This is a genomic window from Campylobacter concisus, assembly GCF_902460665.1.
GTDB classification, from domain to species: domain Bacteria; phylum Campylobacterota; class Campylobacteria; order Campylobacterales; family Campylobacteraceae; genus Campylobacter_A; species Campylobacter_A concisus_AL.
The window spans coordinates 527,960-584,345 of record NZ_CABPUR010000001.1; the positions used below are offsets into that span (position 1 = coordinate 527,960).

Here is a 56,386-nt window from a genome sequence, read left to right on the forward strand (position 1 = left end):
ATCTTGTAAAGTAATACTTCTTAAACTATTCTCTAAAGCTTCTTGTGCTTTTAGGAAGTGACCAGTCAAAAGCCCCTCGATCTTGCTACCAAGTGGGCAGGCTTTAGGTGAGTTAGAGTGGATCTTAAAAAGTTTTTCTTTATCATTTACTGCGTTAAAGATTTGAAGGAGGGTTATATCTTTTGGCTCTTTCGCAAGACTCACTCCACCAACTCCAGCTACGACATTCACGAGTCCTGCAGCCTTTAGAGTACCGAGCAGGCGCCTAACTATGACCGGATTCGTGTTTATACTACCTGCTATAAATTCGCTCGTGACTTTCTCGCCTTTGAAAAAACAAGCTGCTAAAACTACATGGATCGCGGTTGAAAACTTGATCCCTACTTGCATAACTGTCCTTGAAATTTTTTCTGATTATACTTTAAATTTTTACTAAAAGCAGTTTATTTTCAGTTTAGATTTGACAAGCCGACTTTTTGTGCCAGCTATGTCAAATCTATAATTTTTATGCTCGCTCGCCAACTGCTGTGAAGCGTTTTTGTATAAATTTTTTGTTTTTTAGCTCGTCTATGATCGCAAGCGCAAGGTCTGCATAGCTTATATAGCTCTCATTTTTTGAGTTTAAGATGAGATTATCTCCACCAAGCACGTATTTACCAGTACGAGCACCATTTGGGTCGTAGTCGCCTGCTGGGCTTACGTATGTCCAAAGCAAATTGCTCCTATCTTTTAGCTCAAAATAAGACTCCGCGGTTGCCTTTGCCACACCCATATATGCAGCTGGGAAGTCTGGCGTATCCATCACCATTGTGCCCTTATCATCTACAAATAATGTACCAGCACCACCAACTACAATGAGCCTTGTACTAGTGCCTTCTAGTAAATTTATAAGGTGAGTGGCCACTTTTTTGTGAAGCGCAAAGGTATCTGGCGTCCACGCTGCAAATGCACTGATCACTGCGTCAAAGCTAGCCAGATCAGTCTTTGTAAGCTCGAAAATATCTTTATAAACGACCTTTACGCTTTTGTTTTTATACTCTTTATTTCTAACGATCGCTGTGACGTCGTAACCTTGTTTTATGGCCTCATTTACTAAATTTGCACCGCTTTTGCCGTTTGCGCCTATGATTGCTATTTTCATTATTTCTCCTTTAAATTTTGTTTTTAAATTTTACAGCCAGCTTGGCTTTACGTCATCAACTATCATGCAGTCACCCATAGTGTATTGCTCTAGGCTACCGCGTTTTGTCTGGATGCAGATCATTTTGATGCCGTTTTTGCCAGCTTTAAAGCACCTTTTACCCTCTGGATCTATGCGCACCGCATCTCCCTTGCTTACTTTTAGCACCTCACCGTCGATGAAAAGCTCGCCCTCACCCTCTAGGATGATGTAAAGCTCCTCGTTTTGCTTATGTGCATGGACAAATGGCACACTCATATTTGCTGGAAGCTCGTTTATAGATACCTCACAGCCGCTTAAATTTAAAGCCTCTTTTAGCTCGACTCTTGGCTCTTTTGCGATCTTTGCAACCTGAAAATTTTTCATTTTGTTCTCCTTATTTTTTGTTGTAATATTTTTATTTACAACTGATGAGCGAAGTATAATAATTTTTAGTTGTAATGTCAATAGTTACAACAAAAATTTTTCAAAATTTATAAATTTTGGCTAGAATTCGCGAAAATTTTAGGATTAAATTTGCAAAATAACGCCTTTAAAACGCTAAAGAGCATAGCGACCGAGCACAATAAAAATCTCATTTTGACCTTTACTTTGGTGCTAGCAGAGAACGGACTTTTTCTGGCATACCCGATATTTGCGGGCTTTGCGATCAACGCAATCATGCAAGGAAATACGTTAAATGCTCTCACTTACGCACTTTTTGTGCTCATAGCGTGGCTTGTAGGAGCCATTAGGCGCCGCGTGGATACGCGAGTTTTTGCAAATATCTACGCAAAGCTTGCTGTAAATGTCATCATGAATGAAAAACAAAATGCCAAAGACGACTCCGCCATCATCGCTAGAGTAGCGCTCTCGCGAGAGTTTGTAAATTTCTTTGAGACGCATTTTCCTATGTTTTTTACATCGGTTATTTCGATCATCGGCTCAGCGTTTATGCTCATTTTTGTCGAGTCAAAGGTCGCTGTGGCGTGTTTTGTCGTGATGATCGTTTTTCTTATATTTTTACCAAGATATATCAAGAAAAATGACGACCTTTATCTTCGCTTAAATGACCGCCTAGAAAAAGAGGCAAAGGTGATAGGTGTTTTTAACAAAAGCACGCTAAATAGGCACTACGACGTCGTTTCTAAATTTCGTATAGCGATCTCAAATAGGGAGGCGATGAGCTATTTTATCATCGGTATTAGCGCTTCACTGCTCTTTTTGGTGGCGATAATAGTGCTAAGCTCGCAGCAGACAAATGCCGGCCAGATCTACTCTGTGATGACCTATATATGGAATTTCGTCATCAGTCTTGACGACTCGCCAAAGCTCATCGAGGAATTTTCAAATTTAAAAGATATAGGCAAGAGGATCGACGCCCAAAAGAAGGATAATGATGCACAACAAGAGCGTTCTTAGAAATTCATTTTTTCTAATTTTCACGTTTATGATAGTTGAGGCCGTTTTTGGCTTCGTTTCAAACTCGCTTACGCTTATTAGCGACGCATTTCACATGCTCTCAGACGCTGCCGCGCTATTTTTGTCACTCATGGCGTTTAAAATTTCAGAAAAAAGGGCAAATTTACAAAAGACCTTTGGCTACAAAAGGGTCGAGATCATCGCTGCTTTTATAAACGCCATAGCTCTTGTCACACTTGCTATTTTTGTCATAGTCGAAGCGATCATTAGGCTTTTTAACGAGCCACAGATAGAGGCTGAGACGATGCTTCTTGTTAGTATTTTGGGGCTTGTGGTAAATTTAGTCGTGGCTGTTTATATGCATAAAAGCGCTGATACAAAAGAAAATTTAAACATGAAAGGTGCTTATTTGCACGTGCTTGGTGATACGCTTGGCTCAGTTGGCGCCATCGTCGCGGCGCTTCTTGTGATGAAATTTAACTTCACGCAGGCCGATAGCATCGCAAGCATCTTTGTTTCGCTACTCATCATAAAAAGTGGCGCTAGCTTGCTAAAAGATAGCTTTAATATCCTGATCGAAGCCGTGCCGCTTAAGCTTGATACGGATGAAATTTTAGGCGTTATAAAGGGTGTAGATGGCGTTAAAATCGTGCATGACCTGCATATCTGGGCGATAAATGCTGGCACAAACGCGCTCATAGCCCACGTGGTGGTGGATGATGCGCTAAGCGTGGCTGAAATTTCAAAGATGATAAAGCACATCGAGCATGAGCTTTTTCACGTTGGCATCGGCCATGTCACGCTTCAGTTTGAGAGCGAGAGCCTTGGGCACAAAGCTGGTCTCATCTGTGAGCTAAATGACGATGAAGGACATGAGCACTTTGGACATTGTCATTAAGATTTTTGAGAATAGAGCCAAGTTCTATTGGCGGGCTTATGATAAAAATATATTTATTGGCATTTAAATCAACTTTAGGCAAAATAAAGCCCAAAATTTAGTAAAAAGTAAAGCTTATATGAAAAACATCAGAAATTTTAGCATTATCGCTCATATAGACCACGGCAAAAGCACGCTTGCAGATCGTCTCATTCAGGAGTGTGGCGCTGTAAGTGACCGTGAGATGAGCAGCCAGATCATGGATACGATGGATATCGAAAAAGAGCGTGGCATCACGATAAAAGCCCAGTCCGTTCGCTTAAACTACGCGCTAAATGGAGAAAATTTTGTTCTAAATTTGATAGACACCCCAGGCCACGTCGATTTTAGCTACGAAGTGAGCCGCTCTTTAGCCAGTTGTGAGGGTGCGCTGCTAGTCGTGGATGCTAGCCAGGGCGTGGAGGCGCAGACTATCGCAAACGTCTATATCGCGCTAGAAAACAACCTAGAGATCATTCCAGTGATAAACAAAATCGACCTACCTGCAGCTGATCCTGCTAGAGTAAAAGACGAGATCGAGCACATCATCGGACTTGACTGCTCGGGAGCGATCGAAGTGAGCGCAAAAACAGGCGTTGGCATAAAAGAGTTACTTGAGGCGATCATCACGAGGATCCCTGCGCCAAATGGTGATGCAAATAAGCCCACAAAGGCGCTAATTTATGATAGTTGGTTTGACAACTATCTTGGCGCGCTTGCACTTGTGCGTGTTTATGATGGTGAAATTTCAAAAAATGATGAAATTTTGGTTATGGGCACAGGTAAAAAACATATCGTGCTTGACCTCATGTATCCAAATCCTATCGCACCGATCAAGACCAAAACGCTTAGCGCTGGCGAAGTTGGCATTGTAGTTTTAGGACTTAAAAATGTTAGTGACGTGCAAGTTGGAGATACGATAACGCAGTCAAGAAATCCTCTAAAAGAGCCAGTTGGTGGCTTTGAGAGGGCTAAGCCATTTGTATTTGCGGGACTTTATCCGATAGAAACTGATAAATTTGAAGATCTGCGTGACGCGCTGGATAAGCTAAAGCTAAATGACAGCTCCATTAGCTACGAGCCAGAGACCTCGGTCGCACTTGGATTTGGCTTTAGGGTTGGCTTTTTAGGTCTTCTTCATATGGAAGTCGTCAAAGAGAGGCTAGAGCGCGAGTTTGACCTAGATCTCATCGCCACAGCGCCAACTGTGACTTATGAAGTCATCCAAACTGATGGGCTAAATTTAAAAATCCAAAACCCAAGCCAGCTGCCACCAGTCAATAAAATAGACTCAATCCTTGAGCCATATGTGAAAGCGACTATCATCACGCCAAGCGAGTTTTTGGGCAACATCATCACGCTTTTAAACAACCGCCGTGGTATACAAACAAAGATGGACTACATCACGACTGACCGCGTTTTGCTTGAGTATGACATACCGATGAACGAGATCGTGATGGACTTTTACGACAAACTAAAATCAAGCACAAAAGGCTACGCGAGCTTTGATTATGAGCCTAGCGACTACCGCGTGGGCGATCTAGTAAAGCTTGATGTCAAAGTGGCTGGCGAGACGGTCGATGCGCTCTCTATCATCGTGCCTGAGAGTAAGGCGCAGACAAAGGGTAGGGACTTTGTAAAGGCGATGAAAGAGATCGTGCCGCGTCAGCTCTTTGAAGTGGCGATACAAGCGAGCATTGGCAACAAAATCATTGCTAGAGAAACCGTAAAATCAATGGGTAAAAACGTTACAGCCAAGTGCTATGGTGGCGATATCACGCGCAAGAGAAAGTTGCTTGAAAAGCAAAAAGAGGGAAAGAAGCGGATGAAGGCGATAGGAAAGGTGAATTTACCGCAAGAGGCGTTCCTTTCAGTCCTAAAAATAGACTAACGGCTTATCTTTTGTGCCCTTTTGAAAGAGTTAGTGAAATTTTGGCTTGATGAACTACATGTTCTATCCGCACCAAAATTTCACGTCACAACTTTCAAAATCATCACAAAATATTTCGCCTTATTGCGAAGTGGCGATACCACAGCATTTGGAAGCTTGTTTGCTGGATAGGTTTTGATTAAAATTTAAGTGTTAAATTTACAAAAAGGAGTTCTATGCCGTTTGTGAAAATTTGCGTGACAAAAGAGGGTGATAGCCCAAGTGTGGAGCAAAAAGAGAAGATGATAAGCGGAGTTACAAAGCTAATAAGCGAAATTTTAGGTAGAAGCGCTCAAAATACCGTTGTCATTATCGATGAGATCGATACGAACAACTACGGCATCGCAGGAGAGAGCGTGAAAAATCTCCGCAAAAAACAAAAAGAGCAAAAGGAAGTGAAATGCTAAGAGCGACATTATTAGCAGTTTTTGCAGCCGTCTTTCTAACTGGCTGCGTGGCAAAAGCTAGCCTTTGTCTATCGTGCGAGGGCATAGACGGCGTGCAAAGTGCAAGTATAAGTAGCGAAGATAAGACCTATTTTGAAGAGGTTATGAGGATCCCAGCTGACTGTAGCGCTTGCAGGGGCAGGGGCGATGGCGTCTTTATAAATGGCGTCAAGTATAGAAGCGACGTGGCGATAAACTGCTGCTTGGAAAAAAATATGATTGATACTAATGTTGGATTAAAAAAGGTTTATTTCCACAGGATCGTCGATGCTAGAAGTAGTGCAAGATCGATATATTACACAGGTGTTGAAGGAAATACTGCAGTTTTTAACTCAAACCCACGCCTTGAAGTGCTTTTTTACATGTTTTTGCAGCGTGAGTTAAATTCTCGCGGAATCGTTGTTGTCGATACTCAAACATCGCCTTACACGTATAGACTTGATTTTAGATTTGACGAGCTTAGGGGAAGCTACTCAGGAAGTTCAGAAATTTTAAACGGACATCTAAATGGGCTTCTTGTGCTTTCAAATATAAATTTCAAAAAAACGTTACCTATCTCGACTAGGCACCATGTGGAGAAGCTAGAGGCTTCAGAGTCTGGTCAGTTTGACTTTTTTATCGCACTTTTAGTTAAACAAGCCGCGATAAAAGTAGCCGATGAGATCACTAAACTTTAAAAGGAAAAACGATGAATAAATTTAAAATTTTAGCTATTTTTGGACTTTTTGTTTTATTTTTGACTGGTTGTGCGCCAAGTCAAAGTGTTGTCGCATTTGATCCATATAAGGCTGCTTCAAGCCAACAAAATAGCGGCTTTGAGGCCTATATAAGCGCGGTGCATGACAACCGTAAAAACAAAAGTACCATTGCTACGATCACTGATAGCAAAGGTACCGTAAAAGAATATGTCGTGCTTCAAAACGATCTTGCTACTTATTTTAGCGATTCTCTCAAAAAAGAGCTTATGGCGCGCGGTGCAAATGTAAATGGTATGGGCGGCGTCGTAGTTGAAATTTTTATCAACGAATTTGAAGCAAATATGAGCGGATACGGCACTGATAATACAAAAGGTAATATTAAGATTACACTTAAGATCCAAAAAGGCGATCAAAGCATCGTTAAAAACATTTCAAATAATCAAACCAAATTTGAGTTGATTCCCACAGGTGGAGCATTTAAATCATTTTTAACTGAGATCATAAATGATGCCATCAAACGCACAGCAATTGCTATTTTAAATAGCTGATGTTTTGTGCGTTTTGCAAGAGCTTTACGCTAAATACATTTTGTAAAATTTGCTCACAAATTTTAAGCAAGCCAAGCCCGATAGTAAGAGAACTAGAGGGCTTTAAAATTTATAGCTTTTACGGCTACTCTGAAATAAAAGAACTCATCCACTCCAAGCACCAAATGCACGGATATTTTATATATAAAAACTTAGCTAAATTTGCATTTAATCAATTTGCTAAAAGCTTTAGCTTGCCGGAGAAAGTCTATGCTTTGCCGATAGATGATAGAGTGCATCATGGCTACTCGCACACGGCTATTTTGGCAAATGCACTAAGGGCTAAAAATCTAAAGCCCATATTTCATGCACTGCATGCAACAAGCAAGATCAGCTATAGTGGAAAGGATTTGCAATTTAGACAAAATAACCCAAGAAATTTTAAAATCCTAAAAAAGATCACTGCGCCAGTTATTTTGGTAGATGACATCGTAACCACTGGCACTACCATACTTGAAGCTAGAAATACTCTAGAAAAAGCTGGCGTAAAAGTACTTTTTGCTCTAGTTTTGGCTGACGCTAAATATTAAATTTTAATTTTTGCCTAAGTCTTTTTGGCTAGAAATTTACTAAACTCCAACAATAGTGGCAAATCAGGCAAAAGCGATAAATTTATAGATAAAGCATAGTGCCAAGGCGGATCATATTTGAGCCACATTTTATCGCTAGCTCGAAGTCACTACTCATGCCCATTGAGCAGATAGTTGCACCTTTTGGCTTTAGATTCTCGTAAATTTTATAAGTTAGCTCAAAGCTCTTTTGGATCTCTTTTGGCTCATCCACATGCGCTCCGATACTCATCACGCCTTTTAGATTGATATTTTTGCACTCGCTTTGGATACGCTCATAAATTTCTGCCGCATTTGCTACGCTTACGCCTTGCTTTGTATCTTCATCAGCCGAGTTTATTTGAAGCAATGTATCGAGCTTGTAGCTGAGTCTTTTATCGACCTCTACGGCTCTTTCAAAGCTATCGCAGCTTTGCCAAAGTGTGGGCTTTAGACTTATCATTTGATTTATTTTGTTATTTTGCAATCGGCCGATCATATGCCATTTTATATCAGCAAAATTTTGCAGTTCTAGCTCTTTTTTGGCTAGCTCTTGGACTCTATTTTCGCCAAAATTTCTTTGCCCTTGCGCATAAAGCTCTCTTACTTCAGTGCATGTCACATTTTTGCTAACAGCGATGAGCGTCATGTCTTTGCTTAAATTTTCGATCTTTTCAAGTAGTTCTTTTAAAACTATCATCATAAACCTCCACTTAATCTCATAATGTCATTAAATGTCGCGAGCACCATGATGCCAAGCAGTAGCGCCCAGCCACAGTAGGTAAGAGCAACAAGCACTCGCTCATTTATTTCGCGTCTAAAAGTTAGTTCATAAATGTTAAATAAGATGTGCCCGCCATCAAGCGCTGGGATAGGAAATAAATTTAAAACACCTAAATTTACTGAGATTAAAGCGACGATCGTCAAAAGTACGCCAAGACTTATTTTTGCGGCTTTTGAAGTGACATCAGCGATCTGTACGATACCGCCAACCTCTTTTAGTGGTACGGCTCCGCTTACTAGTTTGGTAAAGCTTTTAAAGATTAGTTTTGATGCCTCGATCGTCTCACTAAAGGCAAAATTTATGCCTGCAAGACCAGTGTGGTAAATTTTTACCACTTCGCCATTTGGAGAGATCCCAATCAGTGGGCGTTGCACCTTTTCATTAAATAGATTTATCGTTTCGCCTATCTTTGGTGTTAAATTTATAGTCATTTGCGAGCCGTTGCGATCTATCAAAATGGTGCTTGGCTCAAGCTTTACATTTTTACTGATCTCATCCCACTCGTTTATCTTTATGCCATTTATTGCTAAAATTTTATCATTTTTAGCTAGTCCAGCGCTTGCAGCTGCTGAGTCTTCAGCTATGTGGCCTACACTTGGCGCAAGTCTTTCAACTCCGATAGATCCAAGCAAAATGTATATAAAAAACGCTAAGATAAAGTTAAAAAATGGCCCTGCAAAGAGGATGTAAATTCGCTTTATAGGACTTAACACGTTATAGCTGTCCGTGTCGTAATTTTTGGCCTTTGGGTCGGTGTCGTCTTGTCCCTTTAGCTGTACATATCCACCAAGTGGGATCGCGCTTAGGCAGTAGTCGGTGCCACCAATGTTTTTGGTATAAATTTTCTCACCAAAGCCGATACTAAAGGTATTTACCTTTACTCCAAGCGTTCTTGCTGCCAAAAAGTGGCCAAGCTCGTGAAAAAATATGAGAAAACTAACGGCTAAAACAGTCACTAAAAAATAAAACGAATATGCATAAAGCCCAAGGCAAAGCAGGGCTAGCGTGAAGAGAATGCCTTTCAAAACTTACCTTTTTTTGAAAAAATTGATGAGATTTTAGCCAAAGTTTATAAATTTACTCTCAAATTTGGCTTGCCATTTAGGCGAAAATTTCCTTTAGCCAAGAGAGCACTTTGGCTCTATTTAGTCCTTTGCTGACGCTAAAATAAGTTTTGTCTTTATCGTCTAGGTCAAATTTTAGATCAAAACGTGATTTTACTTGATCAATAAATGGTTTTAAATTTAAAATATCAGGGTAGGGCAAAGCGTCATTTGGCAACTCTTGCAAAAAACTCATGCCGTCATCGTTAAAATTTATTCTAGCCCTTGGCACAGCGTCGTTTCTAAGCTCTATTTTAAATGTGTGGTCATTTATAAAAGGGGCAAAAAGGCGAATTCCTAAGTGAAATTTATCGGCTAACTCCTCATCACTTAAGCCTTGATTGCTAAACCAGTAGCCAAAATTTACAGCATTTAGCGAGATATTAAAATCATAAGGATCAGCAGGACTCACGCCTATACGGCGCAAAAGCTCATATATAGGCAGTTTTGCTTGCAAGCTATCATAATAGTCATAAAGCTTTGCAAGCAGCGGATGCGAACGACAGGCCTTCTCTTGCAAGCGTAAAATTTCAAAGATGTATCTGTGGGCAAACGAGCGGTGCGATACCGAGCGAGTAGCTTGCATGCTTAGATAGTCTAAAATGTCAGGGCTTTTTGAAAAGCTCATCGCGCTCCAAATGCCACGCAAAGTCTCTATGTCGTTATCAAACGTATCAAATTTATCTGCATGGGTTTTGTCGTATTCTAAAGCGCAGCTTAGTAAAAATTCGTTTAGCTCAGGGCTGATCACACCGCCGATCTTTTCTAAATTTTTAGCATCGTGATAGAAATTTGTGTTGATGATCTTTTGATTTAGTTTTTTTGCTTGTTTTTGTAGCGCTGGCTCTAAAATTGCAGTGCGTTCTAAAATAATCTCTTGCAGGTCGTAGCTCAAATTTAGCTCTTTTTCATCGCCTTTATATAGGCAAAGATATATTCAAATCCAGAATAAAGCGTAAGCGCAACAGCTATCCATAGTAAAAGTTCGCCACCAGGCCAGCTCATCAGTAAAAATCCAACCGCAAACATCTGTGAAACGGTCTTTACCTTGCCAGCCATCGATGCAGCGACCTCGACACCATCACTTGCCATCACGACACGAAAGCCAGTTATAAAAAACTCCCTTACCAAGATGAGATAAACAGCCCAAGCGCTCGCTCTGCCAAGCATCATAAGCCCCAAAAATGCAGCCAATATCAGCATCTTATCAGCTAGCGGGTCAAGGATAGCGCCAAGCTTGGTCTTTTGATCCCAGCTTCTGGCGATGTAGCCGTCAAAAAAGTCAGTCACCGAGGCGATCACAAAAATAAGAGCTGCGAAGTAGTTTATCCAGCTTATGTGAATTTGCGTAAAAATTCCTGGCGCATTTACAAGCATAAAAAACATAAGTGGAGCCAGTAATATCCTAAAAAATGCCAATGCGTTTGGTAAATTTAAACTCACAAATATGCCTTTATGCTTAAAATTTTTAATCTTCTCATTTAAAAGTCGTGCCGCCATCTATTATAAATGTATGCCCAGTCACCCAGCTAGCCTTAGATGAGCATAAAAATAGACATGCTCCGGCTAGGTCAGTTGGCTGTCCCATGCGGTTTAGTGGACTAAGCTTTGCTGTCATATCGCGCACCTCTTCGTAGTTTGTAAAGGCTCTTAGTGCGTCTGTCTCGATAGGACCGCCACTTACGACGTTTACGCGGATATTTTTTTCGCCAAGCTCGGTTGCAGCGTATCTTGCCATGGCTTCAACGGCTGCTTTTGCTGTGCCATGGCCTGCATAGTTTTCGATATAGACTAAATTTCCAGTTGAGCTTAGGCTAATGATACTACCGCCACCCACTTTTTCCATGCGTTTTGCAGCCTCTTGAGTGCCTACGACAAAGGCATTTACTGTTGCTGTAAAGATATTGTTTATGCCTCTTGGTTTTAGTTTCATAAATTTAGTGTATCCGCCAGCTACTGCACGACCTGAGATGATAGCATTTGAGATGAAAAAATCAATCCTATCAAAATCCTCGTCTATCTTTAAAAATAGCTCTTTATAAGTCTCTGGCTCGAGGATATTTAGTGCATATGCTCTTGCTTTTATCTTGTAAGTAGTCTCAAGCTCTTTTGCTTGTTCTTTTGCAAGCTCTTCGTTTGAGTTATAGGTAAATGCTATGTTTACGCCAGCTTTTGCAAATTCTTCAACTATGGCTCTACCAATGCCTCTAGTGCCACCGCTGATAACTAGCGTTTTACCTTTAAATTCATTTAGTGTGTCCTTCATTAAAAACCCTTTATTTCGTAATTTTTTATTACTTCTTCTATCTTTTTAAAATTTTCTTTACTTGGTTTGCAAAGTGGCAAGCGGTACTCCAAAGAGTCGATGAGTCCAGCTAGATACATCGCCGCTTTGATCGGTATCGGATTGCTTTCGCAAAAGAGCGTTTTATTTATAGTATATAGATTATCGTTTATTAGTTTTGCTTTTTTGTACTCTTCGTTCATCGCAAGGTGCGTAAGCTGTGAAATTTGATCTGGCAAGAGGTTTGCAGTAACCGAGATAACGCCTTTGCCACCATTTGATATGATAGGATAGTTGATCGCATCTTCGCCGCTAATGACTACTAAATTTGGCTCGTGAGCTAGTAGATCTACGCATCTATCTATGCTGCCTGTAGCCTCTTTAATACCGTAGATATTTTTACACTCTTTAAAAAGCCTAAAAACAGTCGCTGGCAAGATATCCACGCCAACTCTGCCAGGAACATTGTAAAGAAGCACAGGGATTTCAATGCTATTTGCAATGGCTTTGTAGTGCTCGTAAAGCCCTTCTTGTGTTGGTTTGTTGTAATAAGGTGCAACTGAAAGGATACCATCAGCACCATGAGCTTGGGCAAATTTAGCGATACCAATAGCCTCGTGAGTCGCGTTGCTGCCAGCTCCAGCTAGTACTTTTACATTTGTGCCTTTACACGCATCTACGGCTATTTCGATACAAATTCTATGCTCATCATGCGTCAGTGTTGCACTCTCACCAGTAGTTCCAACTGGCACAACGACATCTATGCCGTGTTTTATCTGTCTTTTTATTAGCTTTTCAAAACTGACTTCATCCACTTTTTGATTTTTAAATGGCGTAATGAGTGCGGTCATCGCACCTTGAAGCGAATTTTCCACGTTTATTCCTTTTTTAATATTATTGTTGTGCTGGTTTTTTCATTAAAATATCTATTTGCTATCTCTTTTAAAAGCTTGGCATCTATCTTATCGATATTTTTTTCAAGCTCATAAAGTGGCTTTATGTCGCCTCTAGCAAGATATGAGCCGTATAAATTTGCAACCTTGCTTGCACTCTCAAATGAGTATATAAAATCAGTTTTTATCAAATTTTTAACTCTTAAAACATCATCATTGTCGATTGGTTTATTTTTTAAATCATCTATGATCTTTAAAATTTCAGCCTCAACCACGTTTACTTCGACATCTGGGTTGCAAACTGCTAAAAATATAAATAAATTTTCATCAACACAGCTCATATTATAGGCATAAATTTGATTTACGAGCATTAGCTCATCGATTAGACGTTGCTGTAAAATAGAGCTTTTGCCAGTGGCTAGATATTCGCTTATCGCATTTAGCCCTACTTGATCAGTGTGTTTAAAATTTGGGATTTTATAAGCGATCGCTAGCATTTGTGTTTGGCTATCTTTATAGATGATTGCTCTTCTAGCTCCGTCTTGTTCAGGTTCTTTACAGTGAGATTTTGGGATGGCTCTTTTATTTTTTATGCCACTAAAATTTTTCTTAGCCAGTTTAAATGCCTCATTCTTGCCGATGTCGCCACTTATCATCAAAATGGCATTTTTTGGCTGATAAAAAGTAGCGTGAAATTCTTTTATGTCGGAGATATTCCAGTTTTCAATATCTTTTATAAAACCTATCGGAGTCCAGTGATATGGATGATAGATAAATGCGTGGTTGTAGAGCCTAAAGTAGAGGTATCCCATAGGGTTATTATCTGTTCGCCACCTGCGCTCTTCATGCACCACGTCTCGCTCTGGCTGAAATTCTTTGTCTTTTAGGCTTAAATTTTTCATAAGCTCGGCAAAAAGCCCAAGCGTTTTGTCTAAATTTTCATTTGAAGCTTTTATAAAGTAGTGGGTATAGTCAAAGCCTGTACTTGCGTTATTTACGCCGCCAAAGCCTTTTACGATCTCATCAAACTCCCCAGCACGTAAATTTTTGGTTGACTTGAAATTTAGATGCTCTAGCATGTGAGCGATGCCGCTTTTGCCCATCACTTCGTTTCTTGAGCCAACTTTATAAAAGACATCGACGCTTATCACTTTTGAGCCAGGATTTACTGGTACGTGATAAATTTCTAGTCCGTTTTCTAGTTTTGTTTTATTGAATTTTGTCAATCTTTTGCCTTTTATTTTTTAACATCTATGCCGACTGCTTCGCTGATAGAGGCAAAGCCATCTCTTTTTAAAAGTTCTAAAATTTCTAAATTTATATCTCTTGCGATCATCGGCCCTTTAAAGATAAGGCTTGTAAAAATTTGCACTAGATTAGCCCCCATTTTTATGCGCTCATATGCCTCTGCACCGCTATCTATGCCGCCACATGCGATAAGTGTCGTCTTACCATAAAGTTCGTCTGCCACGGCTTTAAAGATCTCTTTTGACTTTTGAGCGATCACCTTGCCGCTTAGTCCGCCAAAATCCTTTAAATTTGACGAGTGAGAGAGCGAGTAATCAACGCTTGTATTTGAAACAAGCACGCCACTAGCGCCGTTTTCTACCGCGCAACTACAAAGCTTGATCGCATCTTCGTGGCTCATATCAGGAGCGATTTTAAAGATGATCGGCCTTTTAGTAAGCGGCAAAATAACGTTAAAAAGCTCTTTTATAAAGCTCTCATCTTGCAAGGCTCTTAAATTTGGCGTGTTTGGCGATGAGACGTTTATGACAAAGGTGTCGCAAATTTCACTAAAATCTCTTACTAAAATTTCATAGTCTTTTATCGCGTCTTCGTTTGGTGTGACCTTGTTTTTGCCGATGTTTGCCCAGATAGGTAAAGTATAAGGATAAAGTTTTTTGACTCTATTTTTAATAGCTTCACAGCCTTCGTTGTTAAAGCCCATCGCGTTTTGGATACTCTCTTCGTCTATGAGCCTAAAAAGTCTTGGTTTGTCGTTGCCAGGTTGAGGTTTTGGAGTAAATGTGCCAAATTCTAAATACCCAAATCCAAGAGCTGTGAGCGCTTCAAACATTGTGGCGTTTTTATCAAAGCCACCAGCTATACCAACTGGATTGTGATAGGTGCTTGAGAATAAATTTTGTTTTAATGCATTGTCGTCTACCACGCACTTGTTTGCTACAAAGCTTAATGATCCTGGAAAAATTTTATTTACTCCGATCATTGCAAGTTCTGCGATTTTATGGGCAGTTTCAGGATCGAATTTAAAAAATATAGATTTTAAAGTTTCGTAGTTTAAGCTCATTTTAACCTCTTTAAAATGCCTAAAAATTTGTGCAAATCTTAGCAAAAATCGCCTTAAACTAAGGCTTTGCCTTTAAGTTTTGCATAAATTTCATTTCTCTTGCTAAGCTCTTCATCGCTTCCAATATCAACTATCTTTCCACCACTTAAAACCGCGATCTTATCAGCACTCTCAACCGTGCTTAGACGGTGAGCGATGACAAAGATGATCTTTTTGCTTCTTAGATTATTTATCGCCTTTGTGATCTCTTTTTCACTCTCGTTATCAAGCGCTGAAGTAGCTTCGTCAAAGATAAGAATTTGTGGGTTTTGATAAAGCGCTCTTGCTATTGCGATGCGTTGTCTTTGACCGCCTGAAAGGTTTGTGCCAAATTCATTTAAGATAGAGTGGATACCATCATCTAGTTTGCTTACAAACTCATAGGCATTTGCCATTTTTAGTGCATTTATCACGGCATCTTCGTTAAATTCTCTGCCGTAAGCCACGTTTTTAGCGATTGTATCGTTAAAGATATAGACACGCTGCGTTACAAGGCCGATATTTTGGCGAAGTGAGTGGATTTTGATATCTTTTAAATTTGTATTATTTATTAAAATTTCTCCGCTATTTACGTCGTAAAATCTCATGAGCAGATTCATGAGCGAGGTTTTTCCGCCACCACTTGAGCCAACAAGGGCTATAAATTCTGACTTGCGAGCCTCCAAATTTATACCTTTTAAAACCTCTTTATCGCCGTAGTTTAGGCTGACATCATTAAATTTAATCAAATTTATCTCTTCGCTTAACACTTTTTCGCCATCTTTTATCTCGCTTACTTTATCCATCAAGAAAAATGTCCTCTCGCTCGCAGCGATCGCATCTTGCATTTTATTGTATATATTTACGATACGTTTTAGAGGAGTGTAGAGCATGAAAAGCGCAGTTAAAAATGAAAAGAAAGCACCCATGTTTATATTTCCGTCAATGACGTCTTTGCCGCCTATTATGATGACAGCTGCCACGCCTATTGAGCCAATTGTTTCCATTAGTGGACTTACTAATTGCTCAATTTTTACGGTTTTAAGATTTAGCTTGAAAAATTTATTATTTTCATCAATAAAACGTGAGTGCTCGTATTTTTGGGCATTATTTGCCTTGATGATCTCTATATTTGTAAAAATTTCACTCAAGGCTGAAGTGATATCAGATGTCTTTTCTTGTGATTTTTTTGAAATTTTTTTCATCTTTTTAGCAAGGCGCGAGATCGGATAAATCGCTATTGGCATAACAACAAGTGCAAAAAAAGCTAATTTAGGACTTTGATAGATGACTACACAAAGCAGACCTATGATAGTTACAAGCTCCCTAATAAGCTCAGGTATGATGCTTGAAACAATAGATCTTATGCGCTCTATGTCGTTCGTGGTTCTGCTTATTAGCTCGCCTGTTCTAAAATCATTAAAAAATTTCATGTCCAAATTTAGTAAATTTTCGACCATCTTTTCACGAAATCTTCTAATCGTATCTTGGCCGATATATGCCGTAAAATAAGCCTGCATAAAAGTTCCAACATTTTTTAACAGATAAATAGCGATGATCGCACATGGTAACAAATAAAGCAGTGTTTCGTTTTTTTCAACGAAAATTTTATTTAATACTGGCTCCACCAGATACGCACTGACTGCTGTTCCACCACTTGCAAGCCCCATGCCGATGAAGGCTAGGATGAAGTGTGGGATGTAGTCTTTAAAATAGGGGCCAAATCGTTTTAGTACATCTTTTAAGCCAAAGTTATTCATTGTTTTTCTCCCAAACTACGCCATTTGGTGTATCCATGATAGAGATATTTAGGCTGGAAAGCTCATCTCTTATCTCATCAGCTCTTGCAAAATTTCTCTCTTTTTTAGCTACCGCGCGCTCATCAAGAAGTTTTTGGATATGCTCTTTTTGCTCGTCACTTACGCCAAACTGAAAATACTCAACATAATTTGTGCTAGCAATGCCCAAAATTTCACTTATAAACTCCAAATTTGCCACTACTTCGGCCTTGCAGGCTTTATCTTTTGGGCTATTATCAAGCCTTTCGTTTGCTGTTTTTACAAACTCATCAACACTTGCAAGTGCTTTTGAAGCGTTTAGATCATCACTTAGTGCCTCAAGTAGCTCATTTTTAAAGCTCTCATTTATTGCACCTGCTTGCACGCCATCAACTCTTTTTTTAAGGCGGTAAATTTTATCAAGCCTCTTTTTTGAAGCCACTAAGTCTTCATCTGAATAGTTAAAATGAGCCCTGTAGTGGCTTGTAAGAAGATAAAATCTAAGCACTTCGCCATGAACATTTTTTATGGCGTCCTTTACGAAAAAGCTGTTATTTAGACTCTTGCTCATCTTTTCGTTATTTACTTTTATGAAGCCGTTATGCATCCAGTATTTGCTCAAATTTTTATGATAGGCGCATCTGCACTGACTTGCTTCATTTTCATGGTGTGGGAAGAGTAAGTCAATGCCACCAGCGTGGATGTCGATCTCAAATTTATCATTTTCTTTGTCACTTAAAAATTCTCTTATCATCGCTACGCACTCGGTGTGCCAGCCAGGGCGACCCTTGCCAAATGGGCTCTCGTACCATTTCTCATCAAATTTCCAAAGCACAAAGTCTTTTTCGTCTCTTTTCTCGCCAAAACTTGCCACACGCGCGATTAGATCGGTGTTGTTATCCTTGCCGCTAATGCTAAAATATCCACTATCCTTGCTCGTATCAAAGTAAATTCCATCGCTCGTTTTATACGCGAAGCCTCTATCCATAAGTACCTTGATGTAGCTAATGATCGCCTCCAAACACTGCGTAGCCTTTGGCTTAAAGTCTGGATCAAGCACGTTTAAAGCGTTCATGTCGCTCTCATAATGCGCTATATACTTGTTTGTGATCTCCTCTAGGCTTTGGCCAGTTTGCGCCATTTTATTTAAAATTTTATCGTCGATATCGGTGTAGTTTCTTGCAAATTTGACCTTGTAGCCAAGCGCTTTTAAGACCCTTCTTAAAAGATCAAAGCTAACGGCTGACTTTGCATGCCCCAAATGCGCGTCGTCATAGACCGTTGGACCGCACAGATAGATGCTAACTTCACCTTCTCTTATCGGGCTAAACTCAACCTTTTCTCTTTTAGAAGTATCAAAAATTCGCATTAAATATATCCTTTAAAAATGTTAAACCAAAATAGAGCAAAACCGCCAAAACAGCGATGGCGGCTATAAATTTAGGCTCGATTATAGCTAAAAATCGCTTAGCTCCAAAGGCTCTAACGTATAAAATAAGCTGTAAAAATCCCCCAAGCGAGCTTGCAAATGCAAGACCAGCTGCTCCAAATTTCTGCATTAAAATGACAGCTAGGATCAAATTTATCACAAGGCAGATGATGGAAATTTTGGCTGCCTCTTTTTGCTTCATATTTGCGTAAAGCCAAAGTGAGAAAATTTTAGCCAGACCAAATGGCGTAAGCCCCACCAAATAGGCACTTAGCACCTTGGCGCACTCAAGCGTGTTTGCCCTTACGAAATTTCCTCTCTCAAATAAGAGCCAGATGATAAACTCACTCATCACTACGCCTGTGATCGTGGCTGCTAGCAGAGCACTAAGTAGCAGATAAAAGCTCTTTTTCGTCCAAACTAGGGCGTTTATTTCATCTTTTTGCTTTAAAAGTCTGGTAATCTTTGGAAATAGCGCCTGAGAGAGTGCGATCGCAAAGATGGCAAGCGGGAGCTGGAAAATTCTATTTGCATAAAAGAGATAGCTTATCGAGCCACTTACTAAAAAGCTAGCTAGCCAAGTGTCCATAAATGCGCTTATCTGCATAGCACTTGAGCCAAGTAGGCCGTGATAAAAATTTATAAAAAAACCTTTGCTACTAGCTTTTTTGCCTTTAAAATATCCGCTTAGACCGCCCCAAAAAATTTTATTTAAGGCGTTAAATTTCATAGCGATTAGATGCACCAAAACCTGCAAGATGCCGCCTGTAACGACGCCAAGGCTAAGATAAAGTGCGACCACGCTTTCGCTCTTGCCACGAGCCAAAAGTAGCGATGCGATCATGGCTAAATTTAGTAGCACAGTAGAAAACGCAGTTGTGGCAAAGTGCCCTTTATACTGAAGCAGCGCACCCATAAAAGTGACGATATAAACAAGTGCTAGATAGTAGAAATTTATGCGCACAAGTGGCACTGCGTCTGTGATATTTTGCTCGCTTAAACCGCTTGCGATGATCTTTATAAAGTAGGGCGTAAATAAATTTACAAGAAGCGTCAAAATGCCTATAAAAAGTAGAAATTTGATGAAAATTTCAGCTTGAAAGATCGCTTTTTTCTTGCTATTTGTAAAATTTGGCAAAAATGCCTGTGTAAAGGCACCTTCTCCAAAGATACGGCGAAATAAATTTGGGATTTTAAAAGCGATAAAAAAAAGATCGCTAAATATACCAGCTCCAAGGATAGAAGCTGTTAAAAGGTCTCTTATAAGTCCAAGAATTCTTGAAACCATAATGCCAACTGAGTTTGAAAAAAAACCTTTTATAAACATCGCTCACCTAAATTAAATTTGAAAACGCAATAGTAACAAAAGATGCTTTAAAGCTTACATAACCCAAATTTAATAAAATTTTGGCGATAATAAGAGCCAAATTTTATGTGAAATGGATCAATTTTGAGCGAGAACGTGCAAGAAAACGAGAGATTTTTACCGCCAACGCAAATTCAAACTTCAACGCCTTATATATCGCTTAAAGAACTAAGCAAACAACACAGCGTACCGGTAGAATTTATAGATTTTAAAATTTTAGATATTTTGACTTATTATAAAAATAAAGATAATGAAGAGCCAGTTTTTGTCCCTGAAGAAAATTTAGACTTTTTTGATGATAATGCATTTTATCTTGACGAGACACTAGAGATCGAGCAAGTCTATGACGTGGAATTTTTTGATGTTAGGCTAAATGCTGTGCCAAAGCTTCCAAAGATAGAAATCGGTGTAAATTCAACAGTTACAAAAGTAGTCGCAAAGGTAAAAGCTACAAAAGATTGTGAATACGAACAGCATTACGAAGATAAACTTTTTGAATATATCGCCAAACAGCTTATGAAAGCTCAAATTTTAATAGGTATAAGGATCGGCAAACTAAAAGATGAGTTAAAACAAATCGCCTCAGTTGTGCATGTAAAGGGCGAACTTGATAAAGATTACATACTAAACATAACACAAGGTATAAATCCAAAAAAAGCTACCGATGCAAAGATACTTTACTACTACAAAGATAAACTTGATGCGATAAAAGAGGAAGATAAGGTTGATTACGCTGATAGAGGTTTTGTTTTTGGTGTAGCACAAGATGAAGTGATAATGGAGGAGAAAAAGTCTCACGAAGGGCAAAATGGCCGTGATGCGAGAGGTAAATTATTAGCAGTAGAAAAGCCAAAAGAAGATACTGGCAAAGAGATAAGTATAAGCGAAAATATAGAGAGAGTAGAAAATGACGATAGCATAATATATATCGCTAAAAAATCAGGATATGTGGTTGAGAAAAATGGCTCATTTGATATTGAAGAGCGCATAGAGATAAATGAGGCAAATTTTAAAACAACTGGCTCTATTCAAGCAGGCACTGATACAAATGTGACTTTGGTGGTTAGGGAAACTGATACTATAAAAGACGCCATCGGCACTGGCATCATCGTGGAGGCTGACGAGATCGAGGTTAAAGGAAATGTCGGTGCAAATGCGATGGTTAAAGCAAATGAAGTAATAATCGGCGGTCAAACACACCAAAAGGCTAAAATCTATGCAAAGAATGCAAAAATTTCTATCCACATCGGTAAGGTTGAAGCTGAAAATGTCGAGATAGATAGGCTAGAAGGTGGAAATGTCGTAGCAAAAAGAGTTAAGATAAATAGCGTCGTTGGTGGCTCTATAACCGCTCAAAATATCCAAATAAATACACTTGGCTCAAACTGCACTATCACAGCTTCACACTTAATAGACGTAAGATATTTAAGAGGCACTGACAATAAATTTATAATCGATACTAGCAAAATGCCTGAGAGTGCTGAGGCTACGCAAGAGCAATTAAATAAGATCGAATATACAAAAGCAGAGCTTGCCTCACTTCTAAAAAATATTGAAACAAAGAAAAATGTCATAAATGAAAATAAAGACTCGATTTATACCATAAAAGCAAAGGTAGAAGAGCTCTCAAAAGCTAAAGTGATACCGCCAGTTACCTTTATGAAAAAGCTAAAAGAGTATCAAGGTCTAGTCAATGAATACAACACTTTGTTAAAAATTTTTAAAGATAAAAAAGAGTTGCTATCTACTCTAAAAGATGAGCTTGAGATCATGCAAAATGGAATATTTTCTGCAAAGGTGATAAATAGAGGCAACTGGGTTGAATTAAATGAGATTAGATTTGTTATCGTTGATCCTCCACAAAATGTCACTTATATCTCAAAGCAAAATGAAACCGCTCATGCTATTACTTTGGAGAAGATCGGCGATGGCGATGAGGCTGAGTATAAGATCAAAAAGTCAAATAAATTAGAAGACTACACAGATACAAATTTTTAAGAATAAAAGGTTAAATGATGATAAAAGCGATCGAAGGTGTCGTCAGCAAAAAAGATCCCGCATTTGTGATACTTAAAACAAATAGCGGCATAAGCTATGGAATTTTTATCTCACTTTTTTGCTCGGCCAAGCTTAGTAAGGGCGAAAAAGTCGAGCTTGCCATAACGCAGATCATAAGAGAGGACGCAAATTTACTTTACGGCTTTTTGGATATAAACGAGCAAAAGATGTTTGAGATGCTAATAAAGCTAAATGGCATCGGAGCTAGCACGGCTATGGCAGTTTGCTCAAGTCTGAGCTCGCAAGCATTTACAAATGCCATAATAAGCGGCGATGCAGATACCTTTAAAAGTGTGCCAGGCATCGGACCAAAGACTGCTAGACGCATCATAGCTGAGCTAAGTGACGCAAAACTAATAAGTGATGAGAGTGTGCCAAGCTATCAAAATGAGGCACTTTTGGCACTTGAGGCACTTGGCTTTAAACGTGAGAAGATAGTGAAAATTTTGCCTGAGTGCAAGAGCGAAAATACGAGTGATCTTATAAAAGAAGCATTAAAGAAATTAGGATAAGGATTAAAAAGATGAATTTAGGTGTGGTATTTGGAGCAAAGAGCTATGAGCATGAGATAAGTATAGTTAGTGCGATAGTTTTAAAAAATGTCCTAAAACAAGAGCTAAAATTTATATTTTGCGACGCAAATAGAGATTTTTATCTTATTGAGCAAAAAGATATGAGAGCAAATTTCTTTAGCTCTGGTAAATACAAAAATTCAAAAAAGCTCATTTTGTCTAAGGGCGGATTTTTCATACACTCTCTCTTTGGCGATAAAAAAGTAGAGTGCGACGTCATTATAAATTTGATCCATGGCATGGACGGCGAAGATGGCAAGATAGCAGCGCTTTTTGACTTTTACGGTATAAAATATATAGGTCCAAGGCTTGAAGTAAGTGCGCTTAGCTACAACAAAGAGCTTACTAAATTTCTAGCGCAAAAAGCTGGCGTAAAGGCGCTTGACTATGAGATGCTAACTCGTCAAAGTGAGCCAAAATTTCACTATCCTATTATCTTAAAGCCAGCAAGACTTGGAAGTAGTATCGGCGTAAATATAGTGCATGACGCCAGTGAGCTAGCTTATGCAAAAGACGTAGCATTTGAGTTTGATAAAGATGTGCTCGTCGAGCCTTTTATAAAGGGAGTAAAAGAGTATAACCTTGCAGGCTGTAAGATAGATGGAAAGATAAAATTTTCTATCATCGAAGAGCCAAAAAAGAAAGAATTTCTTGACTACGAGCAAAAATATCTTAGCTTTTCAAATGAAAACAAGGTAAAAGAAGCTGAAATTTCTGAGGAGCTAAAACAAAAGCTTAAATTTAACTTTTCAAAAATTTATGATTGTGGATTTGATGGAGCGATAATTAGATGCGACTTCTTTGTGATAGATGATGAGGTCTATCTAAATGAGATAAATCCAAATCCAGGAAGCCTTGCGAACTATCTATTTGAGGATTTTGAGAGCACTTTAAATGCTCTTGCAAACTCACTTCCAAGAGAGCGTAATATAAAGATCAATTATAGCTTTATAAACTCGATCACTTCAGTAAAAGGTCGCGGGGAAATTTAGACCATTTAGTAGATTATAAAGTAGTTTGTGATATTTTACGTAAAATTTTACACAAAGAGCGACAATGGTAACTTTTACAAAAGATGAAATTTATACAGCAACTGAAGTGGTTAGAAATTTTAGTTCAGTGCTCTCTCGCGTGGGAGCTAATGAATTAAAAAGAGCGGTCATTGTTAAAAATAATAAATTTGAAGCAGTGCTTTTAAATATGGAAGAGTATGAGCGCCTTTGCGAAGCAGTGAGCGTGCTTGAGAGCATTTATACTGCAAAAAAAAGAGAGAACGATGGCGAGTAGGGCGGTAAAGTACGGCTCAAATGAGTATGAGATCAGCTACGAAGTAGTAAATCCAAAATGCAAAAAAATAGTGCTTTTCTTGCACGGCTGGGGCGCAAACAAAGAGATAATGAAAAAAGCATTTGGGCACTATCTAAACGAGTTTTGCCATGTCTATATCGACATGCCAGGCTTTGGTAAAAGCTCAATTACTGATCCGTTAAAAACAAGTGATTATGCAAAAATCGTTGAAAATTTTTGCGCTGAGCTTGGCATAAAGCCAGATATCATCGTAGGTCATAGCTTTGGTGGTAAGGTCGCAACGCTTCTAAAACCGCCACATCTTGTGCTTTTAAGCTCAGCTGGCATAGTTGTCAAAAAGCCATTTATCGTGCGAGCAAAGATAGCAATTTTTAAAATTTTTAAGCTTTTTGGCTTTGGTAAATTTTACAAACTCTTTGCCACAAAAGATGTGAGCGGTATGAGCAGAGTGATGTATGAGACCCTAAAAAACGTCGTTGATGAGGATTTTACGAAGCATTTTGCTGACTTTAGTGGCAAGGCTTTAATATTTTGGGGAGAAAATGACAAGGCAACACCTATAACAAGCGGAGAGAGTATAGACAGACTTATCAAAAATAGCTCATTTTTCCCGCTTAGCGGCGATCACTTTTTCTTTTTACTTCACGCTAAATTTATAAGCGAAGAGATAGAAAAAGGGATAAATTTTGAGCCAAATGAAGCAAAAAATGTTGTGCTTGACGATGAGAGCGGTATCGAGGAGATAAGATGAATATATTTTTAAGCATAAGCACAGTTTTATTTATCTTTGCGCTCGCTTTTTATGTGATTACTTGCTTTCAGTGGTTTTCATATAGGCCTGAGCGCGTGCTCTTTCACTTCACAAAGCCTGCTTGGCACGTCTTTTTCTTTATCGTGCCGTTGGTGCTTTTTTACACGACTGGTAAGTGGTTTTTTATCTATTTTTACTTTGCGCTTTTGCCAGCGCTTTATCTTTGGCACAAAAAACTTGATAAAAAGCTAGTAATTACTGGCAGGATCAAGCACTTTTTTGTGATCCTTGCTTGCGCTACCATCTTAAACTACGCTTTAAATTTTATCATTCACAAGGCGTTTTTGGCTCCGATGCCACTTTTTGTCTTGGTTGTGAGCCTATTTTTTAGTGAAATTTTAGAAAAGATAAAATTTCAAGGATTTAAAAATAAAGCACTTAAAAAACTGGGTGCAAATAAAGATCTAAAAATCATCTTGATCACAGCAAGCTACGGCAAAACTAGCATCAAAAATTTCTTATTTGAAATTTTAAAAGATAGCTTTGACTGCTACAAAACACCTCGCAGCGTAAATACAATGGCAGGCATCATTAAAGATATCAACGAAAATTTAAGCGAGCAAACGCAAATTTACATCGCAGAAGCAGGCGCTAGGCTAAAGGGCGACATCCTAGAGATCACAAAATTTCTAAACCCGCAAATTGTCATCGTAGGCGAGATCGGCGCGCAACACATTGAGTATTTTAAAACACTTGATAATATCCGTTCTACCAAGCTTGAAGCACTTCAAAGCGCTCGTTTACAAATGGCATTTTTACATAGCTCGACAAAAAAAGAGCCAAGCCAAAATTTAGAAATTTACGATGAAAGTCTAAAAGATATCAATGCAAATTTAGATGGAATTTCGTTTATGCTTGATGGCAAAAACTACGCTTCGCCGCTACTTGGCAAATTTAACGCTACAAATTTAGCCGTTTGCATCAAGGTGGCAAAATACCTAAAAATGAGCGATGAGGCGGTAGACAGAGCGCTATCTAAGATGAAAAATGTAGAGCACCGCCTAAGCAAGATCGAGGCTGGTGGCAAGCTGATAATTGATGATAGTTTTAATGGAAATTTTTCAGGCATGAGTGCAAGCTACGAGCTAGTAAGCACCTATGCTGGCAGAAAAGTACTGCTAACACCTGGTATCGTCGAGAGCGATTCGGAGCAAAATGCAAATTTAGCCAAGGTGATAAATGAAATTTTCGATCTTGTCATCATCACAAGCTCATTAAATGCTGAAGTTTTACTAAAGCACATCGTAAAGCCAAAGATCATCATCTTAAAGGATAAAAATAAAATGCAAGAAATTCTAGCTCAAAATACGCGTGCTGGCGATCTCATACTATTTTCAAATGATGCACCGAGCTTTATATGAAAAAGATAGTTTTTTTAATCCTAGCTTTAAATTTAACATTTGGCTTTGACATCGATGATTATGACAGGGGCATTGAGACACTAAATGCTGGAGATTATGTAGCTGCGTATGAAATTTTCTATGATGGCTGTGAGCAAAAAGATGTGCTTTCGTGCGAGGCTTTGGGCGATATGTTTGTAAATGAAGAGATAAATGAGCAAATGGATAGTGATCTAAAAAAACACTCAAATATCGAGCTTGGCGTGAGTTATTATATGAAAAGTTGCGACCTTGGCTACCAAAATGCTTGTGATGATGTGATGAGCTTAAGGGACGATTTAAACATAAGCCTTCCAGCTGGTGTTTATGAAAACGCCAAAGCAAGGTACGATGAGATAAGGCAAGAAGACGAAAAAGAAGAAGCCTTAAGCGAGCAAAATGCGACTTTGCAAAAATAAATTCTCTAGTTTTAGACTAGATTTACTTTTAGCGTATGCTCTTTTAGGCTTCCTGGAATTTTGCCATTTTCAAGCTCGATCAGTTCGCTAACTCTTAAAATATAAAAATCCTGCAAACTTCTGTTTGTAAATTTTTCAAGCTTTTTTGAAAGCGTGTCAAACATATAAAACTCAGCATCATTGCTAGCTAGTAAAAAATCAGCCCCGCTATCAAACGCATTAAAGATGGTCTTACTTGCAAGTGCAAATGCAAGCTTTTCGTTTACTTTTAAAAGCTCAAATCCATAAGGAAATTTATTGTTTAGATTTATAAAATTTGCTCTAAATTTATCTAAATTTACAGGGATTTTATCGCTTACGGCTATTTTAAATCCTTTAAATTTATCCAAGCTCTTTATTTTTTCAAGCTCATTTTTTGTGGTTTCATCCTCTTTTATCCCTAAAATTTCTTTAAAAAACCTAATCGCTTCGGTATAAATTTCGCTTCCACCAAAGATAAAATCATCAATCTTACAAGCTATCAAAATACCATTTTCATTGTTGATAAGCCTCATGATCTCATCATTTTTTTCTTTTTTATAAAGATGATGAGCTAGTATGATGGCCGCTGCACCTATAAAATTTGGCTCGTATTCTCTCACAAAATCAGCATAAAAATATGGCTTTAAGCTTGCATAAAATTCTTTGTCTGCTTGATTGCAAAATTTATCAAATGGCTTAAATTTCTCCCAAAAGTCGTCATCATTTATCTCAAGATCTAAAACCGCTCGTTTTTCATCAAGTGGCGAAATCACAAGCTCGCCTGCAAATTTCTCATATAAATTTACTAATGGTTCAGTAGTGCTTACTACGACATCATTTACTTTCACAAAGCCAGTTGTTGGCTGAAAATAGGGATCAATTTTTTTAACATGCAAAAATAGCTCGTCAAGGTTTGCGTAATCTAAAATTTCTAAAAAATATGGTTTAAAATACGACAAAATATCCTTTTTTGCATTAAATCTAAAAATTTCTATTTTTTGCATTTGGCTCCTTTTTTGGCTTATTTTATCCTAAAATTAAAAGGAGTTTCATTATAATGGCCCGATGGATAAAGAAAATTTTACGATTGAATGCTTTGGTAACGCTTATATTGGCGATGATGCGGCTGTGCTTGGCAAGCAGGTCTTTAGCAAGGATATTTTTGCTGAAAACTCGCACTTTAAGCATGGCTGGCTAAGCCTTGAAGAGATCGGCTACAAGGCGATGATCGTAAATTTTTCAGATACGATCGTGATGAATGCTAGGCCAAAATTTGCGCTTCTTGGACTTAGCTTGCCAAAGAATTTTTCGCCGCAGCAAATCAAAGAGCTAAGTAGTGGCATAAACAGAGCTTGCGAGGAGTTTGGTGTAAAGATAATCGGTGGCGACACGATAAGTAGTAAAATTTTAAATATAAGCGTTAGTGTAATTGGCGAGCTAAATGGCAAAGCTGTGCTTAGAAAAAATGCAAAATACGGAGATCTGGTGGCTTTTACTGGTGAGCTTGGAGGTAGCAAAAAGGGGCTAAATTCGCTTCTGAGGCTAGCTAAAATTTCAAAAAACTCACGATTTAAAAAGCCTATTTTAAGAGATAAATTTTTCTACAAGGCAGCTCATCTTATAAACTCCGCTATGGATATCTCAGATGGGCTAAATGCTGATCTTGCCAAGCTTTTAAAGGCTAGCAAAAAGGGTGCTAAATTTACAAAAGAGCTAAGTAAATTTGAGCTTAGTAGCGGCGAAGAGTATGAAATTTTATTTACTTTTAGTCCTAAAAATTTAAACGCCATCAAAAGGATCGCCACAAAAACACGGACAAAGATTAGCGTCTTTGCAAAAATTTCAAACAAAAGGTTAAAACAAAATGCAAGAAACCACCACTTTTAAGCTACTTTATGCACTCACTCATGCACCTATCGAGGCATATTTTTCTAAAAATTCAGATGATTTTGTCGTACGCGAGATACCGCTTTATGAATTTAGTGGCGATGGCGAGCACATGATCGTTGAAATTTCTAAAAAAGATATGACGACGCAGGAGGCTTTGCATGTCTTAAGCGAGGTTACAGGGGCTAAGATGCGCGACTTTGGCTACGCTGGGCTAAAGGATAAGCAGGGCATGACGACGCAGTTTATCTCGATGCCACGTAAATTTGAGAGCAATCTAGCAAACTTTAGCCACGAAAAGATGAAAATTTTAAGCCTAAATGTGCATAAAAATAAGCTTCGTATCGGACATCTAAAGGGAAATAGCTTTTTTATCCGCTTAAAAAAAGTACTACCAAGTAATGCCAAAAAGCTAGAGCAAGCATTTGTTAGCATTGATAAAATGGGCTATGCAAACTACTTTGGCTATCAGCGTTTTGGTAAATTTGGCGACAATGCCGAAACTGGGCTTGAGCTTCTTAAAAATGGGACGATAAACGGCAAAAAGAGTAAAAATGTAAAGCTAAACGACTTTTTGATCTCAGCATATCAAAGCGATCTTTTTAACCGCTGGCTTAGCAAACGCGTGGAGATTTCGAGGTTTGCGCAGGACTTTAGCCTTTCTGAGCTAGCTCAAATTTACCCGTATCTTGACGGCGCGATTTTGAAAAATTTAAAATCGCAAAAGAGATTTTTTAAGCTGATAGAGGGCGAAGTTTTGGGTCACTACCCGCACGGAAAGTGCTTTTTGTGCGAGGATTTGGACACAGAGGGCGCGCGCTTTGACGCTAGAGATATCACTAGCTGCGGGCTGATCGCGGGCGCAAAGGCGTATGAGGCGCAGGGTGCGGCGAGGGCAGTAGAGGATCAAATTTTCGCGCAGGCAAATGAATACAAGGCTAAAATGACGGGATCTAGGCGCTTTGCGTGGTGCTACTTGGAGGATACAAGCTACAAATACAACGAGGAAAAAGCGCACTTTACGATAAATTTTACGCTGCAAAAAGGAAGCTATGCGACGGTGGTGTTAGAAGAAATCTTGCATAAAAACATCTTTGAGTAGGGCGGCGGCTTGTCTTGCGAGCGCTTTACTTCGTTGCATTCGCAACTACAAGCAAAACGTAAATTTCGCTCCGTGATAGGCTATATGCCTTATCTTGGGACGAATTTTACTTCTTTTGTTTGGCTACGAGCATAGTGACACAGAAAACACTTAAAACCATCTCGCAAGACTTTGCCTTAACTTTCTTAAATTTTGTAAATCAAAATCCGCCTCGCCTAATGCTCTTTAAAAGCTGTGAGCCAAGCGGTGCAAAAACTTTACCTTATCGTTTTAAGCTCAAATTTGAGGAAAAATTTATCAAATTTTTATACCAAGATCCATATCTTAAATCGCTAAAATTTATCTGTGGAGCAAGGCGCTGACGGCGCGAAATACAATCGTTTCTAGGCTCGTTTGGATATAATGGGTTTGCAAATTTATATTTTAAAAGGATTAAAAATGGCAAATATTTTTCTTTGCTCTTATTTTGCGGAGGTTGCGAGTAAGATCAATGAAGTGGTAGATTTTCAAGGTAAGCATGTTGCTTTTATCGATACGGCAGCAAAATTTGAAGAGGTAAATTTCTACGTCGGCGAAGCGGCGGAGATTTTAGAAAATTTTGGTGCGAAGCTAAGACACCTTGATGTCTCTTGCGCCAAGGATTCGGCAGCGCTAGTATCTAGCCAAGATGAGCCATCTTGTGAAGATAAAATTTTATCTGCCATTAGTCAGTGCGACATCATTTACATTAGTGGTGGAAATACGTTTTATCTGCTTAACGAGCTGCGAAAATCGCGCGCCTGGCAAGCCATAAAAGACGCGGTCAAAGCAGGTAAAATTTACGTCGGCGAGTCGGCGGGAGCGATCGTGGCTGCACCAGATACGAGATATGCTACGCTAATGGATGAAAATAGCGCGAAAACGAGCGATTTTACAGGGTTAAATTTGGTTGATTTTTGCGTCGTGCCGCACTTTGGCTGTGAGCCTTTTACGCAGGCCACGCACGAGATAATGGAGAAATTTGGGAACTTGTACGATTTACGACCTATAAATAATGCTGAATTTATCGCGCTTTGAGATAAAATTTTATACGTTCTTTTATAAAAGCATACGCTAAATATTTACTCAAAGTACTCTATCTGTTTGCAAATCTGCCTTTTAAATAAAAGAACATAAAGTTTAAAGTTTTAAAAACTAGAAATTTAAGCCAAAGCCGCTATAATTTCACTCTGGCACGGTAAGCGATCGCTTTTGATTTTTGCAAAAGAGGAAAGTCCGAGCTGCGATAAGACAAGGTTCCATCTAACGGATGGCTAGGGAAACCTAAGGGATAGTGTAACAGAAAGTAGACTTCCGCTTCGGCGGTAAAGGTGAAACGGCGGAGTAAGAGCCCACCGGCACGCTTGGTAACTTGCGTGGCCATATAAACCCAACCTGCAGCAAGAAGGGATGGTTTTGGTCTTATATTAAAACCCTTCGCTAGAGCTTGTTTGTAAAAGCAAGCGTAGATAAATGATCGCTCAAGACAGAACTCGGCTTAACGCCGTGCCTTTAAATTTATAAAAATTGATTAGTTTGTTACGTATTTTTGAGCTTTTTGTAGCTTTATAAGCTCATTTTGGATGTGTGAAGACTTGCTTTTTAAAAGCTCTATTGCACCGCCAATTAGTGCTTGTGCTTCTTGCGCTAGAGCTAGGCTAGTAAACATATCTTCACTAAAATTTTGTGATAAAGCAGCTATCTTGCCTATGTCTTCATTTATCAATGCTAATTTAAACTCATTAATCCAACTATTCACCTGAAGTTACCTCTCTCCATGCTTCTGATAGTTGCTTTACGACATTGGTTACTTCATTTAAAGCTGCGACATCGTTTTGTATATTTGCCATAGCAAGAAGCTGCATCTGTCTTGTATAAAGGCCGCTAAGATAGTGGGCTACGTCGCCTTGAGAATAATCAAGCGAATTTAAAAGCTCAACAAAAATAGCGTTTGTCCTATTTATATAATAAACTTTTTTCTCTATATCTCCAGCTTCTATCGCCTTTTTTGTACGAAATATAAATTTTAAAATTCCGTCATAAAGCATTTCTATTAATTTAGTTGGGGACTCAATGCCCCCAAAACTAGACTGTGCGTATGCACTATATGCACTTTGATTCATCTTTCTCTCTTATTTTCTGCTATTTATCTCTGCATCGATCATTGATTTTAGTGTTGAGAACTGATTTTCTAAGCTTGCGATGATAGCGTTATACTTGATAAAACGCTCTTGCATTGTTGTATATTTTTCATCTAAAAGCTTTTGTGTGCTCTCTTTATTTTTTGTGATCGACTCATTTTCGTCTTTTAACTGATTTTGCATAGCAACCATCGTACCACTTTTGCCAACGACACCATCAAGCATTTTAGCTAGCTTTGTAAATAGCCCATCTGTCTTTTTGGTTACTGGATTTATAGTAGCTTCATTCATGCCTAGAGCTGTTAAGGCTGAATTTTTACCTTTTACCTCGATATTTTCGCCATCGCTTCTTTTTAAGACGATTCTTTTGCCACTTTTATCAAGACTAGCTGTAACCCCAGTTATGCCAGCGTCATTTATAGCTTGTTGAAGTTTTAGTGCGTTCTCTTCGGCTGTGGCAGTAGCAGTAGTTGAGAATATAACTGACTTGCCGTTTATCGTAAGATCACCAGCTTTTATGTCTAGTGCTCCAGCGCTAACAGTCGATGCTCCCATGTAGCTTATTGGCTCGATCTTATTTGATCCCATGAAAAATTTCTGAATCTCTTCAGGATCTTTGCTAAGAGCTGCATTTAGCTTATTTAGATCAAGCTGAAGCTGTCCGTCTTTATCAGGCACTATGCCATATTTGCTTAATGCTTTGCCTTCACTATCTTGTCCATTTACAAGACGACCAATATTTGATCTTAAGCTTGAAATTTCGCTAACACCTTGGAAAGTGCCAGCTCCTTTTTCCTCGTCATATTTTGTGGCTATACCAAGGTTCATGGTCATTAGGTTGTAGTCTTTGATAAATTCTTCAACCGCTTTTATTACTTCTTTTGTATCTTGAGAGACGCTTACGTTTGTTTTACCAGTTTCATTTAATGTAATAGAAATTCCCGGCCTTAAGTCGTTGAAGGTATTTTTGCTTCTTTTTACATTTACTCCGTTATATGTAAATTCCGCGTCTTGTGCCTTTAAAATTCTATTTTTTTCAAAATTTGATGTCATCTTTGGTGTGCCATCAGGATTTGTTAGTAGAGTGCCATTTGCATCTTTATCTTGAAACTGCGTACTATCCCAGCCAAGCTTATCTAAAACACCAGCCGTATCATTTGAAAATTTAATAGTCTGCGTAGCACCAGTGTTGCCTGATTGAAGCATGATTTGATTTGGTTTATCTCCGCCAACGTTTAAAATTCTAGCTTGTAATTTACCGCCACTGATATCATTTATCTTGTCTACAATATCTTGATATGTGGTTGATCTAGTTACACTAATAGAAAATTTTTGTCCATCGATCTCAACGTCAAAAGAGCCGTTATTTGTCGCACCTACTAAGCTTGAAGCGTTTTTGAAATTTGAGCTTTGAAATGTATCTTTTTGAGCAAGTTTTTGCACATCGATACTAAAATTTTGCACGCTAACGCCATTTGCCGCTGAGGCTGTTACGCTTTTGCCAGCGTTATTTGTAGTTCTTTTTAGATAAAGTGCCTCTCCGCCAAGTGTTTTGCCACTTACGTTTACGTTGCTAACTAGAGTTTTTAGCGCTGCAAGGTCTTTTTGCTTTAGGTCATTTCTTTCTAGCCTTTTTGTTAAAGGCTTGATCTGTCCTGCTTCATCTGCTTCTTTTAATTTCTTGATAAGATCGTCATTTAGACCACTATTTTTTGTACCTAAGCCTAAATTTGTTACGTTACCTACTGCCATTTTTAACTCTCCTTGTCAAAAAGTATTCCGATACTTTCTTTGAAATACTCGCTTATTCTTATAGCTTCTTTGCTTGGAAGTTGTGTTATCTCTTCGCCAGTTTTAGCATCTTTTACTTGCACAACCATTAAATTTAGCTTCTCATTGTAAGCAAACCTTACATTAGTATCGAGCTGCTGCATTTGATAGTTTAGTCTGTCAGTGACCTCTCTTGTTCTTTTGGCAAGCTCTTCGTTGCTAAGTCCGTCTAGCTCGTTAATGTCTTTTGTTTCATTGTTTTTATCAGCACTTAATTTAACATCAGAATGCTCGATAGGTCTGCTGTCTATTTGACGTTGAGCGGATGTGCTCATGCTCGTATCTAGTACCTGATTTGCTGCTACCTTAAAGATTTCCATAGTTTTACTCCTTAAAACTTACGTTAGCTTCTACATCGGTAAAATTTTAAAATCCTTTAGTGTTTATATAAATTTTTGATTATTTAGGCTAAAATCGAGCAAAAATTTATAGGAAGAGATATGAAAATTTCATTTGAGTGCGAGTGTATTTTACTTCAAAAGACACTGCTGCTTTTTTGTGGAAATTTGGCTGCTCATCATAAGGATTGTGATTTTGTAGTGAGTGACCGCGAGATTGCGACAAAAAAACCGCTATTTATAATAGGTAAAAATGCTCATCTTTCTCATCCTTTTACCAAGACAACACTTCTTGATACGCTTGAAGAATTTTACTCAGCTATGCAAATTTCAAAAGCAAATGAGCTAAATGAAGCTAAAAATGAAAAGGGCTTAGAGGAGAAAATTTCACTTTTGATAGATAAATTTAAAGCCGATCTTCTTGAAATTCTAAGGGCAAACCAGTGAAACTATACACCAAAATTTCAAGTGGTAAATTTAAAGGCAAAAGGCTTGAGCTGCCAAGCCTAAGCACGACTAGAAGCACAAAAAGCATCGTAAAAGAGTCTTTTTTTAATGTCATTAGAGATGAAATTTACTCACTTACATTTATAGAGGGTTTTGGTGGAAGTGGCGTGATGGCAAGCGAGGCCGTTAGTAATGGAGCACGTGAGGCTATCGCTATCGAAAAAGATAGAGCCGCTTTTAAGATCACGCAAAGCAACCTTGCAAGCCTAGAGTGCTTGAATTTAAAAGCGATAAATGGCGATACCTTTTCTGTCTTGCCCGATATTATAAATTCTCAAAGTGGTAAGGTCTTGCTCTACCTTGATCCACCGTTTGACATAAGAGCTGGCTTTGATGATATCTACGAAAAACTTGTAAATTTAATCTCACAGCTAAAAAAAGAGAAAATTTATATGATAGTTTTTGAGCACAACAGTGACTTTAAATTTAGCGATGAAATTTCTACATATAAACTTGTAAAATTTAAAAAATTTGGAGCTACTTCACTCTCTTACTTCCAATAATTTATAAAAATTTGGAACATCTTTTGCTTTAAAAATCTAAAATAGCTAAATTTTAGGAAAAAATATGAAAAAATTTTTATCTTTTGTAGCAGCTTCAGTGATAGCTACTTCAGCTTTTGCTACGCAGATAAAAGAGCTTGCAATCATAGTTGGCGTAAGAGATAATCAGCTAATAGGCTACGGTTTAGTTGTCGGACTAAACGGCACAGGTGATGGCTCAACGTCAAAATTTACAATACAGTCTCTATCAAACATGCTTCAAGGCGTAAATGTCAAGATAAATCCAGATGATATCAAGTCCAAAAACGCAGCTGCTGTTATGGTGACAGCTAAGCTTCCTGCATTTGCAAGACATGGCGATAAGCTTGATGTCGTGATCTCATCTATTGGCGATGCAAAAAGCTTGCAAGGTGGTACGCTTCTCATGACGCCACTAAAAGGCGTTGATGGTGATATTTACGCTTTGGCTCAAGGTGCTTTAAGTATCGGTGGTAAAAGTATGGGTAGATCAGGTGGCAACCACCCAACCGTTGGCTCTATCCTAAATGGTGCTTTAGTTGAGCGAGAAGTGACTTATGATATTTACAATCAAGATAGCATAAGACTAAGCCTAAAAGATACAAATTTTAAAACCGCTCTTGATATCCAAAATGCTATAAATGCAAATATCTCTGATGATGCCGCAAAGGCGATCGATCCAAGAACGGTTATCGTTAAAAAGCCAGATGATGTTAGCATTATCGAGCTTGCAAGCGCTGTGCTTGATCTTGATGTAGAGTATAAGCCAGATGAGAAGATAGTAGTTGATGAGAGAACTGGCACGATAGTAAGTGGCATAAATGCCGTAGTTAGCCCAGTTGTCTTAACGCATGGTGCAATCACAATAAAAATAGAGCCAAATAGCTACGATGAAGCAGCACAAAATGATGTAAATATAGGAAGCGATACGTCGGTCGCACCTAGCCAAAATTTACTTAAAATTTCAGGCGAAAAAACAACCGTTGCAAATGTAACAAGAGCTTTAAATAAGCTTGGAGCGACACCAAGCGATATCATATCGATACTTGAAAATTTAAAGCGAGTTGGTGCGATACAAGTCGATCTGGAGATAATATAATGCAAATAGATAATACCTTAGCACTAAATTCATACAATGAAATTTCTACAAATAAGATAAAAAACGCAAATGCTAAACAAGATGCACTTTTAAAAGAACAAACCGATGCGTTTGAGGCATATATGGTAAAGGCTGTGCTTGATATTGCTTTAAAAGAAGACGAACATAACTCGCTATATCCAAAGGCTGCTGGTAGTGATATTTATAGGTCAATGTATAACGATGCAATGAGCAAAGCATTGAGTGGAAATCTTGGTTTTTCAGAACTTTTGTACGATTTTTTAAAGAGAGACTCTTAAGTAAATTTATATTCTGCCGATGTAGTGATATAAATATTTTATTTTAAGAGGTATGAATATGATAAGGCCTTTAAATCAAAGACCAAATTTTCAGGCAAATACGCTAAATAAAAATAGCGATGCCAAGGTCGAAACTCAGAGTAAAGAAGTAAGAACAAACGAAAACGCAAAGCTAAAAGAGATAGCTGATGCCATAGCAAATGGTACTTATCAAGTTGACATCTCAAAAACGGCTAGGGCTGTGGCTGATGCGTTGCTGTAATTAAGGAATTTAAATGATAAAAAAGCTTTTGGACGAGGCTATAGGCGAGCTTGATGAGCTTATAAATTTAACCATACAAGATATCGCAAATATAAAAGAGGCTAAACACTCAAGCGTTGATGAGAGTGTAAAGAAAAAAAATGCCTTAGTTCGTGCATTTGAAGATACAAAAAGAGCACTAGATAAAGAGCTTTTAAAGGTATCAAAAGAGAGCGGTACGACTACACTTGCTAGTGTTTTAGACGATGAAGTGAAGTCAAAGCTTGTTCTTATGCGTTCAAAGCTTGAAAATTTACATAAAGTTAATAAAGAATATGCAAGGCATGTCGTTGCTGTTAAAGAATTTTTTGACTCACTTAATGAAAAAATTTTTGGCACTAAAGCAAGTGAATACGGCCAAGATGGAAATAGCATAGATAATAATTTTTATAAATCAAGGGTTTAAAAAATGGCTAATATTTTTATGTCATTAGGCACGGGTGTTTCAGGACTAAATGCGGCCCAGCTTCAAATAAGTACAACCGGAAATAATATCGCAAACGCCGATAGCAACTACTATACAAGGCAGCGTGTTGTCCAATCTGCATCTCCAGCGATGAATACAGTCCCTGGCGGAGTTGGTACAGGCACACAAGTAGATACTATAACAAGACTTCATGATGAGTTTGCCTACTCAAGACTAAAATACTCATCGTCAAATTTAGAAAACACGGCCTATAAACAAAGAATTTTGCAAGAAGCTACAAAATATTTTCCTGACCTAAAAGATAATGGAATGGTGAAGGACATTCAGGAGTATTTTTCCGCGTGGAATAACTTTGCTTCAAATCCCAATGCAGGTGCTCAGAAAGTAAATTTGATAAATAAAGCAAGTGTATTAACTGCAAGTATCAACCGCTCATCAAAGATGCTTTATGATATGCATGAAAAGATTGATGAAACGATAAAAATAAATATAAATGAGATAAATTCTCTAGGCAGGCAAATAGCAAATATCAATAAGCAAATCCAAAGAATAGAATCAGGCGCGGACGCTGGTATAAAAATAAATGCAAATGATCTTCGTGATAAACGTGATGAGCTTGAGCTTGCTATGTCAAAGCTGGTAAATACAGCGGTTTATAAAAGCGATCTAAAGAGCAATTCTAGGGTAGATACAGGAATAACAGATCAAGGAAAATACTACAATCTAAACATTGGCGGTGTAAGTATCGTTGATGGTGTAAATTTTCATGAAATTTCTATGAGTTCAACTGAAAGTGGACGATATACAAAAATTTATTATGAAAGAGAAGATGGCAGAAGAATCCCAATGGAAGAAAAGATCACGGGTGGTAAAATCGGAGCTGCGCTTGATCTTAGGGGTCGAAACTACGAGCCAGATAATGATAAATTTAGCGACGGAACGATCCAAAAATACATTGATAATTTAAATACATTTAGTAAAACCTTGATAACAAGCACAAATAATATCTACGCCGAATCTGCAGTTGAAATTTCTAACTCAGATCCGATAAGTTATTTAGAAGGCGATAAGACATTGATGAATCATGATAATAGTATAAGAAACGGAAGTTTTGAAGCTATTGTTTATGATAACAAAGGCAATGTCGTGGCCAGAAAAACTATAAATGTAAATGGCACGACGACAATGAATGATACAAGATATGGCAACTCTATTGTCAAAGACTTTAACTCAAACTCAGATGACAATAAAGACAATAATATGCTAAATGACGTTGATGACTTTTTTGAGGCGTCATATTTTTATGATAAAAATACTAAAAAAGGCACATTTTCTCTCATTCCAAAACAAGCTCAAGGGCTTTATAGCATATCGATAGTCGATCACGGCACAAATTTCCCAGGTGCTGTTGGCATAAATAGATTTTTTTCAGGTACTGACTCAAATAGTATCGGTATAAATCAAAATTTTACCCAAGATCACACAAAGCTTCGTGCCTACTCAAAGCCAGTTATCGGAAATAATGAGGTTGCAAATAAAATGATCCAGCTTCAGTATCAAAAGCAGACCTTTTACTCAAGTGGCATAGCACTTGATAGGGATGAGACAATCGAGGGATATTACCGCTATCTTACGACTGACATGGCGAGTGATACAGAGGCAAATAATACTATCCACGACACAAATACGTCTTTGCAAAAGACAGCTGAAGAGGAATTTCAATCAACAAGTGGCGTAGATACGAACGAAGAGCTTACAAATTTGATCCGCTTTCAAGCAAGTTATGGCGCAGCAGCAAAGATCATCACAACCGTTGATCAAATGCTTGACACGCTTCTTTCACTAAAACAATGATCGAACTAAAGAGCCTTTTAGACTCGCACGTACTTAGCAAAAATACAAATTTGGGGCTGTTTGAAGCCCCAGATCCACTTCAGGTAGCCACTAAATTTAAAGAGCCAAACATAGCGCTCATTTGTGCGTTATTTGCTTATGGCAACGCAAAAATGATAGTGAAATTTCTAAATTCGCTTGATTTTGGTTTGCTTGATGAGAGCGAGCAAAATATCAAGAAAAATTTATCAAATTTTAAATACCGCTTTCAAAATGAAAATGATGTAAAAGAAATTTTTATCACTCTCTCACGCCTTAAAAAAGAGGGCGAGATAGAAGAAATTTTACGCCAAGGTCTTGCAAAAAATGGCGAGATGATAGATGGTGTAAATGAGCTTATCAAATTTATATATAAGCTAAATTCTTACCGCTCAGACGGATATGAGTTTTTCTTTGGCAAGAGCTTTAGCAAAGAGCCACAAAGCCCATATAAACGCTATAACATGTATCTTCGCTGGATGGTGCGAGATAGCGACATTGACCTTGGATTATTTAAGAATTTACCAAAAGATAGACTTTTGATACCGCTTGATGTGCATACACATAGAGTTTCTTTAAATTTAGGACTTATAAACAGAAAGAGCTACGATTTCAAAGCAGTCATGGATCTTACAAAAAAACTTAGAGAATTTGATGAGCTAGACCCGATAAAATACGACTTCGCGCTTTATAGAATAGGGCAGAGTAAAGAGCTAGAAACTATCGTAAAAAATCTTAATCAATAAAAATTATTGCTAAATTTTTAAATTTAGGGTAGACTTGCCGTACAATTTTATCCACAAGGAGCTTGTATGAAAAAAATCGTTTTACTAAGTGCAGTTTTGGGAACTTTGCTTTTTGCTCACGAAGGCCATCACTTTGATCCAAAAGCTGGAGAGCATCTAGTTATACCTGTTAATGAGCTAAGTGAGAAGGGCGACAAGAGTGTCGGCGAAGTAGTAGCTGTTAAGACAAACTACGGCGTTGCGTTTTTTCCAAATTTAAAAGGACTTACTGCAGGACTACACGGCTTTCACATCCATGAAAATGCTGACTGTGGTGCGACTGAAAAAGGTCTTGGTATGAAAGCAGGCGGACACTGGGATCCAGCTGGCACAAAGATGCACTCTTTTGCTTGGGATGACAAAGGTCACAAAGGTGATTTGCCAGCACTTTACGTAGATGCTGAGGGTAATGCGAACTACCCAGTACTAGCCCCAAAGATAAAAAGTCTTGACGAGCTAAAAGGTCACTCATTAATGGTTCATGTTGGTGGTGATAATCACAGCGACAACCCAAAAGCGCTTGGCGGCGGTGGCGCTAGAATGCTTTGTGGCGTTATTAAGTAATCACTTTAACAAACGAGTCTTTGAGCTAGATCCAAAGGCTCGTTTAAATTTATAAATTTCAAAAATCTCTCATTTCAAATATAAAAATTTTACAAAAAGATAAGTACAAATAAATTACAATCTGCTTTTATTTCAATTATCAAAAGAGCAAAAAATGGAATTTGATCTACTTAGCTATGTCGTTTTTTTTGTAGCTGCGTTTTTAGGTGGTTTTATCGATTCTATCGCTGGTGGAGGCGGCCTTATAACGCTTCCAGCTATTATGGCGATGGGTGTGCCACCACATCTTGCACTTGGCACAAATAAGCTTCAAGGTGTCTTTGGTAGCTTTACAGCGACCCTAAATTTCACAAAACGGGGATTAATTAATTATAAAGAGTGCTTTGTAGGTATCGTTTTTACTTTCATTGGAGCTATCATTGGAGCAGTGGTTATTCTATTTTTAAATACAAATTTTTTAAAGATAATTATCCCATTTTTGCTGATCGCTATTTTTATCTATACACTTTTTATGCCAAAAGTCGGTGAAAATGATAGAGCCGCAAAGATGAATGAAAAGCTATTTTATGTAGTTTTCGGACTAATGCTTGGCTTTTATGATGGTTTTTTTGGTCCAGGAACAGGCTCTTTTTGGACATTTGCGATAGTGGCATTAATTGGGCTAAATTTAAAAAAAGCTGTCGCTCATACGAAACTCTTAAATTTTACTAGCAATATCGTTGCTCTTGGCATTTTTATAGCCGGTGGACAGATGCTTTGGGCTGTTGGACTTTTGATGGCAGTTGGTCAAATTTTAGGCGCATATTTTGGATCAAATCTTGTCATTAAAAAAGAGGTAAAATTTATTAGAACAATGTTTCTAGTGGTAGTAGCAGTGACCATTTGTAAATTGATTTTCGATTATTTCAGAGTTTAAAATTAAAAATGTTTTAACAATAATTTTGTTACAATCACGCAAAATTCTAAATCCAAGGTAAATTAATGAAAGATTTGTTTCTATTTTCAAATTTCCTAAATAGCTCCCACGCCTTTATCTATGCGTTTCACTTTCTGCTTGTAGCTTTGATTGTTATCATAGTTGCTTATATAGCAAGGAGCAAAATGCAGCTTGTGCCAAGAGGTCTTCAAAATATAGTTGAAGCTTATTTGGAGGGCGTTATATCGATGGGAAGAGATACTTTAGGCAGTGAAAAACTAGCTAGGAAATATCTTCCACTTGTTGCAACTATCGGTTTTATCGTATTTTTTTCAAATGTTGTAGGTATTATTCCTGGATTTGAGTCACCAACATCAAGTCTAAATTTAACTCTAGTTTTGGCTTTAGTTGTATTTGTTTATTACAACTTTGAGGGCATTAGAGAAAATGGATTTTTTAAATACTTTGGACACTTTATGGGACCGAATAAATTTCTTGCTCCTATTATGTTTCCAGTTGAAGTCATCTCGCATCTTTCACGTGTAGTTTCGCTATCATTTCGTCTTTTTGGTAATATCAAGGGAGATGATCTATTCTTGCTAGCGATGCTTACACTTGCACCTTGGTTTGCTCCACTTCCAGCTTTTGCGCTTCTAACGCTTATGGCTGTTTTGCAAACATTTATCTTTATGATGCTAACTTACGTTTATCTAGCTGGTGCCGTTGCTATTAGTGAGCACGAGCATTAAAATTTAAAGCCATATTTTTATATGGCTTTTTCCTTTTTAAAACTACTTAAATTTTTAAATCACCTTTTTTATTTTCCAGTCAAAACGCTCATTTTTAGATATTTTAAAAGAAAGTATCGCTAAAATACGCCTTAAAAATTTGCATAAATTTAAAGGTAAAAATATGTTTGAAGTCGTTATTGGTTTAGAAGTTCACACTCAGCTTAATACAAAAACTAAAATTTTCTGCTCTTGTTCGACTAGCTTTGGCGACGAGGCAAACACTCACGTTTGCCCGACCTGCCTAGCACTTCCTGGAGCGCTACCTGTGCTAAACAAAGAGGCTGTAAAAAAGGCGATCAGTTTTGGCACGGCGATAAACGCTAAGATCAATAAAAAATCAGTCTTTAATAGAAAAAACTACTTCTATCCAGACCTTCCAAAGGCATATCAAATTTCTCAGTTTGAGATTCCTATCGTAGAAGGTGGCGAGCTAATAATTGACGTAAATGGTACTAAAAAACGCATCGGTGTAACTAGAGCGCACCTTGAAGAGGATGCTGGCAAGAACATCCACGAAGAAAACGAGAGCTTAGTTGATCTAAATAGAGCCGGCACACCGCTTCTTGAGATAGTTAGCGAGCCAGATCTTAGAAGCAGTGATGAGGCGGTGGCTTATCTTAAAAAACTACACTCAATCCTTCGCTTTTTAAATATAAGTGATGCGAATATGCAAGAGGGTAGCTTTCGTTGCGACGCAAACGTCTCTATCCGTCCAAAAGGCGACACCAAGCTTTATACAAGGGTTGAGATAAAAAATCTAAACTCATTTAAATTTATCCAAAAGGCGATTGATTACGAGGTGGAGCGCCAAAGTGCAGCTTGGGAAGATGGCAAATACGACCAAGAAGTCTATCAAGAGACAAGGCTGTTTGACACGACAAATTTAGTGACAAGATCAATGCGTGGCAAAGAGGATAGCGCGGAGTATAGGTATTTCCCTGACCCTGACTTGCTACCAGTTGAAGTGTCAGAGCAGATGTATAACGAAGCGATAAAAATTCCAGAGCTTGCCGAGCAAAAGGTCGCAAGATATGTTAGCGAGCTAGGCGTAAAAGAGAGCGATGCTCTAAATTTAACTCAAAGTGTTGAGATGGCTAGATATTTTGAAGAGTTGATCGCCGCTGGAATTCAGCCAAAACTAGCTACTACTTGGCTCATAGTCGAGCTTCTTGGCCGCTTAAATAACGGCGTAACGATCGAGACTAGCCCAGTTAATAGTGCCAAAATGATAAATTTACTAAAACGTATAGAAGATGGCACGATAAGCGGCAAGGCTGCAAAAGAGGTGCTAGACTATCTAATGGAAAATGACGTGGACGTAGATAGCGTCATCGAAAAGCTTGGCTTAAAGCAAGTGAGCGACGACTCAGCGATCATCGCGATCATAGATCAAATTTTAGCTACAAACGCTGACAAAGTCGAAGAGTATAAAAACGGCAAAGATAAGATGTTTGGCTTCTTTGTGGGTCAGGTGATGAAAGAGGGCAAGGGTGCCTTTAACCCAGGCAAGGTTAATGAGCTTTTAAAGGCCAAAATAGGCTAAAAAAGGGCTAAAATGAGCATAGCAGTCATCGGAGCTGGCAAGTGGGGCAGTGCGCTATTTCACGCATTTAGTGAAAATAATGAGTGCGTCATCAGCTCAAGAACGCCAAGAGAGATGCCAAATTTTGTAAGCTTAGATGAAGCTTTGGAGTGCGAATATCTAGTCTGTACGATCCCAACGCAAGCTACAAATTTATGGCTAAAACAAAACTACAAAAACAAAGGTCAAAAGATCTTAGTCGCCAGCAAGGGCATAGATACGGCAAATCTTAAATTTTTAAATGAAATTTATGAAGACTTTGTGGATAGAGAAAATTTGGCCTTTCTTTCTGGGCCGACCTTTGCAAAAGAGATCATGCAAAAGCTGCCTTGCGCCTTGGTGGTAAATTCTAAAAATGAAAATTTAGCTTCAAAATTTGCCTCATTTTTCCCAAGCTACATGAAAGCATACACCTCTGATGATGTGATCGGAGCAGAGGTGTGCGGGGCGTATAAAAACGTGATCGCCATAGCTGGTGGCATCTGTGACGGCCTTGGTCTTGGCAACAACGCAAGGGCAAGTCTCATTTCACGTGGGCTTGTCGAGATGGCTAGATTTGGCAAATTTTTTGGCGCAAAAGATGAGACATTTATGGGGCTAAGCGGTGCAGGGGATCTTTTCTTAACCGCTTCATCGATACTTTCACGCAACTACCGTGTAGGTCTTGGCATCGCAAGGCACGAGAGACTAGAGAAAATTTTAAATGAGCTTGGCGAAGTGGCAGAGGGCGTCGATACTGCAAGGGCTATTAGCAAGATCGCCAAAGAAAAGGGCATATATGTGCCTATCGCTAGTGAGGTTGAAAATATGCTAAATGGCAAAGACGTTTTTGAGAGTGTAAAATCGCTTTTGGGAAGAAGATGAAAGCTTTTAAATTTATACTTTTTGTGGCTATTTTTGCTCTGGGGCTAAACGGTGCAGAAGTGAGCCTAAGAGCCAAGGTTTCGCAGATGATAATGGTTGGCTTTAACGGAGCTAGCACAAAGGATGCTGCATTTCGCGCGATGTTAAGCGACGCTGGGTATGAGAGATTTGGCGGTGTGATGCTACTTGGTAGAAATGTCACCAACAAAGCCCAGCTAAAATCTAGCATAAAAGCAATCAAAGAAAAAAGTCCTAAAATTTTTATCGCTATCGACGAAGAGGGCGGCAATGTTGGCCGCATGAAGGATAAGAGCTTTGATGGCCCATATCCTAGTGCATACGAGGTCGCGAGCACGCTTGATATCAAAAGCGCATACGATCTCTACTCAAAAATGGCTATAAATTTAAAAGAGTGCGGCATAAATTTAAATTTCGCTCCAGTGGTCGATCTACACGATGAAAACTCGCCGATCATCGCTACTAAGCAAAGGGCTTTTAGCGAGTATGCGAGCAAGGTGGTGATCTACGCTGATGCCTTTATGGATGCATTTAAAGAGCAGGGCATCCTAACGACACTTAAGCACTTCCCAGGACATGGCAGCTCAAAAGAGGACTCACATAAAAATAAGAGCGAAGTCACGCTAAGCAAAGATGCGCTACTGCCATACAAAGACGCGATAAGCACAGGTAGAGCGCAGATCATCATGGTCGGACACCTTTTTGTAAAGGGTATCGACGAGGACAATCCAGCCACACTTTCTAAAAAAATAATAACCGATCTCTTGCGAAATGAGCTTAAATTTAATGGTGTGGTTATCAGCGATGATATGCTGATGAAAGGCGTTGGCGACGAAGTTTTGGCGCAAAAAGTGGTGAAATTTATAAACGCTGGTGGCGATATCTTACTTTTTAGCGAGTTTAAGATAAACAACCAAAGAACGGCTGATCTTATCACTCAGATCATAATCGATGCTGTAAATGAGAGAAAGATCAGCAAAGAGCGAATCGACGCTTCATATAAGAGGATAATGGCTCTAAAAGCGAAGCTGTAAACATATCTGATTTTTTGTGTAGCATAAGACCAGATATTTTTGATCTCCTAAAATACTTTAAGAGAAAAGTGTTCATATAATATTATTCCGCTTTTGCACTCTTAATAAAGTTAGCATTTCTTTTTCATGTTCGCTAATCGCTTGTTTATATTCATCTATATTGTTGCCATTTATACATGCTGACATCAATATCAGTTTTAGGCTTTGTATTATTATATTTGGATATGTAGTTTGCTTTGCGGATGGGGTGAGATTAGAAAATTTAGAGTTACCAGAAGTTGTAACAAGCGCTAAGTTACCAAAAGAGTTCAAAATTTTGTCATCATTTATGCGCTCTATACTATCTCCAGAAGGATTTTGTGGGTAAAAATGCTCGATAGAGTCTCTAAATTTAAATTCCCACTCTTTTAAATTTTTTAAATTTACATTGCCAACCGCTTTAAAAGCATTTTGTAATTTTTCCTTGATTTTATTATCTTGAGTGCTAACTATACACTCTCTATATAAAATATAATCAAGATATGTAAGGATTATTCTCTCACACATAGGATAGGAGTTGCTTTTTTCTAGCGCATTTTTTACCTTCTCATTTGCATAGGTTTCTAAAATTTCTTGCATATTGGCTGTTGTATTTTTGTTAAGTCTCTTAAGAAGCGTAAATATCCACTCCATAGCGCGCGGTGAGGTGTATGTTATGTGCAAACAAGACTGCAAAGCGACAACTAGCCTGTTGTCATCGAGCGTATCCACATAACTAAATGTAACTTTGTTGTTGGAGTATTTTTTGAGCATTTTTAGCGACCATTTTTCGTCGTCATTTTCATCGGTTTTTATAATAAATTTATCAAACAAAAATCTAAATTTTAAAAGGTTATAGATAAAATTTTTGGCATTTTCACTATTATTGAAGTGTTTTTTTAAATTATCAATCAATTTTTTATCATAAAGCAGCTCATTTGTACTGCTACTGCTTATATTATTGCTCATAGCTGCATTTACCTGTAAAAGGAAATTTGGAAAATTTATAATAGATGAAAACCTTTCATTTTCGTTTTCATTTTGTGTTGTTTTTTCAGAAGTTAAATTTTTATTTTCTAAAATTTTGTTCAATGGCTCTTCTTTGGTATTATTATTATTTTCGATAGAAATTTCAAAAAGTTCGCTTTCATTACAAATTTTATTCCAGTCATTGCCAAAAATTTGTTCTCTTAGATTCTTTTCGAAGCTCATCTGCACGTATCTATCCATGTCTGCACAAGCATCCCAAACCAAAGCCGCGATCTTTTTATCGCTATCATTTTGTAGCGCATTTAAAATATTTGCCTTTGCTATCTGATGGAGTTCTAATTGCTCGCCTCTTGTGTTCATTATCTCAAAAAAATGATTTAGATCGCCATCATTTGGGACTGGTACGCGTAGAAGTTTGGCATTTAAAATTTTACTTTTAAAACTCTCGTCTTTTTTATTTTCCGAAAAATATTTTTCTATAATTTTAAACCCATCTACTATTTCACTAGACGGCAAATCAGCACATTTATCATCATCGCAAATTTTTTTTAGCGTTTCGTTTGACTTTTGTCTAGCTTCAAATTTAAGTTCACCTTTTATGTCGTGCTTAAGATATCTTAGTATCAAAAATAGAGTTGTGAGTCTTTGTTGCCCATCTTTAACTTCAAAAACACCGTCTTTTTGCTTAATAACCAAACTCCCTATAAAATACCCATCATCATTACTTTTAATATCATCTAAAAGCATCCCTATCTCATAACTTTTCCAAGCGTAGTTACGCTGATATATGGGTATCAGATACTTGCTTTCAAAAATTTTTTCTACACTAAATTTTAGATCGTCCGTTTTGCTCATTTTTAACCTCCAATCTATTTTTTATATCATCATATCCACCAACAATGGACTCAATATCACATAGCTCAACGCTGTAAATTTCATCTGGCGATCTCATGTGAGATATTTTTTCAAATAAATTTAATCCGTTATTTTCATCTTGATATCCAAGTGCATATTTGTTTATGCTCTCTAGATATACGGCCTGTTTTGCCAAACGCAAGGTATAAACGTATCTATAAAAAAATGCGCAAATATTTTCGCTAAGCTCATCAAAGCCAAATCTATCAACAAATGCCATTATAAGGCATTCAAAAAGTCTTACTATATATTTATCACCTCTCTTTTTCCTAGGCATGGCGTTGTCATCATATTTTGCTTCTACAAATTTCTTTATTTTATGGCAAAGGTTTAGATAGTGAGCTGTAAAGTAAAAAAAGTGTTTTCCACTTAACAAATCTTGTGTGAGTAAAAATTTGCTACTTTTTTGCAAATTTAAAAAATAGGCAAAATTATCGCTTTTTTTCTAAAAACTTTATCGCTGCTTTGTTGTATCTCGTTACATTATAAGACGATGCACAATCTACGCCCTTAAAAGTGCCTATGTGGTCTTTAGAGTAGTCCAGTCCACACTCACCTCGCTGCCATCTGATAATAGGGAACAAAAAATCGCTAAAAATTTCTTTTATTTCATCGCTGTTTTTATCCTCCCAATTTGATATTATCTGAACTTTTTTGGCTTCATTGTCATCTGTCATATGCCTTAGATGGTATGCTTTTAGTAGATCGTGCACTTCTAGTGCTTTACCTCTGGTATTTTGTGAGTCAAAGTAGTTAAATGCATCTGGTTGATTATCTACAACGATTTCAACCATGGTACATTTTTCTAAGATAAAATTTTTAAAATTTACTTTTGCGTCATCTCTTAATAGCCCCACTCTTTGCTTTAAAATTTTATGATTGTTTGTGATACTGTTATAGGAGAGAGGAATAAAAGTTTGCTTCAATAACGGCAAATTTTCTTCTCCTAACAATTTTAGTAGTATTGTAAGCGTAGTAAGTCTTTGTTGCCCATCGACAATATTATAATTTTCAGCTTCTTGATGCAATATAACAGAGCCTATACGGTACTCGTTTTTGTTATTTTCGTATTCTTTAAAAATATCATTAAAAAGCTCAAGAGTCGATTTAGTACTCCATGTATACGGACGTTGATAACTTGGTATTTTTAAATTTTTACTAAATATTTCAGAGAGATTTTTGATATTTGCTTTCATGTTCTATTCTCTTAAATTTTCTGCATTATGGCACAATTGATTTTTTATCTTAGTGTCTTAAATCTTTTTAAAAACAAATTCTATTTATATAAAAAATCATCATAACCCATCAAATTCTTTTTTTAGCTCCTCTCTTAGCTCTTCAGCTCTATCTTCGCCGTTTTTGAAATTTGCCTTTACAAAGCCATCGATCTCGTCTAAAATTTCAATAAGTTCGCTCTCCCAATTTGCGTTTTCTTGTTTCAAAAGTGCTTCTAGCTTGTCTCTTGTCTGCTCAAGCTGATCTAGTGCTTTGTCCTTGTCGCTAGCCTCATTTAGCGCATCTTCAAAGAGTATGTCTTGTCTTAAAGCGTTTATCTTTTTTTGTATGACATTGCAAAATTTAGGGTATTTCTCAGCGTTGTTTAAATTTTGCAAAACCTCTTGCGCAGCTTTTTGATAAGCTGGCACTGCTCCTTCATCGTCAAGTTTTTTTGTGAGTTTTTGTATCTGAAAATATAAAATAAGCGCCGCAAAAAATGCAAGCAGCAAATAAATCGTAACGCTATTCATTTTTACTCCTTTTTCTAAATTTATCTACGCTAATTATCGCAAGCGCCAGCCAGATCATACAAAATGAGATGACCTTGTAGCCGTCTAAAATTTCGCCGTAAATGAAGACCGCACAAAGGATCGCTATGGTTGGCGAGATGTATTGCAAGTAGCCAATCGTTGTTAAATTTATCCTTGTAGCAGCTGCGTTAAAAGCGACAAGTGGCACGATGGTAACGATACTTGAAGCGATCATTAGTAACGAGTCTTCGTTTAGCCCAAAGTGGCTTTTGCCTAAAAATGCTATGTAAAAAACGTAGCCAAGCGCAAATGGGAACATAAAAAATGTTTCGATAAAAAGCCCATTAAATGCACTGATCTTCGCTGCCTTTCTAACCATCGCATAAAATCCAAATGAAAGTGGCAAGATGATAGAGACAAGTGGCAGGCCGCCTTTGGCATAAATTTGTACGCAGACTGCTGCGATGACGATGCAAACGGCTATGGCGCTAGCTTTGCTCAGGCGCTCTTTAAAGATGATGACGCCAAGGAGCATGCTTATCAAGGGATTTATAAAATATCCCAAACTCGTGTCTAAAATTTTGCCGCTACCCACCGCATAGACATAAATGCCCCAGTTTATGGTGATAAAAATACCACTTAAAAATAGAGCCTTTAGCGAGCGGATATCTTTAAGAAGCGCAAAAATTTCGCCCATTTTGCCATTAATGCAAAGCACTGCCGCCATCAAGAAAAATGACCAGATGATCCTGTGGGCTAAAATTTCATAAGCATCGACATCTTTGCTAAATAGGTTGAAATAAACCGCCAAAAACCCCCACATAAAAAAGGCGCTAAGCGCGAGAATAACGCCTTTTTGGCTCTCATTTAGTCTTGGTATTTTTGTCGCCTTTTATAGAATTTATACTATCTATCATCAAAAGTGTGACAGAGATGGCTAGGCAGATCATCAAAAAGTATGAGCTTTTCTCCAGTCTCTCGCCGATGGCAAATGAGACAAAAAGCATCATTATAGGCTCAAAATATGTAAGCAAACCTAGTACATTTATCGGCACGAGCGTGCTTGAGAGGATCTGGGCGATGAGGGCTATGCCGCTGATAGCACCAAGCAAGATGAGCAGATAGTAGATGTTTGGATTTTGGCTCATTACGTAGTCCATATCGGCTGTGAGCGCAAAATAAAATGAGAATAAAAACATAAAAATTATCTCGATAACAAAGCTTGAGAAATTTGCAAGGTTGTAGTACTTTCTAATGGTAAAATAGACTGGATAAAGGCAAAAAACTACAGCGCTCTCCCACGAGATGCCACCGCTTATGACCGCTGTGCTAAAGACGCCAATGGCAGCGAAAAATATCGATGCTAACTTTGTTTTTGAGAGGTGCTCTTTGAAAAATATCCGTCCAAAAAGGACCATGACTATTGGCATGATGAGGTAGCCTATCGAGACTTTTAGCGCTGCGCCGTTACTTGGAGCCCAGAGATAGAGCCACATCTGAAATGAGACGATGAGCGAGGTAGCAAGCAAAACTAGTAAAATTTTAGGTTTTAGCTTTATTTTTAGAAGTAAAAATTTGAAATTTCGCTGCTGTTTTAACAAAAAAATGGCGGCAATGACAAAAGGCATGGCAAAGATCATGCGGTATCCAATAAGAGCTTGCGTGCTGATGGGGTTCATGAGCACTGACATGTAGTAGATGCAGTTAAATAAAACAGATGCCAAAAGCGAATAAAATATGCCTTTTATCATGAAAAAATTCTGCTCCTTTTTGGGTAAATTTAAAGTAGCGATTGTAGGCAAAATATCTTTAATAGCCCATTAATGGCTTTTATTTTTTAAGTTTGCCGTGATATAATCAGCGTCTAATTTAAGGCAAAAAAGATAGGAAAATAAATGACTTGGAACCGCGATAGCTGGAGAGAATTTAATATCTTGCAACAACCAAATTACCCAGATTTAAAAGAGCTTAAAGAGGTCGAAGAAAAATTAAAATCACTTCCTCCTTTGGTCTTTGCTGGCGAGGCTAGAAGTTTAAAAGAAGAACTTGCAAAAGTTTGCAATGGCGAGGCATTTTTGCTTCAAGGTGGCGACTGCGCTGAGAGCTTTACAAATTTTAATGCAAATAACATCAGAGATATGTTTAAGGTTTTACTTCAAATGGCGATAGTCTTAACCTTTGCTGGTGGCTATCCAGTGGTCAAAGTGGGCCGTGTGGCAGGGCAGTTTGCAAAGCCTAGAAGTAGCGATTTTGAAGAGGCAAATGGCATTAAGCTTCCAAGCTATAGAGGCGACATCATAAATGGCTTTGAATTTGACGAAAAAGCAAGAGTACCTGATCCAAAACGCATGATCGAGGCGTATTATCAAAGTGCATCTACGATGAACTTACTTAGGGCTTTTTCAAGAGGCGGTTTGGCCGACCTTCATCAAGTGCATAAGTGGAATTTAGGCTTTGTCAAAAAGCCAGAGATCGGCGAGAAATACGCAAAACTAGCTGATGAATTAACAAAGACGCTTTCATTTATGGCAGCTTGTGGCATCACTTCAGCAAATACGCCAGTCATAAATCAAACCGCGGTTTATACATCTCACGAGGCACTTTTACTACCTTATGAAGAGGCATTGACTAGGGTTGATAGCCTTAGTGGTGAGTGGTACGACTGCTCGGCTCATATGCTTTGGATAGGCGAAAGAACGCGTGGTATAAATGACGCTCACGTACATTTTTTAAGTGGTGTGAAAAATCCTATCGGTGTAAAGATCGGACCAAGTGCAAAGGCTGAAGATGTCGTCGCTCTTGCAAATAAACTAAATCCAGAAAATGAAGCTGGCAGACTAAATGTGATAATCAGAATGGGTGCAGATAAAATTGGCGAAAATTTACCAAAAATTTTAAGAGAGCTAAAGCGAGAAGGACTAAATATCGTTTATAGTATCGATCCGATGCATGGCAACACTGTAAAAACCTCAAATAACTACAAAACCAGAGAATTTGACAAGATAATAAGCGAAGTTAGAAGCTTTTTTGAAATTCACAAAGCTGAGGGTACAAGAGCTGGTGGCGTGCATCTTGAGATGACAGGTCAAGACGTGACAGAGTGCACGGGTGGGGCATTAAATATCACTGAAAGTTCGCTTGAGCAAAGATATGAAACACAATGTGACCCAAGGCTAAATGCTGATCAGGCACTTGAGCTTGCATTTTTGATGGCTGATCTAGTTAAAAAAGCTTAGAATTTATAAAATTTGGAGAAAAAGATGGTAAATGTTTATGATCTAATTGTTGTTGGTGGCGGACCCTGTGGAATTGCTAGCGTAGTTGAGGCAAAAAGAAATGGCTTAAACAACGTTTTGCTTCTTGAAAAAGGTGATAATCACAGCCAAACGATAAGAAAATTTTATAAAGATAATAAACGCGTAGATAAAGAGTATAAAGGGCAAGATAGCACGATACATGGCGTAGTTTCATTTGAGGATGGCACGAAAGAGAGCACGCTTGATTATTTTGACAAGCTGCTTGATACTGAAAAGATTGAAGCTTTTTTTAACTCTGAAGTAGAGAGCGTGAAAAAAGATGGAGAAATTTTTAAAGTAACTACCTCAAAAGCCGTCTATGAAGCTAAAAATGTGATGATATCAATTGGCAAAATGGGACGACCAAATAAGCCTGATTATAAAATTCCGCCTTCACTAAATGCAGTTGTAAATTTTAATCTTGATAGCTGTACAAACGGCGAAAAGGTGCTTGTCGTAGGTGGCGGAAACTCAGCAGTTGAGTATGCAATCGAGCTTTGCCAATACAATAAAACCACAATCGCTTATAGAAAAGATAATTTTAGCCGCGTAAATGAGACAAATTTAAGCGCGCTTTGGGAGCTAGAAAAGCACGGCAAGATAAAAGTTAGGCTAAATCACGATATAAAAGAGATAGATAACGAATCAGGCAAAGTTAGAGTGCATTATGAAAATGGCAAAATTCGCGTTTATGACAGAGTTGTCTATGCAATAGGTGGCTCAAGTCCGGTTGATTTTTTACAAAAATGTCAGATAAAAATCGATGAAAAAGGCACTCCAATAGTTGATAGTAACTACCAAAGTAGCGTGCCAGGACTTTATGTGGGCGGTGACATCGTGCTAAAAAATGGCGGCTCAATAGTCGTTGCTCTAAATCACGCTCATCACGTCATAAAAGACATTTTAAAAGGCAAGGCATAAGCTTGATAAATAAAATTTTACTAGCTATTTTTTGTTTGATAGCTGGCTTTTGCCTATCGTTTTTTAAATCTCCAAAAGAAGATGAGACACCAAAAGATACTAATCAAACGATTTATTCTATAAATTTTGACAATTTACCAGAAGAAGAGAGACAAAAATACATCAGTAAAGACGATCTTTACGAATATGGCGGATATATAACTCCAAAAAGCTATATCCAAAATTTTACTGAAACGAACGATCAAAATTTATCAAATGATGTAAATGAACTTCAAGAACAAGTTCGTGAACTAAGCAAAAAAAATAAAATTTTAGCTACTGATAATGTCGATATCAGCGAGAAGAATTTAGACTTTATAAGCAAAATTTCAGAGATGAAAAAAAATATCGAAAATGAAAAAAATGAGATAGTTGAGAAAAATCAAAAGACGCTAGGCGAGCTTGAAGCGCAACACTTTGAAAATATACAAACTCTCACAAAACGACTAAATGAAGCTCAAGCTGATATGATAGAGAGCTCAAAAGCCTATGAAAAAAAGATAATAGACCTTGAAAATGCGATAAATGAGGCAAAAAATGGCGATGAAAGTAAGGTAAAAGATATCGAAGCAAATTTTGCTAAATTTAAAGAAACAGCTGAGGCAAATTACACAGCTTTAAAAGAGCAAAATATAGAGCTAAATACGACACTGACTCAAAAAGACGCACTAATAAAAGAGTATGAAAATACTCAAAATGAAAAAGATAAAAACGAAAAAAAAGAAATTTTGCTTTTAAAAGAGGAGATTGAGCGAGCAAAAAGTGACGCTAAGACACAAAAATTTAGTTATGAAAAAGAGATAAATGCACTAACTGATGGCTTTGAAACGCAAAAAAGCGTTATGGAGGATGAGCTTTCAAAAAAGGCAAATAAGATAATTGATCTTGAGGAGGCTCTTGAGTCAAGCAAGACCGCCTTAAAAGACAGAATTTATGAGCTTGATGAGATAAAGAAAAATTTAAACTCAAAAGATTTGGCAGTTGAAAACTATAATGGTAAAAATTTAGAACTAAATGCCTCTCTTGCGGCACTTCATAAAAGCTTTAATGATCTAAAAGAAAAAAATCTTAAAAGTGAGCAGGAAAATAAACTCGCAAATGAAAATATAAGCTTGCTTAAAAAAGAGCTTGAGCGAGTAAATTTGATAAACAAAAAGCTAGAGAAACAAAATTTAGATGCAAATGCAAGTTTAAATGAGCTAAATAAGAAGCTAAATTTAAGTGAAGAGAGCCTTAAAAATGCAAAAGATGAGCTAAAGACGCTTGATACAAAGACGAATAAATTTTTAAAAACTTTGTTTGAGCAAAATCAAACTATCTCTTTGCAGACCCAAAAGCTTGGTTTAAATGACAGCGAGTTGAAAAATTTAAGTGCAAAGATAAATTTAAAAGATGAAAAGATAAAAGAGCTGGAAAATAATCTCACGCAAACAAGTCAAATGCTAGCAGCAAAGCAAAGTGAGCTAGAAGCTCAAAAAAGAACGCTAAAGATCGATATGCAAAATTATGAAATTTTACGTCAGCAAATAAATATTTTGCAAAAAAAGATAGCTGATACATCAGCTCTTTTTGCTGATAGTAATAAAAGTGGTGGTAAAAATTTACTAAGCTTACAAAATGAGTTAGAGAGTGCAAAACATAAGTTAAACGAGAGCAATAAGACGATTGAAAGGTTAAATTCTAAAATAAATGAACTTAGCTCATCTAGCGTAAAAGGAAGTCCAGTAAATGCCAAAATCATCGAACTTCAAAAAGATATCGAGCAAAATTTAAATAGGCAAGATGAACTCGAAAATGAAAATGTAAATTTAAAAAATATCTTGCAGGCGACAACTAAGCCAGAGACGCCAACAAAGCTAGTTTTGATCTCTAGCCTTGAGTGTGATGACATGGATGCAAAAGATAAGGTTAGCGTGATGTGCAAGAATAGAGTGAGCGAATTTTTACAAAGATTTAACTCAAACTACCTTTATGAGATAATTCCGATCGTAGATAAGAAAAATTTTGTCATCCCGTCAAATGTGGCTCAAAGCATCAAAAAAGACGATCTTGGCAGGCTAAATAACTATGTAAATTATGGCGTTGGTAAAGAGCGCGCAAAGGCAGCAGCCGAGCTTATAAAAGAAGAATTTGGCGATTTTGCAAGGATCAGCTTTAGCTCCGAAGTGATCGTAAAAGATGTCACTCGTGGCTTTATCATCAAGGTTTATAGATGATCTTGGCTCAGCTAAAAAGTGGCTATCGCTACAACAGCGATACGCTGGTACTTTATGATTTTATAAGCTCAAGTTTGAAAAATTTTTCAGGCAGGATTTTAGACGTTGGCGCAGGATGTGGGATACTTGGGCTTTTACTTAAACGTGACTTTAAAAATTCCAGCCTAAGCTTGCTTGATATCTTGCAAATAAATGGTGAAATTTCTAAATTTAATGCCAGTAAGAATGGCTTGGAGGCAGAAATTATAAATGCTAATTTTGCAAATTTTAAAGATAGTGAGAAATTTGACCTCATCGTCTCAAATCCGCCATTTTATCACGAGGGTACGAAACAAAGCGAAGATGAGCATATAAAGGCTAGTAGATACACAAGATCTTTAAGTTTAAAAGACTTTATAAAAGGTATAAGTGTAAATTTAAAGCCTCACAAAAGGGCATTTTTTTGCTATGCACCTGATGATCTTAGTCAGATTGTAGCGTGTCTAAAAGAGGTTAAGCTAAATTTAGTAAGCCTAAAATTTATTCATACAAAGGCTGATAAGCCAGCAAATTTGGCCTTGTTTGAGGTAAGAAATAATTCAAACTCAAAGCTAAAAATTTTGCCACATTTGGTAATGAGCGAAAATGGCTCGCATACAAAAGAGGCGATTGAAATTTTTAAAAAAGCTGACACAAATAGCGTTGATTATCAGGGGCTAGCGTGAGGGTGCAAGGCTTTAACTATGAGTTTGATGCGAGCTTTTGCGAGAGCTGTGGTGGTAAGTGTTGCACGGGCGAGAGCGGCTACATCTGGATAAATGAAGAAGAAATTTCAAAATTTTGCACCACATTTCATATGAGTAAAGATGAGTTTGAAAAGCAGTTTTTAATAAGAGTTGGGCTAAGGTGTAGCATAAAAGAGAAGCCTTATGAAGATGGCTTTGCTTGTGTATTTTTTGATGAAAAAAATAAAAACTGCTCAGTTTATGAGCTAAGGCCACAGCAATGTAGGACTTTTCCGTTTTGGAATTATTTTAAAAAAAATTTAAAGGAGCTAAAAGCAGAATGTATTGGCGTAAAATTTTAGTATTTTTTATGAGCGTATTTTTTAACTCGCAGCTACTTTTG

64 protein-coding genes and 1 other RNA gene (1 of these 65 only partly in view) are annotated in these 56,386 nt (G+C 37.8%); 40 read left to right on the top strand and 25 right to left on the bottom strand.

From position 1 onward, the window contains the following. From F3G66_RS02760 to F3G66_RS02770, 3 genes are all read right to left on the bottom strand, one after another. The coding region (locus F3G66_RS02760; RefSeq protein ID WP_149707141.1) for an Rrf2 family transcriptional regulator at window positions 1-390 on the bottom strand (390 nt) is incomplete at its 3' end. A 115-nt stretch (window positions 391-505) separates the two neighbouring features. Further along, entirely contained in the window at window positions 506-1,141 is a 636-nt protein-coding gene (locus F3G66_RS02765; protein ID WP_149707056.1) for an NAD(P)-dependent oxidoreductase, read from the bottom strand. Window positions 1,142-1,171: 30 nt separating this feature from the next. Next, the gene (locus F3G66_RS02770) at window positions 1,172-1,546 is read right to left on the bottom strand and encodes a cupin domain-containing protein (RefSeq protein WP_149707057.1); all 375 of its coding nucleotides are present in this window, start codon (window positions 1,544-1,546) and stop codon (window positions 1,172-1,174) included. Between the two features lie 150 nt (window positions 1,547-1,696). Here F3G66_RS02770 and F3G66_RS02775 point away from each other — a divergent pair, with 150 nt between their 5' ends. The 8 genes from F3G66_RS02775 (at window position 1,697) to F3G66_RS02805 (ending at window position 7,688) form a co-directional block, all read left to right on the top strand. After that, window positions 1,697-2,581, top strand: coding sequence for an ABC transporter six-transmembrane domain-containing protein (locus tag F3G66_RS02775; RefSeq protein ID WP_149707058.1), 885 nt, complete (start codon window positions 1,697-1,699; stop codon window positions 2,579-2,581). Continuing rightward, window positions 2,559-3,479: a cation diffusion facilitator family transporter gene (locus F3G66_RS02780; RefSeq protein WP_149707059.1), complete on the top strand. Its 921-nt coding sequence runs from the start codon at window positions 2,559-2,561 to the stop codon at window positions 3,477-3,479. The genes F3G66_RS02775 and F3G66_RS02780 overlap by 23 nt, the downstream gene beginning before the upstream one ends. A gap of 118 nt (window positions 3,480-3,597) precedes the next feature. Continuing rightward, entirely contained in the window at window positions 3,598-5,388 is a 1,791-nt protein-coding gene (gene lepA / locus F3G66_RS02785) for a translation elongation factor 4 (protein ID WP_103603796.1), read from the top strand. A gap of 33 nt (window positions 5,389-5,421) precedes the next feature. Beyond that, the gene (locus F3G66_RS09410; RefSeq protein ID WP_188115815.1) at window positions 5,422-5,559 is read left to right on the top strand and encodes a hypothetical protein; all 138 of its coding nucleotides are present in this window, start codon (window positions 5,422-5,424) and stop codon (window positions 5,557-5,559) included. Window positions 5,560-5,603: 44 nt separating this feature from the next. Then, a complete protein-coding gene (locus tag F3G66_RS02790) occupies window positions 5,604-5,834 on the top strand; it encodes a 2-hydroxymuconate tautomerase family protein (protein WP_009294206.1) in 231 nt (76 codons plus the stop codon). Continuing rightward, window positions 5,828-6,550: a hypothetical protein gene (locus F3G66_RS02795; RefSeq protein WP_149707060.1), complete on the top strand. Its 723-nt coding sequence runs from the start codon at window positions 5,828-5,830 to the stop codon at window positions 6,548-6,550. The genes F3G66_RS02790 and F3G66_RS02795 overlap by 7 nt, the downstream gene beginning before the upstream one ends. 11 nt (window positions 6,551-6,561) lie before the next feature. Further along, window positions 6,562-7,119 carry a YajG family lipoprotein gene (locus F3G66_RS02800; RefSeq protein WP_149707061.1) on the top strand — a complete coding sequence of 186 codons (558 nt, stop codon included), beginning with the start codon at window positions 6,562-6,564 and terminating at the stop codon, window positions 7,117-7,119. Beyond that, window positions 7,119-7,688 (top strand): ComF family protein, encoded by a 570-nt coding sequence (locus F3G66_RS02805; protein WP_149707062.1) that lies wholly within the window; start codon window positions 7,119-7,121, stop codon window positions 7,686-7,688. Before F3G66_RS02800 ends, F3G66_RS02805 begins: the two co-directional genes overlap by 1 nt. Before the next feature lie 82 nt (window positions 7,689-7,770). Here F3G66_RS02805 and F3G66_RS02810 read toward each other — a convergent pair whose 3' ends face one another. The 11 genes from F3G66_RS02810 to murJ form a co-directional block, all read right to left on the bottom strand. Beyond that, entirely contained in the window at window positions 7,771-8,409 is a 639-nt protein-coding gene (locus tag F3G66_RS02810) for a YggS family pyridoxal phosphate-dependent enzyme (RefSeq protein ID WP_188115816.1), read from the bottom strand. Then, window positions 8,406-9,515: an RIP metalloprotease RseP gene (gene rseP / locus F3G66_RS02815; protein WP_149707063.1), complete on the bottom strand. Its 1,110-nt coding sequence runs from the start codon at window positions 9,513-9,515 to the stop codon at window positions 8,406-8,408. Before rseP ends, F3G66_RS02810 begins: the two co-directional genes overlap by 4 nt. A gap of 76 nt (window positions 9,516-9,591) precedes the next feature. Further along, on the bottom strand, window positions 9,592-10,488 hold the full coding sequence (locus F3G66_RS02820; RefSeq protein WP_149707064.1) for a hypothetical protein: 897 nt from the start codon (window positions 10,486-10,488) through the stop codon (window positions 9,592-9,594). Between the two features lie 2 nt (window positions 10,489-10,490). Then, a complete protein-coding gene (pgsA, locus tag F3G66_RS02825) occupies window positions 10,491-11,036 on the bottom strand; it encodes a CDP-diacylglycerol--glycerol-3-phosphate 3-phosphatidyltransferase (protein WP_107687294.1) in 546 nt (181 codons plus the stop codon). Between the two features lie 34 nt (window positions 11,037-11,070). After that, window positions 11,071-11,859: an enoyl-ACP reductase gene (locus F3G66_RS02830; protein ID WP_021091937.1), complete on the bottom strand. Its 789-nt coding sequence runs from the start codon at window positions 11,857-11,859 to the stop codon at window positions 11,071-11,073. Next, window positions 11,859-12,728 carry a 4-hydroxy-tetrahydrodipicolinate synthase gene (gene dapA / locus F3G66_RS02835; RefSeq protein WP_035167707.1) on the bottom strand — a complete coding sequence of 290 codons (870 nt, stop codon included), beginning with the start codon at window positions 12,726-12,728 and terminating at the stop codon, window positions 11,859-11,861. Before dapA ends, F3G66_RS02830 begins: the two co-directional genes overlap by 1 nt. 26 nt (window positions 12,729-12,754) lie before the next feature. Next, window positions 12,755-13,996, bottom strand: coding sequence for a M16 family metallopeptidase (locus F3G66_RS02840; protein ID WP_149707065.1), 1,242 nt, complete (start codon window positions 13,994-13,996; stop codon window positions 12,755-12,757). An 11-nt stretch (window positions 13,997-14,007) separates the two neighbouring features. After that, on the bottom strand, window positions 14,008-15,081 hold the full coding sequence (locus tag F3G66_RS02845; protein ID WP_149707143.1) for a quinone-dependent dihydroorotate dehydrogenase: 1,074 nt from the start codon (window positions 15,079-15,081) through the stop codon (window positions 14,008-14,010). Window positions 15,082-15,134: 53 nt separating this feature from the next. After that, complete coding sequence (locus F3G66_RS02850) at window positions 15,135-16,859, bottom strand: ABC transporter ATP-binding protein (protein WP_149707066.1); 1,725 nt, start codon at window positions 16,857-16,859, stop codon at window positions 15,135-15,137. After that, window positions 16,852-18,246, bottom strand: coding sequence for a cysteine--tRNA ligase (gene cysS / locus F3G66_RS02855; RefSeq protein ID WP_149707067.1), 1,395 nt, complete (start codon window positions 18,244-18,246; stop codon window positions 16,852-16,854). The genes F3G66_RS02850 and cysS overlap by 8 nt, the downstream gene beginning before the upstream one ends. After that, the gene (gene murJ, locus F3G66_RS02860) at window positions 18,233-19,633 is read right to left on the bottom strand and encodes a murein biosynthesis integral membrane protein MurJ (protein ID WP_149707068.1); all 1,401 of its coding nucleotides are present in this window, start codon (window positions 19,631-19,633) and stop codon (window positions 18,233-18,235) included. The genes cysS and murJ overlap by 14 nt, the downstream gene beginning before the upstream one ends. 123 nt (window positions 19,634-19,756) lie before the next feature. Between murJ and F3G66_RS02865 the strand changes: the two genes are divergently transcribed. The 7 genes from F3G66_RS02865 to F3G66_RS02895 all read left to right on the top strand — a co-directional run bounded on the left by F3G66_RS02865 (window position 19,757) and on the right by F3G66_RS02895 (window position 26,219). Beyond that, entirely contained in the window at window positions 19,757-21,670 is a 1,914-nt protein-coding gene (locus tag F3G66_RS02865; protein WP_149707069.1) for a flagellar assembly protein A, read from the top strand. A gap of 17 nt (window positions 21,671-21,687) precedes the next feature. Continuing rightward, on the top strand, window positions 21,688-22,242 hold the full coding sequence (gene ruvA, locus F3G66_RS02870) for a Holliday junction branch migration protein RuvA (protein ID WP_149707070.1): 555 nt from the start codon (window positions 21,688-21,690) through the stop codon (window positions 22,240-22,242). Window positions 22,243-22,253: 11 nt separating this feature from the next. Further along, entirely contained in the window at window positions 22,254-23,294 is a 1,041-nt protein-coding gene (locus F3G66_RS02875) for a D-alanine--D-alanine ligase (RefSeq protein WP_149707071.1), read from the top strand. Between the two features lie 64 nt (window positions 23,295-23,358). Continuing rightward, window positions 23,359-23,589, top strand: a complete 231-nt coding sequence (locus F3G66_RS02880; protein ID WP_021091404.1) for a type II toxin-antitoxin system Phd/YefM family antitoxin — start codon at window positions 23,359-23,361, stop codon at window positions 23,587-23,589. Further along, window positions 23,579-24,361, top strand: a complete 783-nt coding sequence (locus F3G66_RS02885) for an alpha/beta fold hydrolase (protein ID WP_149707072.1) — start codon at window positions 23,579-23,581, stop codon at window positions 24,359-24,361. The genes F3G66_RS02880 and F3G66_RS02885 overlap by 11 nt, the downstream gene beginning before the upstream one ends. Next, window positions 24,358-25,782, top strand: a complete 1,425-nt coding sequence (locus tag F3G66_RS02890; protein ID WP_149707073.1) for a Mur ligase family protein — start codon at window positions 24,358-24,360, stop codon at window positions 25,780-25,782. Before F3G66_RS02885 ends, F3G66_RS02890 begins: the two co-directional genes overlap by 4 nt. Continuing rightward, complete coding sequence (locus F3G66_RS02895; RefSeq protein ID WP_149707074.1) at window positions 25,779-26,219, top strand: hypothetical protein; 441 nt, start codon at window positions 25,779-25,781, stop codon at window positions 26,217-26,219. The genes F3G66_RS02890 and F3G66_RS02895 overlap by 4 nt, the downstream gene beginning before the upstream one ends. Window positions 26,220-26,230: 11 nt before the next feature. Here the strand turns inward: F3G66_RS02895 and F3G66_RS02900 are convergent, their stop codons facing one another. Next, window positions 26,231-27,244, bottom strand: a complete 1,014-nt coding sequence (locus F3G66_RS02900) for an HdrB C-terminal domain-containing protein (RefSeq protein WP_149707075.1) — start codon at window positions 27,242-27,244, stop codon at window positions 26,231-26,233. Window positions 27,245-27,305: 61 nt separating this feature from the next. On the opposite strand from F3G66_RS02900, the gene F3G66_RS02905 reads away from it, so the two are divergent. The 5 genes from F3G66_RS02905 (at window position 27,306) to rnpB (ending at window position 30,764) form a co-directional block, all read left to right on the top strand. Further along, window positions 27,306-28,127, top strand: a complete 822-nt coding sequence (locus tag F3G66_RS02905) for a thiamine-phosphate kinase (protein WP_103588691.1) — start codon at window positions 27,306-27,308, stop codon at window positions 28,125-28,127. Beyond that, a complete protein-coding gene (truD, locus tag F3G66_RS02910; RefSeq protein ID WP_149707076.1) occupies window positions 28,105-29,229 on the top strand; it encodes a tRNA pseudouridine(13) synthase TruD in 1,125 nt (374 codons plus the stop codon). Before F3G66_RS02905 ends, truD begins: the two co-directional genes overlap by 23 nt. A gap of 134 nt (window positions 29,230-29,363) precedes the next feature. Beyond that, on the top strand, window positions 29,364-29,591 hold the full coding sequence (locus F3G66_RS02915; RefSeq protein WP_087578888.1) for a hypothetical protein: 228 nt from the start codon (window positions 29,364-29,366) through the stop codon (window positions 29,589-29,591). A gap of 76 nt (window positions 29,592-29,667) precedes the next feature. Next, window positions 29,668-30,285, top strand: a complete 618-nt coding sequence (locus F3G66_RS02920) for a Type 1 glutamine amidotransferase-like domain-containing protein (RefSeq protein ID WP_180998531.1) — start codon at window positions 29,668-29,670, stop codon at window positions 30,283-30,285. Between the two features lie 152 nt (window positions 30,286-30,437). Continuing rightward, window positions 30,438-30,764, top strand: an RNA gene (rnpB, locus tag F3G66_RS02925) — RNase P RNA component class A. Between the two features lie 14 nt (window positions 30,765-30,778). Here rnpB and F3G66_RS02930 read toward each other — a convergent pair. Genes F3G66_RS02930 through F3G66_RS02945 form a run of 4 tightly spaced genes read right to left on the bottom strand, consistent with a single transcriptional unit; the run spans window position 30,779 to window position 33,538 of the window. Beyond that, window positions 30,779-31,006, bottom strand: a complete 228-nt coding sequence (locus tag F3G66_RS02930) for a hypothetical protein (protein ID WP_149707077.1) — start codon at window positions 31,004-31,006, stop codon at window positions 30,779-30,781. Continuing rightward, window positions 30,999-31,370, bottom strand: a complete 372-nt coding sequence (gene fliS / locus F3G66_RS02935; RefSeq protein WP_072594313.1) for a flagellar export chaperone FliS — start codon at window positions 31,368-31,370, stop codon at window positions 30,999-31,001. Before fliS ends, F3G66_RS02930 begins: the two co-directional genes overlap by 8 nt. Before the next feature lie 9 nt (window positions 31,371-31,379). Continuing rightward, on the bottom strand, window positions 31,380-33,140 hold the full coding sequence (gene fliD, locus F3G66_RS02940; protein WP_149707078.1) for a flagellar filament capping protein FliD: 1,761 nt from the start codon (window positions 33,138-33,140) through the stop codon (window positions 31,380-31,382). A 2-nt stretch (window positions 33,141-33,142) separates the two neighbouring features. Further along, window positions 33,143-33,538, bottom strand: a complete 396-nt coding sequence (locus F3G66_RS02945) for a FlaG family protein (protein WP_054196709.1) — start codon at window positions 33,536-33,538, stop codon at window positions 33,143-33,145. 120 nt (window positions 33,539-33,658) lie between these two features. Here F3G66_RS02945 and F3G66_RS02950 point away from each other — a divergent pair, with 120 nt between their 5' ends. The 14 genes from F3G66_RS02950 (at window position 33,659) to F3G66_RS03015 (ending at window position 45,136) form a co-directional block, all read left to right on the top strand. Then, entirely contained in the window at window positions 33,659-34,003 is a 345-nt protein-coding gene (locus tag F3G66_RS02950) for an ornithine carbamoyltransferase (protein ID WP_084041075.1), read from the top strand. Continuing rightward, entirely contained in the window at window positions 34,000-34,566 is a 567-nt protein-coding gene (gene rsmD / locus F3G66_RS02955; RefSeq protein WP_149707079.1) for a 16S rRNA (guanine(966)-N(2))-methyltransferase RsmD, read from the top strand. Before F3G66_RS02950 ends, rsmD begins: the two co-directional genes overlap by 4 nt. A gap of 64 nt (window positions 34,567-34,630) precedes the next feature. Next, entirely contained in the window at window positions 34,631-35,683 is a 1,053-nt protein-coding gene (locus F3G66_RS02960) for a flagellar basal body P-ring protein FlgI (protein WP_149707080.1), read from the top strand. Beyond that, window positions 35,683-35,982: a rod-binding protein gene (locus tag F3G66_RS02965; protein WP_054196705.1), complete on the top strand. Its 300-nt coding sequence runs from the start codon at window positions 35,683-35,685 to the stop codon at window positions 35,980-35,982. The genes F3G66_RS02960 and F3G66_RS02965 overlap by 1 nt, the downstream gene beginning before the upstream one ends. A 58-nt stretch (window positions 35,983-36,040) precedes the next feature. Beyond that, on the top strand, window positions 36,041-36,244 hold the full coding sequence (locus F3G66_RS02970; protein ID WP_072594307.1) for a flagellar biosynthesis anti-sigma factor FlgM: 204 nt from the start codon (window positions 36,041-36,043) through the stop codon (window positions 36,242-36,244). 13 nt (window positions 36,245-36,257) lie between these two features. Further along, window positions 36,258-36,689 (top strand): flagellar export chaperone FlgN, encoded by a 432-nt coding sequence (gene flgN / locus F3G66_RS02975; RefSeq protein ID WP_021091397.1) that lies wholly within the window; start codon window positions 36,258-36,260, stop codon window positions 36,687-36,689. Window positions 36,690-36,692: 3 nt separating this feature from the next. Beyond that, a complete protein-coding gene (gene flgK, locus F3G66_RS02980) occupies window positions 36,693-38,564 on the top strand; it encodes a flagellar hook-associated protein FlgK (RefSeq protein WP_084107861.1) in 1,872 nt (623 codons plus the stop codon). Then, window positions 38,561-39,328 carry a TIGR02757 family protein gene (locus F3G66_RS02985; protein WP_149707081.1) on the top strand — a complete coding sequence of 256 codons (768 nt, stop codon included), beginning with the start codon at window positions 38,561-38,563 and terminating at the stop codon, window positions 39,326-39,328. The genes flgK and F3G66_RS02985 overlap by 4 nt, the downstream gene beginning before the upstream one ends. A gap of 66 nt (window positions 39,329-39,394) precedes the next feature. Then, on the top strand, window positions 39,395-39,931 hold the full coding sequence (locus F3G66_RS02990; protein ID WP_103582861.1) for a superoxide dismutase family protein: 537 nt from the start codon (window positions 39,395-39,397) through the stop codon (window positions 39,929-39,931). A 154-nt stretch (window positions 39,932-40,085) separates the two neighbouring features. After that, the gene (locus F3G66_RS02995) at window positions 40,086-40,847 is read left to right on the top strand and encodes a TSUP family transporter (protein ID WP_087577113.1); all 762 of its coding nucleotides are present in this window, start codon (window positions 40,086-40,088) and stop codon (window positions 40,845-40,847) included. 65 nt (window positions 40,848-40,912) lie between these two features. Next, window positions 40,913-41,596 (top strand): F0F1 ATP synthase subunit A, encoded by a 684-nt coding sequence (locus tag F3G66_RS03000; protein WP_054196701.1) that lies wholly within the window; start codon window positions 40,913-40,915, stop codon window positions 41,594-41,596. Window positions 41,597-41,759: 163 nt separating this feature from the next. Further along, window positions 41,760-43,181, top strand: a complete 1,422-nt coding sequence (gene gatB / locus F3G66_RS03005) for an Asp-tRNA(Asn)/Glu-tRNA(Gln) amidotransferase subunit GatB (RefSeq protein WP_149707082.1) — start codon at window positions 41,760-41,762, stop codon at window positions 43,179-43,181. A 12-nt stretch (window positions 43,182-43,193) separates the two neighbouring features. After that, window positions 43,194-44,084, top strand: coding sequence for an NAD(P)H-dependent glycerol-3-phosphate dehydrogenase (locus F3G66_RS03010; protein ID WP_149707083.1), 891 nt, complete (start codon window positions 43,194-43,196; stop codon window positions 44,082-44,084). Beyond that, entirely contained in the window at window positions 44,081-45,136 is a 1,056-nt protein-coding gene (locus tag F3G66_RS03015) for a glycoside hydrolase family 3 N-terminal domain-containing protein (protein ID WP_149707084.1), read from the top strand. The genes F3G66_RS03010 and F3G66_RS03015 overlap by 4 nt, the downstream gene beginning before the upstream one ends. Window positions 45,137-45,208: 72 nt before the next feature. On the opposite strand, the gene F3G66_RS03020 is transcribed toward F3G66_RS03015, so the two are convergent. The 6 genes from F3G66_RS03020 to rarD (F3G66_RS03045) all read right to left on the bottom strand — a co-directional run bounded on the left by F3G66_RS03020 (window position 45,209) and on the right by rarD (F3G66_RS03045) (window position 50,558). Beyond that, window positions 45,209-46,999, bottom strand: a complete 1,791-nt coding sequence (locus F3G66_RS03020; RefSeq protein ID WP_149707085.1) for a GmrSD restriction endonuclease domain-containing protein — start codon at window positions 46,997-46,999, stop codon at window positions 45,209-45,211. Further along, window positions 46,971-47,471, bottom strand: coding sequence for a DUF7834 domain-containing protein (locus tag F3G66_RS09855; protein WP_458645829.1), 501 nt, complete (start codon window positions 47,469-47,471; stop codon window positions 46,971-46,973). Before F3G66_RS09855 ends, F3G66_RS03020 begins: the two co-directional genes overlap by 29 nt. A gap of 19 nt (window positions 47,472-47,490) precedes the next feature. Further along, window positions 47,491-48,255, bottom strand: coding sequence for a DUF262 domain-containing protein (locus F3G66_RS03030; protein ID WP_149707087.1), 765 nt, complete (start codon window positions 48,253-48,255; stop codon window positions 47,491-47,493). A 99-nt stretch (window positions 48,256-48,354) separates the two neighbouring features. Continuing rightward, window positions 48,355-48,807: an aryl-sulfate sulfotransferase gene (locus F3G66_RS03035; protein WP_149707088.1), complete on the bottom strand. Its 453-nt coding sequence runs from the start codon at window positions 48,805-48,807 to the stop codon at window positions 48,355-48,357. Continuing rightward, entirely contained in the window at window positions 48,800-49,687 is an 888-nt protein-coding gene (gene rarD / locus F3G66_RS03040; RefSeq protein ID WP_107697667.1) for an EamA family transporter RarD, read from the bottom strand. Before rarD (F3G66_RS03040) ends, F3G66_RS03035 begins: the two co-directional genes overlap by 8 nt. Further along, window positions 49,671-50,558: an EamA family transporter RarD gene (gene rarD, locus F3G66_RS03045; RefSeq protein ID WP_009293763.1), complete on the bottom strand. Its 888-nt coding sequence runs from the start codon at window positions 50,556-50,558 to the stop codon at window positions 49,671-49,673. The genes rarD (F3G66_RS03040) and rarD (F3G66_RS03045) overlap by 17 nt, the downstream gene beginning before the upstream one ends. A 144-nt stretch (window positions 50,559-50,702) precedes the next feature. Between rarD (F3G66_RS03045) and F3G66_RS03050 the strand changes: the two genes are divergently transcribed. The 6 genes in view from F3G66_RS03050 to F3G66_RS03075 are tightly spaced (at most 24 nt apart) and all read left to right on the top strand, a layout consistent with a single transcriptional unit that may run on beyond the window. Further along, window positions 50,703-52,043: a class II 3-deoxy-7-phosphoheptulonate synthase gene (locus F3G66_RS03050; RefSeq protein ID WP_107811187.1), complete on the top strand. Its 1,341-nt coding sequence runs from the start codon at window positions 50,703-50,705 to the stop codon at window positions 52,041-52,043. A gap of 24 nt (window positions 52,044-52,067) precedes the next feature. Next, window positions 52,068-53,024, top strand: a complete 957-nt coding sequence (locus F3G66_RS03055; protein WP_107691237.1) for an NAD(P)/FAD-dependent oxidoreductase — start codon at window positions 52,068-52,070, stop codon at window positions 53,022-53,024. Between the two features lie 2 nt (window positions 53,025-53,026). Then, a complete protein-coding gene (locus tag F3G66_RS03060; protein ID WP_149707089.1) occupies window positions 53,027-55,279 on the top strand; it encodes a coiled-coil domain-containing protein in 2,253 nt (750 codons plus the stop codon). Further along, window positions 55,276-55,983 carry a tRNA1(Val) (adenine(37)-N6)-methyltransferase gene (locus F3G66_RS03065; protein ID WP_149707090.1) on the top strand — a complete coding sequence of 236 codons (708 nt, stop codon included), beginning with the start codon at window positions 55,276-55,278 and terminating at the stop codon, window positions 55,981-55,983. Before F3G66_RS03060 ends, F3G66_RS03065 begins: the two co-directional genes overlap by 4 nt. Continuing rightward, a complete protein-coding gene (locus F3G66_RS03070) occupies window positions 55,980-56,345 on the top strand; it encodes a YkgJ family cysteine cluster protein (protein ID WP_149707091.1) in 366 nt (121 codons plus the stop codon). The genes F3G66_RS03065 and F3G66_RS03070 overlap by 4 nt, the downstream gene beginning before the upstream one ends. Then, on the top strand, window positions 56,324-56,386 hold the 5' end (the start) of the coding sequence (locus F3G66_RS03075) for a tetratricopeptide repeat protein (protein ID WP_107696357.1). 1,203 nt of this gene lie beyond the right edge of the window; the window shows 63 of its 1,266 coding nt (coding positions 1-63); it begins with the start codon at window positions 56,324-56,326; its stop codon lies off the right edge, out of view. Before F3G66_RS03070 ends, F3G66_RS03075 begins: the two co-directional genes overlap by 22 nt.

What these genes read in the sequence shown, in the direction of transcription:
- F3G66_RS02765 (WP_149707056.1), bottom strand. Translation starts at nt 1,141, where the DNA reads ATGAAAATAGCAATCATAGGCGCAAACGGCAAAAGCGGTGCAAATTTA.
- F3G66_RS02770 (WP_149707057.1), bottom strand. Translation starts at nt 1,546, where the DNA reads ATGAAAAATTTTCAGGTTGCAAAGATCGCAAAAGAGCCAAGAGTCGAG.
- F3G66_RS02780 (WP_149707059.1), top strand. Translation starts at nt 2,559, where the DNA reads ATGCACAACAAGAGCGTTCTTAGAAATTCATTTTTTCTAATTTTCACG.
- lepA (WP_103603796.1), top strand. Translation starts at nt 3,598, where the DNA reads ATGAAAAACATCAGAAATTTTAGCATTATCGCTCATATAGACCACGGC.
- F3G66_RS02790 (WP_009294206.1), top strand. Translation starts at nt 5,604, where the DNA reads ATGCCGTTTGTGAAAATTTGCGTGACAAAAGAGGGTGATAGCCCAAGT.
- F3G66_RS02795 (WP_149707060.1), top strand. Translation starts at nt 5,828, where the DNA reads ATGCTAAGAGCGACATTATTAGCAGTTTTTGCAGCCGTCTTTCTAACT.
- F3G66_RS02800 (WP_149707061.1), top strand. Translation starts at nt 6,562, where the DNA reads ATGAATAAATTTAAAATTTTAGCTATTTTTGGACTTTTTGTTTTATTT.
- F3G66_RS02805 (WP_149707062.1), top strand. Translation starts at nt 7,119, where the DNA reads ATGTTTTGTGCGTTTTGCAAGAGCTTTACGCTAAATACATTTTGTAAA.
- F3G66_RS02810 (WP_188115816.1), bottom strand. Translation starts at nt 8,409, where the DNA reads ATGATGATAGTTTTAAAAGAACTACTTGAAAAGATCGAAAATTTAAGC.
- F3G66_RS02830 (WP_021091937.1), bottom strand. Translation starts at nt 11,859, where the DNA reads ATGAAGGACACACTAAATGAATTTAAAGGTAAAACGCTAGTTATCAGC.
- dapA (WP_035167707.1), bottom strand. Translation starts at nt 12,728, where the DNA reads ATGACCGCACTCATTACGCCATTTAAAAATCAAAAAGTGGATGAAGTC.
- F3G66_RS02845 (WP_149707143.1), bottom strand. Translation starts at nt 15,081, where the DNA reads ATGAGCTTAAACTACGAAACTTTAAAATCTATATTTTTTAAATTCGAT.
- F3G66_RS02850 (WP_149707066.1), bottom strand. Translation starts at nt 16,859, where the DNA reads ATGAATAACTTTGGCTTAAAAGATGTACTAAAACGATTTGGCCCCTAT.
- cysS (WP_149707067.1), bottom strand. Translation starts at nt 18,246, where the DNA reads ATGCGAATTTTTGATACTTCTAAAAGAGAAAAGGTTGAGTTTAGCCCG.
- murJ (WP_149707068.1), bottom strand. Translation starts at nt 19,633, where the DNA reads ATGTTTATAAAAGGTTTTTTTTCAAACTCAGTTGGCATTATGGTTTCA.
- ruvA (WP_149707070.1), top strand. Translation starts at nt 21,688, where the DNA reads ATGATAAAAGCGATCGAAGGTGTCGTCAGCAAAAAAGATCCCGCATTT.
- F3G66_RS02875 (WP_149707071.1), top strand. Translation starts at nt 22,254, where the DNA reads ATGAATTTAGGTGTGGTATTTGGAGCAAAGAGCTATGAGCATGAGATA.
- F3G66_RS02880 (WP_021091404.1), top strand. Translation starts at nt 23,359, where the DNA reads ATGGTAACTTTTACAAAAGATGAAATTTATACAGCAACTGAAGTGGTT.
- F3G66_RS02885 (WP_149707072.1), top strand. Translation starts at nt 23,579, where the DNA reads ATGGCGAGTAGGGCGGTAAAGTACGGCTCAAATGAGTATGAGATCAGC.
- F3G66_RS02890 (WP_149707073.1), top strand. Translation starts at nt 24,358, where the DNA reads ATGAATATATTTTTAAGCATAAGCACAGTTTTATTTATCTTTGCGCTC.
- F3G66_RS02895 (WP_149707074.1), top strand. Translation starts at nt 25,779, where the DNA reads ATGAAAAAGATAGTTTTTTTAATCCTAGCTTTAAATTTAACATTTGGC.
- F3G66_RS02900 (WP_149707075.1), bottom strand. Translation starts at nt 27,244, where the DNA reads ATGCAAAAAATAGAAATTTTTAGATTTAATGCAAAAAAGGATATTTTG.
- F3G66_RS02905 (WP_103588691.1), top strand. Translation starts at nt 27,306, where the DNA reads ATGGATAAAGAAAATTTTACGATTGAATGCTTTGGTAACGCTTATATT.
- truD (WP_149707076.1), top strand. Translation starts at nt 28,105, where the DNA reads ATGCAAGAAACCACCACTTTTAAGCTACTTTATGCACTCACTCATGCA.
- F3G66_RS02920 (WP_180998531.1), top strand. Translation starts at nt 29,668, where the DNA reads ATGGCAAATATTTTTCTTTGCTCTTATTTTGCGGAGGTTGCGAGTAAG.
- fliS (WP_072594313.1), bottom strand. Translation starts at nt 31,370, where the DNA reads ATGAATCAAAGTGCATATAGTGCATACGCACAGTCTAGTTTTGGGGGC.
- fliD (WP_149707078.1), bottom strand. Translation starts at nt 33,140, where the DNA reads ATGGCAGTAGGTAACGTAACAAATTTAGGCTTAGGTACAAAAAATAGT.
- F3G66_RS02945 (WP_054196709.1), bottom strand. Translation starts at nt 33,538, where the DNA reads ATGGAAATCTTTAAGGTAGCAGCAAATCAGGTACTAGATACGAGCATG.
- F3G66_RS02950 (WP_084041075.1), top strand. Translation starts at nt 33,659, where the DNA reads ATGAAAATTTCATTTGAGTGCGAGTGTATTTTACTTCAAAAGACACTG.
- F3G66_RS02960 (WP_149707080.1), top strand. Translation starts at nt 34,631, where the DNA reads ATGAAAAAATTTTTATCTTTTGTAGCAGCTTCAGTGATAGCTACTTCA.
- F3G66_RS02965 (WP_054196705.1), top strand. Translation starts at nt 35,683, where the DNA reads ATGCAAATAGATAATACCTTAGCACTAAATTCATACAATGAAATTTCT.
- F3G66_RS02970 (WP_072594307.1), top strand. Translation starts at nt 36,041, where the DNA reads ATGATAAGGCCTTTAAATCAAAGACCAAATTTTCAGGCAAATACGCTA.
- flgN (WP_021091397.1), top strand. Translation starts at nt 36,258, where the DNA reads ATGATAAAAAAGCTTTTGGACGAGGCTATAGGCGAGCTTGATGAGCTT.
- flgK (WP_084107861.1), top strand. Translation starts at nt 36,693, where the DNA reads ATGGCTAATATTTTTATGTCATTAGGCACGGGTGTTTCAGGACTAAAT.
- F3G66_RS02985 (WP_149707081.1), top strand. Translation starts at nt 38,561, where the DNA reads ATGATCGAACTAAAGAGCCTTTTAGACTCGCACGTACTTAGCAAAAAT.
- F3G66_RS02990 (WP_103582861.1), top strand. Translation starts at nt 39,395, where the DNA reads ATGAAAAAAATCGTTTTACTAAGTGCAGTTTTGGGAACTTTGCTTTTT.
- F3G66_RS02995 (WP_087577113.1), top strand. Translation starts at nt 40,086, where the DNA reads ATGGAATTTGATCTACTTAGCTATGTCGTTTTTTTTGTAGCTGCGTTT.
- F3G66_RS03000 (WP_054196701.1), top strand. Translation starts at nt 40,913, where the DNA reads ATGAAAGATTTGTTTCTATTTTCAAATTTCCTAAATAGCTCCCACGCC.
- gatB (WP_149707082.1), top strand. Translation starts at nt 41,760, where the DNA reads ATGTTTGAAGTCGTTATTGGTTTAGAAGTTCACACTCAGCTTAATACA.
- F3G66_RS03010 (WP_149707083.1), top strand. Translation starts at nt 43,194, where the DNA reads ATGAGCATAGCAGTCATCGGAGCTGGCAAGTGGGGCAGTGCGCTATTT.
- F3G66_RS03015 (WP_149707084.1), top strand. Translation starts at nt 44,081, where the DNA reads ATGAAAGCTTTTAAATTTATACTTTTTGTGGCTATTTTTGCTCTGGGG.
- F3G66_RS03020 (WP_149707085.1), bottom strand. Translation starts at nt 46,999, where the DNA reads ATGAGCAAAACGGACGATCTAAAATTTAGTGTAGAAAAAATTTTTGAA.
- F3G66_RS03030 (WP_149707087.1), bottom strand. Translation starts at nt 48,255, where the DNA reads ATGAAAGCAAATATCAAAAATCTCTCTGAAATATTTAGTAAAAATTTA.
- F3G66_RS03035 (WP_149707088.1), bottom strand. Translation starts at nt 48,807, where the DNA reads ATGAATAGCGTTACGATTTATTTGCTGCTTGCATTTTTTGCGGCGCTT.
- rarD (WP_009293763.1), bottom strand. Translation starts at nt 50,558, where the DNA reads ATGATAAAAGGCATATTTTATTCGCTTTTGGCATCTGTTTTATTTAAC.
- F3G66_RS03050 (WP_107811187.1), top strand. Translation starts at nt 50,703, where the DNA reads ATGACTTGGAACCGCGATAGCTGGAGAGAATTTAATATCTTGCAACAA.
- F3G66_RS03055 (WP_107691237.1), top strand. Translation starts at nt 52,068, where the DNA reads ATGGTAAATGTTTATGATCTAATTGTTGTTGGTGGCGGACCCTGTGGA.
- F3G66_RS03065 (WP_149707090.1), top strand. Translation starts at nt 55,276, where the DNA reads ATGATCTTGGCTCAGCTAAAAAGTGGCTATCGCTACAACAGCGATACG.